Genomic DNA, 57671 nt, shown 5'->3' with positions numbered 1-57671 from the left:
TGTGCTGATATTGGTATTATGACCTCAACCAAACTTGATTTACAAAAAATGATGACTAAAAAAAGTCAAGTAGTGTCAGACTTATGCAAGGGTATAGAAAGTTTGTTTGTAAAAAATAAAATTACTAAATTTAGTGGAAGTGCCAAGTTTATTTCAGCCAATCTTGTGGAAATTACTAACGGTAAAACAGTTGAGTCGATTTCGGCTAAGAATATTTTAATTGCTACTGGCTCTGATATTATTGAAATACCCAATATTGTTGTAGATGAGGAATATATAGTTTCATCAACGGGAGCTTTGAGCCTTCCTAAAGTTCCAGAAACTATGGTAGTAATTGGCGGTGGTTATATAGGTTTAGAGCTTGGTTCGGTATGGAATAGGCTTGGTTCTAAAGTAACGGTTATTGAATATGCTGATAGCATTGTCCCAGCTTTAGATAAAGAAATTATTAATCAATTTACTAAAATCCTACAAAAACAATCCATTGAATTGCGACTGAATAGCAAAGTACTATCTGCTGAAAAAAAAGCAGGAAAAGTTACTTTAAATATACAACAAACATCTGCTTCCTTAGTAGAGCAAATTACTACTGATATAGTTTTATTAGCTGTCGGCAGAAAAGCTTATACAACAAATTTAGGTCTAGATAAATTAGCAATTCAAACGGACAAACAAAACAGAATTACGGTGAATAGCCAATTCCAAACAATAATCCCTAATATTTATGCCGTTGGTGATGTAATTGCAGGACCTATGCTTGCTCATAAAGCAGAAGAAGAAGCTGTTGCTGCCGTCGAAATTATGGCGGGTCTAGCTGGTCATGTTAATTATAATCTTATTCCAAGTGTAATTTATACTTGGCCGGAAGTAGCAAGTGTTGGTTTAACTGAAGAACAACTAAAAGAAGCCAAGATTGATTACAAAGTTGGTAAATTTCCATTTTTGGCAAATAGTCGGGCGAGAAGCACAGGTTCTACTGATGGGATGGTGAAGATATTAGCTGATAGCATAACTGATAAAGTACTTGGAGCACATATAATAGGACCTTGTGCTGGAACTATGATTGCAGAACTTGTAGCATTTATGGAATTTGGTGCTTCTTCAGAAGATATAGCGAGAACTTGCCATGCCCATCCTACCCTAAGCGAAGCTATAAAAGAGGCGGCTCTAGCTGTAGATAAGAGGGCTATTAATTTTTAGGATTTTTACTTTAGTTTACATGGTAAAAAAGATGTTGCCCTTACGCCTTCAATGTTACCCCATAACTGTTGAAAGTTAAAAAATCGTCTATTAGCGAAGTACTGTTGTAAGGCTTAAAGCGTCTATTAGCGAGCGAACGTACGTGAGCGTGGCCAATCCATGAAGCTTGTCATACAATTGCTTCGTCGACCTACGGTCTTCTCGCTAATAGACGATTTTTTAACTTTCAACAATTGTGGGGTAAATTGGTTTTTACACAACAAAACCAAATAATTTTTTGATTTCAGTAAGAGTTTTAGAAGCAATAATTCTAGCTTTATCCGCTCCTTCATGTAGTGTAGTTACTAGATAATCTTGGTTTTTCATTAGCTCTATATATTGAATATTAATGGGAGTCAGAGTTGTGATGATAATATCAGCTAGATCATCCTTAAATTTAGCAAAACCAGTATTTTGGTATTGTTCAACTATTGTCTCAACATTAATACCAGATAAACTGCAATAAATGTCAATTAAATTGCTGATTTCTGGTCTATTTTGACGATCATAACTGATTTCAGCTAAATGATCTGTTTTAGCTTTTTTAATTTTTTGGTAAATTTGATCCCGGCTATCATTTAAATTAATACGAGATAAATCAGATGGATCAGATTTACTCATTTTTTTACGACCATCTTTTAAACTCATTATTCTTGCTCCTGAGCTTTGAATTAATGGCTCAGGTAATTTTAGAACTTCTTGATTAAACTTTCTATTAATAATAGCCGCAATATCTCTGGTAAGTTCTAAATGCTGTTTTTGATCATCACCAACAGGGACGCAATCAGCATTATATAATAATATATCAGCTGCCATTAATACTGGATAAGACAATAATCCTAAACCAGCACTTTCTTGGTCTTTTCCAGCTTTGTCTTTAAACTGAGTCATGCGTTTAAGCCAACCAAGTGGGGTAACGCAATTTAATATCCAAGCAAGTTCAGTATGTTCCTTCACCATACTTTGTGCAAATATAGTGGTTTTCTCCGGCAAAAGTCCTGTTGCTATATACATAGCAACAGTTTGCAATATGGATGAGTTTAGCTCAAGAGGTAAGCGATCTATAGTAATAGAATGCAAATCAGCTAAAAAGAATAAGCAATTGTACTCATCTTGAATCTTAAGCCAATTAGATATTGAACCAAGATAGTTTCCTAAATGCAAAGCCCCTGTCACTTGAACTCCAGATAGAGCTGTTTTTTTCATTTAATTTCCCCAAATAATTACTAATTATATCTATATGTAGACGTAATTTTATGCTATTGTATACTCAAATGATTTGAAGAATTGGATTTGAAAATGAATGGTGAGCAAGCGGAGCGTACATATAGTACGTGAGCATGCGAATCCATGATATTTTCAAAAAACAATTCTTCAAAGCAGAAGAGTATACCCGTTAATTATCAACAACTAAGATTAACCAACCATGTTTTGGCGTTTAAGAGTATTAACATTTTATGCATTACTTGCTATATTTACCATTACATTCTTCCTTATATGTTACATACCCGTAACATTTTTTAATGTCAACTATTATATACGTTATAGGATTGGAGTTATTTTTTCCTATGTATTTATTTGGTTGGCTAGAATCTTTTGTGGTTTAAAATACCAAGTTTCTGGTCTAGATAAATTACCTTCTGTTCCTTCTTTAGTATTGTCTAATCACCAATCATGTTGGGAACAAGTATTTATACAATTAATTATACCTGAACATTCTTGGGTATTAAAAAAAGAGTTATTTAATATCCCCTTATTCGGTTGGGGTCTGCAAATGGTTAAGCCAATTGCCGTAGACCGTAATGTTAATATCTCGGTTAGTCAAATTTTAAGAGAAGGACAGGAAAAGATAAAAGATGGTTTATGGTTGGTTATTTTTCCTGAATCTACTAGATTTAGACCAGAACAAAATGCTAAATTTAAACCTAGTGCAGTAAAATTAGCATCACTAGCAAAAGTACCGATCGTGATGATGGCTCACAACGCAGGGGTATACTGGCCAAAAGGTTTTTGGATTAAGAAACCAGGGGTAATCCAAGTAAAGATTATTAATGTTATTCCTGTAGAGGAAATAGAACAATCTGATGTTCGAGAATTGACAAGCAAGATAGAACAGGTAATCAATACCGAAAAGCAAATATTATTTGAACAAGCTTTGTGAAGCAATAAATTTAATCTAGACAAATATTAATGTCTTGGATAGAATTAAATAGTACTATTTAATCATGGCAGTTTAATAGTATCAAAATCATTAAAAATAGGTATATCATGAAAGAAAAATTAACATTCAATCTTAGATATCTACGTGAGAATCAGGATACTCAGTACCCAGAACAATCTCCTGAAGAAGGGAAATGTAATAATTACAATTTACGTAATAATGTAAGAAATCCAGAAATACCAGATGCAACATTTAAAAAAGATCAGTCTATTCCCTATACTGTTCATAATTACACAGTATCACCAACTGTTGAGGCAGCTTTTAATGCTTATGAGAAAAATGGAACCTCTACTCATTTTCTTATAGATAAAGATGGGGCAATATTTAAATTTGTGCCTGTGACCTGTAGGGCTTACCATGCAGGACCTGGTGGGTTACACTATCAAAGTAAGTGGAATCCTCACTTACCGGAGAACATTTTAAAGAATGATATGAATAGTTTTTCGGTAGGAATTAATTATGTAAATACTGGATTAGAAGCTTATCCCGAGCCACAGATAAAGGCTGGGATGCAGTTGCAAGAATGGTTAACAACTCATACACATTCTGATTCAAAAATGTTATTGGGTCATAGTGATTGGACTCCTGGAAGAAAAATAGGACCTGGACCGTATTTTCCATGGCAAACATTCGCCAAGGCAAAAGAAGAAGGGTTCTCTCATAATTTTGGTGTATATTGCTTTAAGGAAAGGAAAGAAAATCCGGAGGTAGTAGTTTCTTATAAAGACAAGAGTAAGCAAGATAAAGATACAATTGAAGATATACAAAAGCAACTTGAGGAGTTAGGATATAAAGTACTAAATAATGAAGGTACGAATCTAGGAAAGCTAGATGATCAAACTATTTCTGCTATGTTATCGATGAAACTGCATTATCGAGGACAGGATATTGTAAATGATCCAAATCAAAAGAGTTTGTGGGAAAACTTGTGGCATAATAATACCAAAGAAAATAAAGAGGCTCTTGGTGGTATATGGGACGAAAATGACTCAATGATACTTGGAGATGTGTTAGATCAGTACTCGGAAAGTTGATCTCTGCAAATTTTTGTAATAAACCACACAAAACAACTAGCCTCTATAAATATCACAGAGGCTAGTTGAGTTAGTTTGGTTTTAATTAAAATACTTACGCTCAGTTACAACTTCATCTTCATTAGAGGAGGCTGTTTTGTTATTTTGCCATTTCTTTGCAGATTCGCGTTTATTACCATTATTATCGCTGTTATCTTTATAAGACTCAGATTTTTGATTAGTTATAACGTCCTGAGTAACTTTAGCATCGATATTTTTTATGGTTAATTTTGCTTTGCCTTTATTGTCAAAACCAATAAGTTTAACTTTTACTATATCTCCATGTTTTAAAACACTAGATACAGATTCAATACGTTCTTTTGAAATCTCACTAATATGTATGAATCCATCACGATTACCTAAATAATTGATAAACGCTCCAGAGTCTAATATTTTAACAACAGTTCCATTGAATATGCCACCAATTTCAGGGTCAAAAGCAATTGACTTAATTTTTTCGACAGCCATATCTAGCTTCTCTTTGCCTATAGTCGAAACAGTTACATTGCCATCGTCGCTTATGTCAATTTTAGCCGATGTCATATCACAAATTTCGCGTATTACTTTGCCACCCGGTCCTATGACGTCTCTAATTTTATCTTTATCAATTTTAAAACTTTGAATACAAGGTGCATACTGGCTAATATGGTTATTGGTTTTATTAATAGTCTTATCCATTTCTTGTAAAATATGAACAAGACCAAGCTTTGCTTGAACTAAAACATGCTTCATTATTTCAAACGTTACTCCAGATATTTTTATATCCATTTGTAATGCGGTTATGCCGTGTTTACCACCAGCTACTTTAAAATCCATATCTCCAAGATGATCTTCATCCCCCATAATATCGGATAATACTACAAACTTATCACCTTCTTTTATCAAACCCATAGCAATACCTGCTATAGGAGTTGTGATGGGTACTCCAGCATCCATTAGAGCCATTGAACTACCACAAATAGTAGCCATAGATGACGAACCATTACAGGAGGTAATTTCTGACACTACTCTAATAGAATAAGGGAATTGTTCTTTAGTTGGCAGCATGCGGTTAATGGCTCTCCATGCTAGTTTACCATGCCCTATTTCTCTACGTCCAGGAGCTCTTACTGGGGTTGCTTCGCCTACTGAATAAGGAGGGAAAATATAGTTAAGCATAAAACGCTCTTTATATTCCTCGTCTAAACTATCAACAATTTGTTCATCTTGACCAGTACCTAGTGTTGCAACTACTAAACTTTGTGTTTCCCCTCTAGTAAACAAGCTTGAACCATGTGTTTTTGGCAACAAAGCCACTTCACAAGCTATGTTTCTTATATCTTCCGGTTTTCTACCATCGATACGAATATTGCTCTTTAATACGTTTTGCCGTAATATTTCTGATTCTACTTCTTTAAGAGCGAACTCAATCTGAGAATTAGTAAGATTATTATTAGCAATATCTTCGGCAAAATGTCGCTTAATTATATCAGAAACATGCTTTACCGCTAAGACCCTTTCTTGTTTTGATTTGATAGAAAAAGCATGCTGAATATCTTCTGATGCGATGCTTCTAATTTGTTCCTTTAAGCTAGTAGGGAATAAATCGGCAAGCTGTAATTTAGGTTTCCCAGCACTTTTTACTAAATCATTAATCAATTCAATTACAGGCTGTAATGCCTTGTGACCAAACTCAATAGCTTCCAACATTTTTTCTTCGGACAATAGATCGGCTTCAGATTCAACCATCATAACTGACGTCTTAGTGCCTGCCACTACTAAGTCTAATTTACTAGTCTTTAATTGGCTAAATGAAGGGTTTAATATGAATTGATCATTTATCAAGCCAACTCTGCTAGCTGCTACTATATCTTGATAGGGGGCACTAGACAAAGCCAATGCAGCCGATGCTCCGATAATTGCCAATATATCCGTATTACATTCAGGATCGTATGAAAGAACAGTACAGATTACTTGCGTTTCATTAAGAAAGGCTGGGTGGAATAATGGCCTAATCGGTCTGTCGATCAAGCGTGAGACTAATACTTCTTTTTCTGACCCTTTACCTTCTCTTTTAAAAAATCCTCCAGGTATTTTACCAGCAGCAAATGCCATTTCTTTGTAGTGTACAGTAAGAGGAAAGAATCCTATCCCTTCTTTTACTTCTTTGCTACTCACGGCAGTACATAATAAGACACTTCCTCCCATTTTTACCATAACTGCTCCATCAGCTTGACGAGCAATTTTACCAGTAGTTAATTCTAGTAGTTTTCCACCTAATTCTATCGTTTTAGTTATTTCTTCAAACATTTTTATTCCTTATTTAATGAACAAAAAACCCGGCTAAAATTTTTGATTTTTTAACCGGGCTTTATTTTACTTTCTTATTCCTAGTTTATTAATCAACGACAAATATCTGCTTAGACTTTGCTTCTTGATATAATCCAACAATCGACGCCTACGACCAACTAACATCAATAATCCTCTTCTCGAAGAAAAATCTTTGTGATTAGTTTTAAAATGCCCTGTTAAGTTATTGATTCTTTCGGTTAGAATTGCACATTGCACTTCACTAGAACCAGTATCGTTTTCTTTAGTAGCATATTCTGTAATTAATTGCTGCTTACGCTGTGCTGTAATCGACATCATTAATCTCCATGTTTATTTTTATTAGGTTAACCTGAATTCGATGTAACAAGTTACATCGAATTCAGTATTATATATAGAAACAATAAGGTTTGAAGCGGCTGCCCACCTGATTGTTAAAATATAACACTCCATTCAATATGTGATTTTAATTATTAAAATCACATATTGAATGATGAAAAAAGTTAAAATGCACTTGCAGAACCGCTTCAAGAGTGCATTTTTCCTTATAACAAAGCAAGTATCGATATAAGAATTAATAATTCTTATATCGAACTGATGTTAGGTTAAATACTCGAAAAGAATTAAAGCAATTTTCACTCAAGCTACCAATTGCTAAGAGAGAGTCATGATATCGAATCCAAATTAATTCAATATTTTCAGGATAATCAAAATAGCATTTCTGACCATGAATGATTTTCTTAGCTTGCTCAATAGTAGCATCAAGCACCAGGATGTCGTCCAGTACTGCTTCAATCTTTATAGCTTTTTCTGCAAGAAACTGTTGCATTTCTTGCTTTTGTATATCAAGTTCTGTTAATTTAATAGCATTGCATGCTGTAAATATTCCAACTTTAGTACGCTGTAATTCTACCACAAATCCTAAACTTTGCAAGGATAAAGCAATATCTTCTGCTAGAGTCCTTACATAAGTCCCTTTAGAGCATTCAACCTTATAGCTAGCTTGATTATTTTGGTGGTTGAAATTAAGACATTTTAAATTATATATTTCAATATTTCGAGGAGTTAATTCTACTGCCAAATCTTCTCGTGCTAATTTATAAGATCTAATACCGTTAACTTTTATAGCAGAAAAGGCAGGAGGACGTTGTTTTATTGTACCTATGAATTTTTTACATATATTATGGCAATCAATTGAAGTGGGAATATTATCAGTAACCTTTATTATTTTACCTGCAGCATCTGCTGTATCAGTTTGCCTACCAAACTGCACCGTGAAAATGTAAGTTTTCTTTGCATCTACTAGAACTCGCACTAATTTTGTTGCTTCACCAATTGCCAAAGGTAATACACCTTCAGCTTCAACATCCAAAGTCCCACAATGACCAACTTTAGCCCCTAAAAGGTTTTTCTTAATGATAGAAACAAGCTTTGCTGAGCTTATACCTTTAGGTTTATAAATATTAAGCCAGCAATTATTAAGGTGAAACGTCATTTGTTCGGTTATTTACGAATATTGTTAGCATAAGAGTAATTTAAATCTTAGAATAATCCTATCCTATGAAAAAAACACTATTTTTCTTACAAAAAAGCACTTTGTATATCAAAATATATATTGTATATATAGAATGTTATGATAAAATAGAAATGATAGGCTAACTATATATTAAACGTAAACTTAAAGATACTTGCAATATGCATCTTTGTTTTTTTTATTAGCAAAGCTTTTGGTAGCTTATCATATGAGGTTTATCATTTTCCTAAGGATAAGAAGCTTAGAATTAAGTTGGAATTTACTTCTCCTAATTCAAATCAAACAGAATTATATATTCCTCATCAAGTTTGGGGACATGATTTGTCTAATCAAATAAAAAATATTCATGTAGAAAATGGTGTTTTTATAAAAAATACTAATAAAATAACGCATAAACCCAATCAAAAGATTGTTGTATGGTATGATATATTGAATACTCAAGCAAAACTTGGATCAAACTACTATACTTACATAATCGACCAAGGATTTTATTTTTTATATAAGTTTGCCTTAATATGCCCCAAATTATATACAAATGGCGAAAGTATAGATGTAGATATTAAATTTGCTAGTCATAATGATGTATTTACTAATTTTGGCAATATTGCTGCTAATAAAATACAAAAGCTTAATCTTACTGCAGATAGCTTAATTTCAAAGGGATTTGCTATATCTGGAAACCATAGTATCTTACAAAATGTAAATTATAAGGGTAACAACATAATATTTTTTAGTATAGATACCAAATCACAGGAAAGCCTAACAAAACTTTTGTATGAAATAATAAATGCTCAAGAGAGATTCTTTGAAACAAAGAATAATGATAATTTGTTTGTATTCATAAATAACCATAGAAAACATAATAGTTTCTATGGTACTTTAATTGGCAGTAATACTGTTCTGTATCTATTACCTGAGAAGTTTAATGTAAATGATTTTAATATTAAGCACCTACTGGCACATGAAAATTTGCATAAGTGGATAGGCAATACTCTGATAAAGGAAAAAGAGGAAACACTATATAAGTGGTTTACAGAAGGATTTACACAATATTTTACTGACAAGATTAATTTAACTAATGGAATTGTAACATTTGAAGAATATTTAGAAAACTATAACAAGATTTTACAAAAATATTATACCTCTCCTTACTTATTATTTGATAATGAAACTATATCAAAATTATATTGGGATAATGCTCTAGCTAGCGAGTTAGCATATGACAGAGGCTATATAATAGCATCTGTACTAGATATAAAAATACAAAATCTAACTAATACTCAGTTTAGTTTAGATAATCTTATAAAAACAATAGTGGCAAATCATACTCATAATAAAAAAGAGAAATTCACTACCTCAATTATGATGCAATATATTAACAATATTACCAAAAATGACTTGAAACGTACAGTTAATAAATTTGTAAAATATGGTAATTTTGATTTAAGTAATTTCTTAAATAACTCAAAATTACATTATAAAAAAATTGCCATAAATGATTATGGGTTTGATATTACAAATTTTCAGAAGATAGTTAGCAACTTAAAAAAGGATAGTGCAGCATATAAAGCTGGGCTACGTAATAATGATAAATTCAAGAAAATTCATATTTCACAAGAAAATCAAGAAGCTATAGCGGAAATAACCATTGAACTAATTAATGGAAGATTAATAAAATATTATGCTAAAAAGAAATTAATAAAAATTCCTGAATATACCAGTATTTATAAGTAGGCAGGATTACCAAAAGCTAAAAAACAGAAACTTGATTTTAATGAATTATTATTGAGTGGTACAAAATTTGATCAACTAGAAATCAAGAGAGTGAGGGAAAAGACTTGAGTGATGAGATATCTTCTAGTACAGGGCATTTAAACATTGCAGCTTATCTAGCCATATTATATAATAGCTATACTCTATCTGCTTTGAAGAATTGTTTTTTGAAAATATCATGGATTCGCATGCGTAACTATACTATTATGTACGTTCCGCTTGCTCACCATTCATTTTCAAATCCAATTCTCCAAATCATTTGAGTATATATTAGAAATTGTTTCGGTATTTATGAACAAATGGATCTATTATTTTGGTACTAACGGCGGGGAAGGCAATGCCCAAATGAAAGACATACTTGGTAGTAAAGGAGCTGGTCTTGCTGAGATGTCTAACTTAAATTTACCTATTCCCGATGGTTTTACTATTACCACAGAACTTTGTAATTATTTTTATAAAAATAATTACAATTTGCCTGAAAATTTTAATAAGGATTTAGCGGTAGCTGTTAAAAATTTAGAAAATACTACTGGTAAGATTTTTGGAAATCATAAAAATCCACTACTACTATCCGTCCGTTCAGGCTCAAGAGCTTCTATGCCCGGCATGATGGATACTATACTTAATCTTGGGTATAATGATCAAGTTTGCGATGTGCTATCCAGTACTGGAAATGAAATTTTTGCTCTTGACAGCTACCGAAGATTCTTAGAAATGTACGGATCAACAGTATTATCCGTTTCAAACGGATTATTTAAGAATGCATTTGAAATGCATAAGAGCAAATTTAATATTTATCAAGAAAATGAAATTACTGGGGATTTCCTAAGAATAATAGTTGAAGAATTTAAAAAGATAATCTTTAATCATTGTGGTGAATCGTTTTTTGATCCATATACACAACTAGAAGAATCAATAAAAGCCGTATTAAAATCTTGGACAAGTGATAGAGCAATAACTTATAGAAAGCTACATAATATACCCAATGATTGGGGTACAGCGATTAATGTACAGTCAATGGTTTTTGGTAATCAAAACAATAATTCTGCAACAGGTGTAGTATTTTCACGTTGCCCTGCAACTGGTGAAAATAAGCTTTTTGGCGAATATCTAGTAAACGCCCAAGGTGAAGATGTAGTGTCAGGGACAAGAACCCCGAGCCCTATTATGTCAAACGATCATAATCTTGACTGCTCAATGCAAACAGTTATGCCACAAATATTTGAGCAATTACAGGGAATTTGTAAGAAGTTAGAACTACATTACTTAGATATACAAGATATAGAATTCACCGTAGAAGACGGTAAATTCTATATCTTGCAAACACGTACTGCTAAAAGAACAGCTTTAGCCAGTATTAAAATTGCCACGGATATGGTACAAGAAGGACTGATTACTAAACAACAAGCAATAATGCGTGTAGATCCGGAATCGCTAACTCAGCTTTTGCACACGGCTATTGATTATAGCAATACTCTAAGCCCCATTGCTAAGGGACTACCAGCATCTCCTGGGGCTGCTACTGGTATAGTAGTTTTTTCTCCATATGATGCAGAAAAAATGTCGCATCACCATAAAGTGATTTTGGTACGCCATGATACTAGTCCTGAAGATATAAATGGTATGTATGTTTCAGCCGGTATTCTTACAGCTAGAGGTGGGATGACATCACATGCGGCTGTAGTCGCTAGAGGATTAGGAAAACCATGTGTTTGCGGGGCAAGTGATGTGGTAATAGATGAAAAAAAACAGCTCTTTAAAATAGGGGAAACTATTATTAATTATGGTGACTTAATAACTGTAGATGGTGGAACAGGAAAAATCTTTTTAGGGGAAGTCCCACTTATTCAGCCTAGTTTTACTAAGGAATTTCAAACAATTCTAGATTGGGCAGATGAATTTGCTACTTTAAAAGTTAGAGCCAATGCTGAAACTATTTTAGACGCTGGTGTTTCCATGAAATTTGGAGCATGTGGAATTGGACTATGCAGAACAGAACATATGTTTTTTGACCCTGATAAAATTCCATTAGTACGAGAAATGATAATTGCTCCTGATATAGAACGGAGAAAACATGCGATAAATAAATTATTGCCCTTGCAAATTCGAGATTTTAAGGCATTATTTCGAATTATGCATGGTAAAGCCGTAAATATAAGACTGCTTGACCCTCCTTTACATGAATTTTTGCCAACAACAGAGATTGATAAAAGAAACTTAGCAGATATTATGAATCTACCTTTATCTGTTGTGGAACAACGTTTGCATGCATTATATGAAGTGAACCCCATGCTTGGACATAGAGGATGTCGCCTAGGTATTTCTTATCCTGAGATTTATCAAATGCAAATAATGGCAATTTTTACTGCTATCAGAGAATTGCAAATTGAAGAAAATATAAATATTGTTCTAGAGTTAATGATTCCTTTAATCAGTGATGTTAATGAGCTAAAAGCTTTAAAGATACATATACAAGATGTGATCATTGACATGGAGAATACTAACCAATATAAGTTTGATTTTACTCTTGGTACTATGATCGAGCTACCAAGAGCTGCTTTAAAAGCTGGAGAAATTGCCAAGCAGGTAGATTACTTTAGCTTTGGTACCAACGATTTAACCCAAACAACTTACGGCATTTCTAGAGATGATGTAGCGTCATTTTTTCCAGACTATTTGGAAAAAAAAATCTTTGCATTTGATCCTTTTAGTAAATTGGATGAGGAAGGGGTTGGTGAGTTAATAGAAATTGCTATACAACGTGGGCTAAAAAACAACCCTACATTAAAACTTGGCGTATGTGGAGAACATGCGGGCAATCCTGATTCTATAGAGTTTTTTCATAAAATTGGTTTGCATTATATATCATGTTCACCATACCGTATTCCTATCGCAAGGATTGCTGCAGCTCAAGCGGAAATAAAGAGATGTGGGTAAAAATATCCAGGTAAATCTATATTAATTATTATTTCTTTACCAAATATTTTCTCCGGTAAGATTATTCTTTTGGCATGTAGTAGCATTTCCTTGGATAAAGCTATTGCTTCTTGAGTGCCATATTTTGTATCACCTATTATGGGACAACCCAGCATTTTCGCATGAAATCGAAGTTGATGCATTCTGCCAGTAAGAGGAGTGAACTCAACCAGCGTTAAATCCTTATTGGTCAAACCATTACAGCTAACCCGATTAGCATTTAGCCATAATAAACTGGCGTCATTGCGAGGAGACATAAGTCGACGAAGCAATCCATTTCTAATCACTTTCCTAGATTGCTTCGTCGCTACTAAAGGAGCTTCTCGCAATGACGTCTGTGAATTGGGAGTAATATTAGTCGGGTTAGCTATATTTAAATTCTTAAGCACCTTATAGCGAGTTACGGCTAATTTGCCATGTTCCTCATCATTTTGCACAGTCTCATACACCCCTCCCCTATTCTTCCCTATCATACCACTAATTTCTCCTTCATGTTGCGGAAGGTTACCTAAAACTACAGCAATATAGGTTTTCTGAATATTCTTTTCCTTAAAGCCTTTCACTAATTTTATACTACTCGCATAATTTTTAGCGATTAGTAATATACCTGAAGTATCTTTATCTAACCTATGTACTAGTTTTAAATCTGCCCCTTGGCTATTTAAATATTGTAGTGCATCATCTATAGATAGGCTTATTTTGCTACCGCCTTGGGTTGCAAGACCTACTGGCTTATTAATTGCTATAAGCCACTCATCCTGATAAACTAGGTAATCCTTCATTAACTTACCGGCTAGTATAACTGCCGAACTCGAAAAAACCCTATCAGAAGCTTTTTGAGGTTCTAAATTTAAACTATCCTCTATAAAAATTTGATCACCGGCATTTATTCGCAAATTTGCCGCTACCTTACAAGAATTAACCATTATCTGTTTAAACCTTAAGGCACGCTCAACCATCCCTTGGGTAAGGCTAGGATATAATTTTTTCAAGTAACGATCCAACCTACAAGGCAGTTCTATATCTACATTTAATATTGCCACTAGCTACTCTTTAACAAAAAATACCCCCATAATATACATGATAATAGTATAATAGCAAAAATCTGATGCACTAAGGCCATTAATATAGGTACTGAATATAAAATGGTAATTATGCCAGCTAACATTTGTAATATCAGTACACCAACAATATAATAAGCAACTTTGTTTAATTTAGGATGCTTGGTTTTTATTAGACTCAACACTAACAAACCAACACTAGTACAAACAATATACGCTCCAATTCTATGGATAAACTGAACAAAAACAGCATCACTTAAACTATCTCTACTCAGTAGTTTAAAAGCTATTTCTTGAGGTATAAAACTATTCCCCATTAACGGAAAGCTATTATATACAAGCCCTGCATCAAGACCTGCAACTAGACCACCTAGAAAAATCTGTATATAAACTATAATAATAGTTAATATACAAAAGAATTTTGCTAAATTTAAACTTATTGTCCGTTCAACTAGTAAAATATCAAAGCTATTTTTCATCAACTGATAGAACAGTAAATTATAGATAATAACTGCAATAACCAAATGACAAGCTAAACGGAAATGACTTACATATGGCTGCAAAATTAGACCACTTTTCACCATATACCATCCCATAAATCCTTGGACTGCAAATAATAACAATATCGCCAAATATACAGGCAGTAACCTTGTATCAATCCGTCCACGTACAAAAAAATACAGTAATGGTACTAGATACAACAAACCTGCTACTCTGCCAGCAAAACGGTGAATAAATTCAAGCCAAAAAATAAATTTAAACTCTGAAAGAGTCATATTAGTATTTTTTTGCTTATATTCGACAGATTGTTGATATTTAGCAAACTCATCCTGCCAGTCAGCATTACCCAGCGGGGGAACGACACCTGAAACCGGGTTCCATTCAACAATTGATAAACCAGCATCAGTAAGCCTAGTGAGACCTCCTAAAAAAATCATAAATATTACCATGCAGCAGCATACCACCAACCAACGCTTTACTAGTATTTGTGACATAAAACATAAACTCAATGCTCTGTATAATTTTGAAGACTATTATACAACAGGCGGTTTTTTATTATAATTAAAACTAATCGCAAATAAGGTGTAAATTGGGTTAAGCCAACCAATAGCTGTGATGTCTAAGTTATCTCTATCTATGGTAATTGTCATATCAGATCCAGGACTATCTGGGTCATATATATGAAAAGTTATCGTTTTTTCTTGTAATATATATTTATATGCTACTACTTGATGGTGTTGGATTATATTTAACCATGTTTTAGGATTAAAAAAACTTGCTTTTGCTCTAATTAATCCAACTAAGACAGGAGTATCTGTATCAATTGTTTGCATAATAATAGGATACTGATTACTTAATTCTTTTGCATCAGTACTTTTGGCAGTAAACATAAATCTAAAATGATTAAACAAAGCTTTTACGGTGAGACTAGCCACCTGACAATTTTTTACAAAGGTAAATAGTTGAGGATCAGTTTTTATACTTGGAGTAATGTTGTTTTTAGGTGTTACAATTTTATACTTATAGTATAAGATTGATGCTAAAGACATACCACCACATAAGCCATTTTTTGCATTCCCTACTGGAATACCATACCAATAAATAACATAGGATTCAAATTTGTTTGTAAAACGGAATGTATATTGTTCTAGAGTAAAATCTTTAACCTGATGTTCTTTTGTAAAATTCATTAGATTATTGGATGAATTTTGGACTGTCATATTGTACCTTATTAAATTAATAATAATTTATTAGTATAGCAGATTTTTTTAGCCCACTAATACTGATACTCATTATTTTTTAAAAAATTTTATCCATAACTAATTCCTATTTTTAATTAGGCGATATTATTTTATCACAAATTGCATCTATAAACAAATCTTCTATTTTCCCAGTTTTACGACTTTTCAGTTCAGCCACATTATTTTCAGCTTTTTTAGGACCAATGATTATTTGGTATGGTGATCCTATAAGATCATGAGTGGCAAATTTGCTACCAGCTCGTTCACTAGTATCGTCGTATAACACTTCTATATTATTTGCTGTTAGTTTATCATATATGCTTCTAGATAAGCTATTACAGTAATTATCATTTATGTTCAAATTTATTAGTGATACTAGAAAAGGAGCAATATTTGTAGGCCATATAATCCCTTTATCATCGTGACTTGATTCGATTATGGCGGCTAAAAGTCTTGAAATACCAATACCGTAAGAACTCATTTCCACTGGCACAAGATTACCATTATTACTATTTACTAAAGCATTCATGGCTTTGGCATATTTTGTGCCAATATAAAAAATATGCCCAACTTCAATACCCTTACTACTGGCAAGATCATATTCTGATAACAGGCATTTATCAGGATCATGTTTTTCTTCTGCTGCCGCATATAAGGTTTGTAATTTTTCAATATCTAAACTTTCCTGATCTGTTAAAGATAGGAATTTTTTATCATAAAAAATTGTACTCTCACCATTATCAGCAAGAATATGGAACTCGTGGCTTAAATTGCCACCAATTGGACCATTATCAGCAAGTACTGGGATTACAGTTAAACCCATATCACGAAACGTTTGCATATAGGCTAGATACATCTGATTATAGGTTTTTACAGCACTTATTTGATCTATATCAAAAGTATATGCATCTTTCATTAAGAATTCTCTACCACGCATAACCCCAAAGCGAGGTCTAATTTCATCCCTAAATTTCCATTGAATATGATATAAGTTTTTTGGCAAATCCTTATAGGACTGAATATTATTTCTAAAAATATCAGTAACCATGTCTTCATTAGTAGGCCCAAACAATAACGTATTATCATGGCGATCTTGGAATTTTAGCATTTCTTTGCCATAATTCTCAAATCTTCCAGATTCCACCCATAAAGATGCTGGTTGAATACAAGGCATTAATATTTCAATAGCCCCTACCTTGTTCATATTAAGTCGAACGATATTTTCAACATTTTTAAGGGCTTTTAAGCCTATCGGCAACCAGCTATAAATCCCAGCAGATTGCTGTCTTATCATACCGCTTCTAAGCATCAACCGATGAGAAACTACTTGTGCCTCCACTGGTTCTTCCTTCAGCACAGGTAAAAAATATTTTGATAGTAACATAAAGTTTACCTTGGATTATTTTTTGGAAATAATATTTAGGAATTCGTGGCGATATTTCTGCTGCTCTATATATATACCTGTATAATGCATAGTATTCATAATACTATCATTTTGCATAACTCCTCTAAGGGTCATACAGCTATGTAATGCAGAAATCTTAACCGCAACACCTAGGGGCTTAATATATTTCTGTAATGTTTCAGCAATTTGTACAGTCATCTTTTCTTGAATCTGTAGTCTCCTAGCAAAAACATCAACTATCCTAGCGAGCTTGCTGATACCTATTATACAATTATCAGGTATATAAGCTATATTTACCGTACCAGTTATCGGTAACATATGATGTTCACAAAATGAATTAAAATGTATGTCTTTTAGCACTATGAAATCCTGAAAGTTACAAGTATCGTAAAATTTAGTCGTTAATATTTCTTCCACATCTCTATCATACCCAGAAAACACTTCTTGGTAAGTTTTTATTACTCTATCAGGAGTTTTTAGTAGCCCTTCCCTATTTGGATCTTCACCAATAAATCGTAATAAAGTTTTAACTGCCTCTTTGGCTTCTTCTACAGTAGGTTTTTGCAAGTCCATTATTTTTATTATACTAATTATTTAAATAACATCCTTCTACCACAAATAATAACAAACATCAAGCCACCAACAATAGCAATCCCGCCTCCACCACCCATGATGCCCATCAGCAACTTATTGGTAACCGGCATTTCTACCCAAGGTGTTTTTCGTAGTACTCCATACCCACCAGCAAAGAGCAGAGCTATAATATGTAACATCTGCCCTATAGTTATCGTTATAATTGCTATTGTGAAATATGAGTTCTTCTGCTGTTTATCGTCACATAGAAGAAAGCAGAAACCCATAAAAGCTACACTAATCCCAACAATTGAACCGTGATAGTGTGCAGGAATAGTAACATTCATACCTATAATTAATATACCAATAAATCCCCCGGACAGAAATAATATACTGGTGCAAATTATGGTTGTCTTCACCAAACTCATTTGCACTTCCCTGATGTCTTTGCTTCCCTTTATGTAATTTCCGCTTTCGTGGGAATGAAACCATTTTAGCTCATAAAACATTACTATCAAAGACAAAACCGGTGCTATTCCTCCTCCATATTTCATTTGTTTAGTGTAATATTCTTTGAATTCAGCATCTATAATATCATATAATAAGTGTCCACTAATAGCTGCAATACTTATAATAAAATTTAAATATAATAGTGCAAGGTACAGTTTTTTAAATCTTAATTCCTTACCTATCCAAGCATGGAATAACACTGTCATTACTAATATCAAAATTTGCGTGTAAATAAATTGTAATAAATGCCCACCACTCCAAAAAAGCAATTCATAGTAAAATTCTAGTACAAGTTTAATAATTTCTTGTAATTGGCAATAAGACCAAATAAAACATACCCATACTAACACCCACATTATTACGGTAGAAAGGATAGTAAAATTAATGAGGGAGTTAAAATAAGATATTTTGCAACAGTTCCATAATGTATATAAGGCAAATAACAATACAGATACACCAAACAAACTAATTCCGAGAATAAATATTATATTCTCCAACATTGGTATGTAATTGTTCATTACAGGAAAATTTTGACCACAAAATGGTGATAAAGCTATTAGTGCAGTAGAAATAAATGCTATTATTACACATGCTATGCTGAAAGTAGTCGACTCTAAATTATAGCTCCAAACACATGCTGTAACTGACATCAACCAAACTAGGATTGATAAATTAACATGAATAACCAAAGCTGAACGAAAAATTTCTGTATTTGGAAACAAGTTAACGCACATTGGAGTGCGGAGCATTACCAATATTATTGAATACACCCCAGCAAGAGCAAGCGAAAATATACCATTTCCAAGCCAGTAAATAGCTAACTTATTACGGCTTAATTGTGGAATTATATTCTCAAGATTCATAAAGAATACTTACGAATGGTGGGTTTGAGAAGACTTGAACTTCCGACCTCACGCTTATCAGGCGTGTGCTCTAACCAGCTGAGCTACAAACCCATTAATACCCTTAGCATTTCAAGTGTTAGCAGTGTCATGCATCAGATATATTTTTTTAGCTGGCTTCACTTGGGATTATAAACCCAACATACGCGAATATGTTTATGGTTTTAAGTACCCTAAAGTGGTGGGCTCGCCGGGATTCGAACCCGGGACAACTTGATTAAAAGTCAAGTGCTCTACCAACTGAGCTACGAGCCCTAAATACGCTCTCAATGTTATTCCTAGCAAAAAGCGGGAGTCCATGCTTAAGAGCCATATATAATAAGCTTTACTTTATCGTTTAAAAAGGTTATGTTGTCAACAATTATTTTGTGTTGTCAACACTTAAATTTTAGTAAATATAGTCATATGGTAACTTATGCATTCTGATGTTGCAATTATTATCCCTTCAAGACTTGATTCAGTAAGACTTCCCAAAAAACCTCTACAACTTGTAGGAGGAACCTCAATAATTGAGCGTGTTCTTAGGCAAGTATATTTAACCAAACTAAAAAATATTTATGTGGCAACTGATTCAGAAACTATAGCTAAAAAAGTTACTGATTGCGGTGGACAATTTATTATGACAAACCAAGAATGTCAAACTGGTACCGAACGTGTATACGAAGCATTTCAGCTAATCCCTAACAATCACCATATTAATTATATCCTGAATGTACAGGGTGATATGCCTTTTGTTGAACCGGAATCAATTATCAAAGTTATTGAAAGCCTCAAGTCCAGTAGCCATGATATTATGACCCCAGTAGTAAAAGTTGGTATAGATGCCGTAAATGGTCATAGTAATGTCAAAGTTATTACTGACCATAATGATAAGGCTTTGTATTTTTCTCGTAATCTCATTCCACACGGTGCAGAAGAATTTCTATATCATGTAGGAATGTATGGGTTTCGCAAAGAAGCATTAACTAAATTCATAAACTTACCTGTTTCAACTTTAGAATTAAGCGAAAAACTTGAACAACTAAGAGCATTACAAAATAACATGTCCATAGGGGTATGTTATGTTAACAATATTCCTATCTCTGTTGATACAATAGAGGATTTAAACAAGGCTATAGAGTTTTATCAAAAAAATATCAGTTAATATACTCGATTAAAATCAAGAATTGCGTTGTCGTCTTCAGGGATCGTAGGTAGCCACGTACTAAATGTACGCCTAGCACCTCGACCCTTCGACTCCTAGCACTTCATAATTTTAATCTTCGTCTATCAACGCGAATTAGGGGTTAATAAATTATTTCCGTAGCATAATTAATGCAACAAACCTGCCCTGAAGCAAGCTGAATCCTTATGCTCCCATTCTCATCTATGTCTTTAAAAATTCCTGAAATTTTTGTGTTTCCATCATTTACAGTAACCATCTTACCTAACTTATAAGCTCTTTTAAGCCAATATTGTCTTATTTTACTAAACCCTTCTTGTTTCCATCTATTAAAATATTTTTCAAAGTTAATCATGAGAAGCTCTAATAAATATTCTAGATCTTTTACTTCTATATTCTCATCGGATAAATTGGTTGCCAATTGATCAATATTTAAAGGACTTCTCTTAACGTTTATGCCAACACCTATAATGAGATAATTATTATCATTTATACTAATAGACTCAAGCAATATACCCGATACTTTCTTGTCATTTATCAAAACATCATTGGGCCATTTTAATTTAATAGAATTTTCTGATCTAGTGGTCAAAGAATTGATAGTTTTATAAACAACAATAGCCATAACAAAAGATAATTGCGGAATATAGCTAAGATTAATCTTATGATTTAATAATATACTAACATGCAAATTCCCTAGACTAGAATGCCAAATTCTACTATTTCTTCCACGCGATTTTGTCTGATTTTTTGCCAATATTACATAATTTTTATCAGGACAATCCTTAGCCATCCTAATAGCTTCAGAACTGGTACTATCTATCTCATCAAAAATTAGTAGATTATATTTTTCCTGCCACGACATAGCTATAAACCATCCATAGTATACTCTTCTGCTTTGAAGAATTGTTTTTTGAAAATATCATGGATTCGCATGCTCACGTACTAATGTACGCTCCGCTTGCTCACCATTCATTTTCAAATCCAATTCTTCAAATCATTTGAGTATATCAGCAAATGGCTGGATAAAAACACACAGTAGCAATAAAACTCCAATAATCAAATAGCATATAAATTTTAAGCTCTTAGGTGTTGGTACTAAAACTCGTTTCAAACTTTTATCCGCCTCAAAAAAATACATAAACTTAACTATTTTCAGGTAATAATAAGCCGCTACAACACTTGTGCCAATAGCTATAAATGCTAGAGTAAATTGTTTCTCTATAATAGCCTGATAGAAAACGCTGTATTTCGCAAGAAATCCTGCCAGTGGTGGAATGCCTATCATAGAGAACATGATAATCGCAATCCCAGCAGCTAACGCCTTACGGGTAGAAGCAAGACCTTTAATATCATCAAAAGTTGCCGAATCTGATTTTTTACCTAGCAGATTAATTAGGCAAGCAAAAAAGCCAGTGACAGAAGCAGCATAAATAACCATATATAGTAAGGCTACTCTATCACCGTAAGGAGTATGAAAAGAAATAGCCATTAACACATAGCCAATATTTAGAATAGTGCTGTAACCCATTAGCCTTTTGAGGGAGGTTTGTCTAATAGCACCAGCTGCCCCAATAAGCATAGACAAAATCGCAGTGATTTTTATTAGATCAACTGAAATTTGCTTATAATCTCCAATTACCATAGTCATTATATTTAATAATACCACCACATTACCAATTTTTGTGGCAGCAGAGAAATAGGTAATTGAAGGAATGGGAGACCCTTCATATACATCTAGTGTCCAACTATGCAAAGGAGCAGCTGATAATTTAAATAAGATACCACTTAAAAAAAGCACTAAACCCACTATTAAACCAATATTTGGCTGCAGTGAATGATTCAATTTCTCAAAAATATTACTATAATCTAAACTACCACCAAATCCATAAATAAAGGAAATGCCAAATAACGTTAGGCAGCTAATCAAAGACCCAAGGATAAAATATTTTAACGCTCCTTCTGATGCTTTAATATTATTCAGATTAAAGCCAGCTAATACATAGGCTACCAGTGCCTGTAACTCCATAGCAACAAATAAAAGTAAAAAATTACGGGCTGATATAGTAATAAAAACACCAACAGTAGAAAGCAGCACTAAGGTTATAAATTCTGTTTTAAACTCCTCCTTAGTGATTTTACAATATGCCTGATAAATCATCATAGTCATTATTGAAAATAATAAAACAAAGAATTTAAAAGCAACAGTAAAATGATTAACAACAAAAGAATTATGAAAAGCTATTACATCATTATCTGAACCTTGTAAAGCAAGGTACTGCAACTGTTGAAAAGCAACAATAAGTAATATTGCCGATAGTAATATCTGAGTATTGCTAATGGTTTTAGTTTTTGTACTAAATAACACTGCACATGTTTGAGTAAACAAAGCTAGTAAGGTCAGCATTATCTCAGGTAAAATAATTACAAATTGTTTAAAAATTGGGTCTGTCATATTGCAAGTTTCTAAGTTTTTATATAAATGCTAATATATACTATAAAATCGCTAGCACTAAGTACGAATAGTAAAAAATATTCAATTATATAGCTCCCGAGTAAGTTCCTGATATTAACTAGTTCCTAAATGTCATTGCGAGGAGGCTGTAAGGCCGACGAAGCAATCCATAAAAATGGTTAAATTTGGATTGCTTCGTCGCTACTAAAGTAGCTCCTCGCAATGACGGAGGGGCTATCTAGAACCTTAACGGGTTAGCTATATTTATCAAGTACCATAGCCATAATCTTACTAGCTATAGGGGCTGCTGCCCTGCCTCCGCCTCCACCATGATCTACAAAAACTAAAATAGAGTAACGAGGTTGTAGGTAAGGAGCAAACCCAGCGAATATAGCGTGGTTACGCCTTTCCCAAGCAATTGACTCTCTATTTAAATCATCATTGATATTAGCCTTTGATTGCACTTGTGCCGTACCTGTTTTACCAGCTAATTGATGCCCTTCTGTCAAAATTCTACTATAATAGGCAGTCCCACCTTGCGTATTAACTGCTCTATACATGCCTTCTTTTAAAATATCTAGATATTGTTGATTTATATTAACCTGATCAAATACTGACCCATCTTTTACTGATATATCTTTAGCAATTTTAGGATTATACAATTTCCCATTATTGGCAATTGCCGTTACAAATCTAGCTAACTGGATTGGAGTAGCTGATAAGAACCCCTGCCCTATCGATAAATTAAGAGTATCACCAATCGTCCATTTAGAGTTAAATTTTTTCATTTTCCACTCTTCTGAAGGAACAAAACCTGATGCTTCTCCGGTTAAATCAATGCCAGTTTTTGTACCAAAACCAAAATTTCTTGCCATATCTAATATTCTTTTATGACCTATTAAGCGAGCTATTTCATACATATAAGAATTACAAGAATATTTGATAGCATTATACATATCAACGATACCATGACCATGACGATTCCAGCACCTAGCGCTATTATTACCTAATACTGAAGCCCCAGTACAATTAACAGTTTTAGTCGGTTTAATGCCATTCTCTAATCCAGCTAAAATTGTAATAATTTTAAAAATAGATCCAGGTGGGTAAGTACTTTGTATAGTCTTATTAATCAACGGCTTATAGGGATCATTGACTAAACTTTGCCAGTAATCTTGGGATAATTTTATAAAATTATTAGCCTCAAATACTGGTGACATAGCCAGCACTAGCACATTACCATTAGTGGTATCGATAACTATTGCAGAGCAACCTTGTTTATTTAAGTATGGCTGCACTCTTTGTTGTAGTTCCACGTCAATATTTAGATGTAAGTCCTCACCTTGCTGGCTTTGAATATTGGTGATTTCTCTTACTTGTTTGCCCAAAGCATTTACTTCTATCTGCTTATAACCAAATTTCCCACGTAACTTGTCTTCATAATATTTTTCTACACCAAATTTTCCAATATTAAAATCCCCTAAATTGTTAATTTGTAAATCTTGTTTTTCTTGCTCATTAATCTGTCCAGTGTACCCTATCACATGACAAGTCGCTTCTGAAAAATGGTAAAATCTTGCATAACTAGCATCTACAAAAATAGAACTTAAATTTAACTTTTGTTCTTCAATAAGTGACATTTGTTGCCAGCTAAGATTATCTAGTATAACCAAAGGAATATGTTTATTGGCTTTTTTTATTTTTTGCTTAATGTAATTTTGTTCTTCTTCGGATAATTCTAGGATATTGGCAACTAGAGCTAATTCGTTTTTGTAATCATTGCCATTATGTATGTCAAGTAACAACCTAAAACAAGTTTGGTTTGTAGCCATAATGTTACCGTTGATATCATAAATTTGCCCTCTAAAAGGTGGAATTAGAATAAAACTTATACGATTTTTATCAGATAAAGTACGATATTTATCATTTTCAAGCAACTCCATAAAAAACATTCTTCCAGCCAATAACGAAAGTAATGTCAGTTTTCCTGAACCTATGAGAAAAGCCCTTCTTGATATTAACTGGCTATATAATATTTTACTATTTAGCATGTTTTCTAAAATATTCTAATGCTTTATCAAGTGGAATTCGTAGCAAATTATATGAGAATATAGTAGTTAGATACTGCATTAACATCATAAAATACCCCTCCGAAGATAAGCCTTTGCTTAAAATTAGCAAATATCTAAAATGTAATATAAAGAAATAATAGAAACAAAAGACGATAAAATTTGTTAAATAACTTCTAAGTACAAAAAATTTTCCTGTGAATTCTAAAATTATGTGAGCAATTATCAGAACCAAAGAATTTGTACCAATTGGCATGGAATATAACTGGTCAAAAATTATTCCTGCTAAAAATATTAGCCAAAAACCAATATGATAGAATGTGGAAAAATAGTAGAGTAAACTAACTTCAAAAGCTGGGAAAATAATAGATTCTCCATTAATTCTAAAATTTTCTAACGGAAAAATTAATAATAACAAACATAATTCTAATAATATTATTTTACCAAATATTTGTGATAAATTGCCAAAAAACTTCATACTAATTTTAGTTCTTTAATTACTGATGAAATAATCGGTAATGTTAGATCATATTTTCTTATGAGATCCAATACCAGTTTAGCAGATTCTCGACCCTCCACTAAGTATAAATTTTCATTTAAAAATTTATTAACATCTGAATGCTTCCCTAATTCATAACCAAATCTACTATTTCGTGATTCTTTAGAGTAACAAGTTAGCACCAAATCCCCTAATACACCTGGAGCATATAAAATAGAGCTATCCTCTAATTCTCCGTCAATGGCCTCAGATAAAATTTTTATTTCTTGAAGCCCCCCCGTTATCAGACCTGCTTTAGCATTCTGTCCATAACCTTTTGCCTCATACCACCCACTTTTTATCGCTACAATATTTTTAACAGCAGATGCCACTTGCATTGCTACCACATAGTCAGTTATAGTAACCTTAAATTGTTGTGATATTAAACTAATTGCCAATCTTCTTGCAAGGTCAATGTCTACAGAAGCAATAGTTACCGAACTTAATAAATTTTGGGCAACTTCTTTAGCTAGGTTAGGTCCAGCGATAAACGCCAACGGATTATTTGGTAATATCTTTTTTACTTTATCGGATAGTAGTTCTGTAGGATCTCTAGAAAAGCCCTTAGTTGCAACTAATAACGCCACATCCTTAGATATCCCAGTATCTTTTAATATATTCAGAGTATCATGAAAAGCAAAAGATGGTACAGCAATAATTATTACTTCTTGATCTAAAATAGCTGCCAACTCACTACAAGGCACTATATTACTTGGTAATGTAACATCACTACCCAAATATTTGCTATTGGTTTTACTATTTTTTATTTCTTCAACAATATTATTATCACGTAAAAATATGGGAGCAGCATCATAGCACCTTGCCACCTGACAGGCTAGTGCAGTTCCCCAACTACCGCCACCATAAACAGCAATATTTTTAAATTTTTTCATACCAAAATTTCTGAAATCATATGATTATCTTCTATAGCAACTAGCCGAGCCTTAACAATTTGTCCTACATCAAAATTACCTTCAAGCTTTACCGGAATAAAATTTTCTGTATGAGCTATGTTATTTTGTTCTACAAGTAGCTCTACTTCCTGCCCTATATTCCTTTGGAAAAATTTTTGTAATTGTTGTTCCCCGGCAGTTCTTAGAATTTCTGCTCTTACTTTTCTAATCGATTTTGCTATTTGCGGCATTCTTGCAGCCGGAGTTTCATCACGTTCAGAATATGGGAAAACGTGTAAATATTGTAAATCTGCCTCAGAGATCAGTCTTTTTGTATTATCAAACATTGCATCAGTTTCCGTCGGAAAACCAGCTATAATGTCTGCACCAAATGATACATTTGGTCTTAAATTACGCAACTTATGACAAAAATCAATAATATTTTGACGATTATGGCGACGTTTCATACGCTTAAGTATCATATCATCACCAGCTTGTAAACTAATATGAAAATGCGGCATAATCTTTGGTATATAAGCCATAAGATCGAACAAATCGTCATCGATCTCAGCTACATCAATTGAAGATAATCTAAGCCTCTTTAGTTCTGGAACCAAGCCAATAATTCGTCTAATCATCTGAGCAAAAGTTGGAGCTCCTGGCAAATCTGATCCATAAGCCGTCACATCAACACCTGTAAATACTACTTCATTGTAACCATTTTCTACTAATGCCCTTAACTGTCGTACTATAACACCCATCGGTACTGACCTACTATTACCTCTACCATAAGGTATCATACAGAATGTACAACGATGATTACAACCATTTTGCACCTGAATGAAGGCACGAGACCTACCATCAAAACTACTCACCATATGATTAGCAGTTTCAGTAACCGACATTATATCATTTACCACCACTTTTTCTTCGGTAAATTGATAATGGGCAGCTATCAATTTTTCTTCATTACCAAGTACTTTATCAACCTCAACCATATTAGCAAAAATAGCTGGGTTATTCTGAGCAGCACAACCAGTAACAATAATTCTTACATCAGGATTATTTCTTTTAGCCTTACGAATTGCTTGACGTGATTGTTTTTCAGCTTCCTTAGTGACCGCACAAGTATTAAATACTATGACATTCTCAAGACCAGAAAGAGCTAGATTATTTTTGATCACTTCACTTTCATAAATATTTAATCTGCAGCCAAAAGTTACAACTTCTTGTGATTTAGTCATAAAAAAACTCCCCTCGTGAAACTAAAGTAGCAGGACCAGTCATTATTATATTCTCACCTTGCTTTGACATTTGTAGACTACCCAATTGAAATACTACTTGACAAGGAGAGCTAATAAATCCTAGCTTGACCGCAGAAGCAAAACTAGCACATGCTCCACTACCACAAGCAAGAGTTAAGCCTGTACCTCTTTCCCAAACCGATAAATAAATTTTATTATCCTTGATTGAAGCAAAATTAACGTTAACACCATCAGCAAATAATTCTTTTTCCTGTAATTTCTCTCCTATTATTTCTTTATCTTCAATAGCGAGATCACTAAAAATAACAAAATGTGGATTACCAATATCGGCACAGATAACTTCCTTGATGTCGATCATATAACGCTCTACAACCGGCCAAATTTTTTCGGATGAAGGCATCCAATCTTCCTCGAAACTAACTATCCCACTATCTACTTCAATCTCGTTCTCATTCAGTATCTTACAAGATAATTCTTTTCCATATATTAGACCTCTTGCAGGATTCGCTTCTGCTGAGAAATTTGTAGGAGACACGGAACGGAGAACCGGAGCGTACTCTAGTGTACGTGAGGATTCGAGTACCGGATCGACACACAAATTACCAGCAGAAGTAGAATTATGTAAGGGGTCTATCCTCAAAGTGATTTCCTTTATCCCTAAATCAAGATATACCAACTTGGCAAGACATCTTGAAGCATTACCACATAATTTGGCACTTGATCCATCTTGGTTATATATAATCATCTCATAGTAATTTGGTTTTTTATCATAAATAATAAACTGATCACAACCAATACCAGTATGGCGATTGGCAATCTTTAGAGATAATTGTTGCAAATCACAATTTTTAGGTAAATCACGCTGGTTGATAATCACAAAATCGTTACCTAATCCATGCATTTTAGCGAAATTGATTTTTTGGGACACAGAAATATCTTTAGTTGTTTGAGGTTATTATACCAAATATATGAAATTTATGTAGAAAATAATAGACTCCTTGTTAGTATCTAGACTTCTTGCAGAATTCGCTGCTATTGAGGCATTTATAGGAGACACGGAACGGAAAACCGCAGCGTACTCTAGTGTACGTGAGGATTTGAGCACCGGATCGACGCCCAAATTACCAGCAGAAGTAGAATTATGCAAGAAGTCTAATGATATTAACAACTAACTAATAACTATTAAAAATATATCTAGTAAACCTACTTTTATAGAGATAAAATGACAAAAATTACCAAGCACCATTGACATAATAAATGCGTGAAATATTTTCTTAGTAGTATAACATGATAATCATCTATGAAGTAAAGTTATTTAATAGTGATCGAAACCAAAAGTATGAAAACCACTACATGGGTAATGTTTCCTAAGATATTTATTGAGTTAGCCAAAAATTAAAAGAGCTTTATATGCCTTATTTGCAAAAATTTGTATTTGACTCACCTATGTTATGTGTTTTCTATTTAGGAGGAAAAGTTGAAGGTTGCAATATAGAAATGCATGATGTTGTATTTGCAGTCGGGAAATCTGATATTGAAATTTCTCAAAAAATTAAAAGCAAATGGTGTGGTATAAAAACATCTTTACATGTTGATTCTTGGTTCATACTAGCTAGTCTTAACGGTTTTGATGTTAAAATTACGGAAATAAAACCTCAATCTAGTACCAATCATTTATATTTTGTTAACCTTGGTTCTTATAAGAAAAACTTATTTGGAGAAAATCATTTTATCACTTTTGTTGTTGCACAATCGAGAAGCCAAGCCATTGAACAAGCAAGAAGAGAAGTGTCTAAGGGTACAGAAATGTTACATACTGACAATATCTATGATATAGATGAATGCATTAGAATTACTGAAGTTGATAATTACCATATTGCACTTGAATATACTGGCATAAAAAAGAAGTTAAGTATAATCAATGGTTATCAGCAACTCAAATAAATAGTTATAATATTAAATTAAGGTCATATATACTTCTATGATTTCAAGAGTTGTGCTTTAGACACGACGACCTTAATTCTTGAAGTTCACCGAGTATACTTTGTTTTGATAGGAAATGACTCCTTGCATAACTAGTTGCAAAGAGTTATTTTAAGGTCATTGGAATCTAAATAAGTGATAAAATGACTTTTAACTCAAGCAAACTTAAAAATGGTCTAACTATTCTTACCTATAATATGTCTAATGTAAATTCTGTAGCTATTAATGTCATTGTCAATGTAGGTAGTCGCTATGAACAATCTTCAGAAATAGGCATATCCCATTTTCTTGAACATATGGCATTTAAAGGCACAACAACTAGGTCTGCTAAACAAATTGCTGAAGAATTTGACTCTATAGGAGGACATTTTAATGCATATACCTCGCATGAACAAACTGTTTATTATTCAAAAATATTGAATGAAAACTGCTATAAAGCTTTAGAAATACTGGCAGATATCATACAAAATTCAGTTTTTTCAAAGGAAGAAATAGCCAAAGAATATCAGGTGATTCTACAAGAAATTGCTCATGTTCAAGATAACCCTGATGAACTTATCCACGAAAAATTTTACAGTAGTGCTTATGAGAATCAAGCACTTGGCAGGTCAATTCTAGGAACTCACGACAGTTTAGCTAAATTTGACAGAGAACATTTTAGTAATTACGTTGACAAACATTATAATGCCGAAAATATTTACTTATCAGTAGCAGGAAATATTTCCCATGAGCAAGTTGTAGAATTTGCCAAAAAATTATTTTGTTCATTAAAAAATAAACAAAATAGTCATTTTGAGAAAGTTAGATATACAGGGGGACATAGCTTTATCACCAAAGACCTTGAGCAAACTACCCTAGTTCTAGGTTTCGAAAGTGTGCCGTATTTTAACATACAACAATTATATCATACGCAAGTTCTTTCACTAATACTTGGCAGTGGTATGTCATCAAGATTATTTCAACAAATCAGGGAAAAACTTGGACTGGTTTATTCAATTGGTAGCTATAATAACTCCTACTATGATAGTGGGATTTTTGGCATATATGCCTCCACTAATCATGATAAACTACCATTCCTTGCAGAACAATTAGTTAATGAAATAAAAAAAATTTCTACAGACATCAAAGACTCAGAAATTGATAGGGCTAAAGTACAACTAAAAACTAGTATCTATATAGCTCAAGAAGAATCTTCTTATAAATCAGAAGAAATTGGTAAGAATTTTGCTGTTTTTGGCAAATATATACCTACTGAACAAACTATTGAATATATTATGAATATAACAAAACAAGATATAATAAATATTGCTAACAAAATATTTGTTACAAAACCTACTTTATCTATTATTGGTCCTAAACCACTTGCCATAGATTATCAAGAATTATGCCATAAGCTAGCTCTATGAAATCGGTGCTATTAACTAGAAGTTTAGAAGATAATAATGAAATCATTAGAGAATTGGAGAAAAATTGTAGTTTTAAATATATCTGTTCTCCTTTAGTGGAATATCAAGCTTTGCCATTAAATAGCACTATTTTGCATAATTATGTTAATATAATTGTCACCAGTAAATTTGCTGCTAGAATCCTTGCTGGACATCAAGAGCTAGAACAAAAGAATTTATGGATAGTTGGCAATTCATCAAAGTTAATTCTAGAACAAAAAAATTTTGTAGTACGATATGTTGCTACAAATATTCAAGACCTACTAGAAAACATCCCTCAAGAAATATATGACCAAACCATATATTTATCGTCAAATGAAATTACTCAAGATTTGCCCCAAAAAATAAAAAGACACATTATTTATCGGGTAAAATACGCGACCCAGCTATACCAAATAGCAGAGATTGAAAAGGGCATCAATTTTATTTTACTATATTCAAAGAACAGCACTAAGACTTTCATTGAATTATTAATAAAAAATAATTTGCTAAAACTACTAGATAATAGTTTAGTAATTACTATAAGTGAAAAAGTGGCAAATATTATTAGATATTTTGCCAAAAATGTGGTTTATTGTGATAATGGACAGCCGCAACAAATGTTAGAGTTATTAATTTATAATGCAAAAATCAGAAACTAATATAATAAAAGTTCGTAGTAATAATCCTATTATTCTCACAATTATTCTAATTGTGTTATTTGCCATATCAATAGGTTACATGACTTTTTTCAATAATAAAAAGGTCGATTCTGAATTACCCAATAATACAACTATTTCTAAAACAGACTCTATGTCAGAACATGATGTAATTCAAGAGGATAATAGTCCAAAACAAGAAGAAGTTTCATTAAACCACCAACCCGAACCATCTAAGACCCCCCTTAATTATAGCATTTATTTACTTAGCGTTAATCTTTTAGTGATGAATTTTTTACAAGATAAAGATTATACACAGCAAATTCGTCAAATTGAAACTGTAGAGTTACCTACAAAAATAAAAAATACTTTGCTAGACCTACATAATTATAATGAAAATTATTTACTTAATAATAGTTTAGGTTTAATCAAGATCTTTCCAAAAGCAAATTGTTGGATCGAGAAATTTATTAAGATTGAAAGAAAATCTAGTTTTACCAAAGATAAAGAAAAACTAAAGTTGAGAATAATAGGCAATCTAGATTTTTTTATTAATTTCTTTTATTCAGAAGAATTACAACAAGAATTTGTAGAGTAAAATAATGATAAGATTATTAATAATTTGTATTACATTTTTGTTATTATATTTAGGCTTTTCTGTCTTAAATCAGCTTGACTCAACATTAACCTTAAATTTATATGATTATTATATAGAAACCTCCTTTTTTACTTTCATTATTTTATATATATTATTCACACTTTTTAGTGCTATTTTTTTAAAAATAATATTTCTAATTATTGACCTACCTGCTAATTTAAAAGATATTTTCTTTTCCAAAAGAGCTACTACTGATAATTACCTACTGATGAAGGCTATGGCAGAATATATTGCTGGTGAAAAATCAAAGTCAGTAGCAACTAGTCAAAAAATAGCTCATCGTTTAACTAAAGAAAACAAGGTATTTCATACTTTACTTTTAGCAGAAGCAGAATTAGATACTTCAATAAGAATAAAATATTTTCAGGAATTAGAGCAATCTAAACATTATAGTGCCTTTGTTACCAAAAGACTTGCACAAATATTTTATCAAAATAATATGTATGAAACAGCTCAGAATTATGCTGTTAGATCATTTAACCTAAATGAATTTGATAGTGAAACTTTAGAAATTTTACTTGATTGTTATGCTAAACTTTCTCTGTGGACAAAATTTATCTTTGTGGTATCCAAACTTAACAGAGTTGACGCACAAAAACTAGAGTCTATAAAGAACAAAATAGCTGATTATTATGTTGACGCTGCCAAAAATATGCTAGAAGCTAATGAGACAAAAGATGCTATCCATTATTTAGAATCAGCTATTAAACTTATACCTTCACATATCTCCGCATTAAATCTCTATCTACCTCTAAATTCTTCTAGCTGGAATAATAAAAACATTGAAATATTAAAAGCTGCCTTCGCAAATAACCCTTCTTTTGAAATTGTAGAATTATATAAGCAATTTTCTTCTGTACCCCCTTTAAGAATTTATGAAGATCTAGTAATGTTAGTAAACCCTAAACAATATTTAGGGCTATTTTTAGCTATAGCCGCTTATTTAGGCTTACCGGAAAAGATTAAAAATCTTAAAAATGAACCTGAACTATTAGCTTTTCATGATATTTGAGCTTAATATATCTCCTGAGAAGGATCTTTTTCGGGAGGAATATTATGGAAAGCATCATTATCTTGACCTTGGTTCTGATAATCTAATACTGGTATATCATGAATTTTGAATGCTTCCATAATACTACTAGCAGAAGTAACTTTACCAGTTGTTGGATCTATTGGTAACAATTTAATTGATTCTGGTACTTTAAATGCCAGTGATGGAATATCAGAATAAGCCTTCTCCATAAAATCAATAAATATAGGTAAGACAACACTTGAGCCTGTTGCAGTTCTTCCTAGTGTTTTTGGCGTATCATAACCAATATATGTTCCGACAACTATTTTTGGAGTAAAACCAATAAACCAAGTATCCATACTATCGTTGGTAGTACCACTTTTGCCAGCTATAACTTTACCAAGTTTTTTTGCAGCGGTTGCCGTACCTCTTTCAACTGCTCCAGTGAGAAATGAGATAATCTGATAATCACTTGCTTCATCGGTAATCATCCGATAGTCGGGTTGAGGTAGGATAGGGAGTGATACGTTATCAGTAAGCTGGGAGTCAGATACATTACAATTTTTACATTCTCTATTATCTCTACGATAAATTATTTTACCATTACGATCTTTAATTAGTTCTACGAAATGCGGTGTAACTTTTTTCCCTGAATTAGCAATTATTGCATAAGCATTGGTCATTTTTTCTAGTGTAGTTTCGAGCGAACCAAGCACCATAGAATAAAATCTCTTCGGCTCATTATTAATACCAAATCGCTTGATTATCTCAGCAACTTTGCTTAGTCCTATAGCTTGTGCTACCCTAACAGTAACAAGGTTTCGTGATTTCTCAAGCCCTATACGCATAGTAATTGAACCTAGAAAATTTCCTTTATAATTTTTTGGTCGCCAAACTGGCATGCCAGGACCTTGCGGAATCTCTACTGAACCATCTTCAAAAATTCTATTTGGCTGGATTGCGTTTTCTAAAGCAGCAAGATAAACAAAAGTTTTACTGAGTGATCCTGGTTGTCGCAACGCCTGAGTAGCACGATCAAATTTACTAACTGTGAAATCATATCCACCAACGCTGGCAAGTACCTGACCTGTTGTAGGATTCATCACTATAATCGCACCATTAACGGTAGGAATTTGCCTTAATCCGTAATTAGCATTTACTTTTTCGACTACTATAACATCACCCTTTTGTAAAAGAGTTTTTACTGATTTAAGATCATTTTTTGCCCACTTCATTTCTGATAAAACTATTTTTGACTTACTCAAGTCACAAAGACCAATTTCTGCTTGATTATCCGAAACATTTAACACAACAGCTAATTGATATTCTAAAATAGCTGGAGGTTTTACTACTTTATTTAAATTATCTTGCCAGTTATTTAAATCAATATTAGTTATAACTCCTCTAAAACCATGCTTCCTATCATATGCTCTTATGCCTTGCCTAAGAGCATTTTCTGCAGCTTGCTGATAACCAGCATCAAGTGAAGTAATGACCGTTAACCCTCCAGTATAGAAATATTCTTTACTGCCAATTTTACTAATGACTTCTTCCCGTACTTGCTCAACATAATAACCGGCTGTAACGGTTTCGTTACGATCCCGCTTTTGCAAAGTAATAGGGGTATCTACTGCTTCTTTTGCTGTCTCTTGCGTTATATAACCATCTTCCAACATTCTCATAATAACATAATCTCTACGATCTTTCACCCTAGCATAATTTCTCTCCGGATTAAAATTTGATGGTGCTTTTGGTAAACCAGCGATAAAAGCTGATTCGGCAACAGTTAAATCTTCAATAGACTTATTAAAATAATTCTGAGCAGCCATGGCAACTCCATAAGCTCCCCTACCAAAAAATGTTTGATTAAGATATAACTCCAAAATTTGATCTTTAGTAAAGGTTTTTGAGACCCTATAGGATAAAATTGCTTCTTTGATCTTACGTTCTATTGATACTTCAGAGGTTAATAAAAAATTCTTAACTACTTGTTGAGTAATAGTTGACCCTCCTTCTACTCTACGATGATGCAAAATATTAGAGATATTGAATATGGCTGCTCTGATTATACTTATAACATCAACTCCTGGATGTTCAAAAAAATTCTTATCTTCTGCTGAAATAAACGCTTCTATAAGAGAACGTGGTACACTACTAATAGGTACAAAAACTCTACGTTCCAAAGCATATTCCTCCATTAATTTTCCATTTTGTGCATAAACTCTTGTTACCGATGGTGGATGATAATCGGCAAGTTGAGAATAGTCAGGTAGATCTTTAGAGTAATGATACAACAAATATATACAAGCACTAAGAGCTATTATGCCTGATATTATAAATAATTTAAAAAATATATAAAAAAATTTGAGCATTTTTGACAAAGTATTTCTCACATTTATTCAAGTAAAAGTTTTATCTTAGATAATAGACTTCTTTCGAAACTCGCTTATGCTGAGGGATTTGAAGGAGACGCGGAACCTCGACCCGCAGCGTACTCTAATGTACGTGAGGATTCGAGTACCGCATCGACGTACAAATCACCAGCAGAAGTAGAGTTTCGAAAGAAGTCTAATATTTCTGCTACCAGCTTTTTGTCTAACGTAATACTCGATAATCAAGTTTTTTTCTGAATGCTACAATTCATGGCAGTTTATGTCATTCTTAGCAACGGCGGGAATCCAAAAAAATAACCTGCAAAGGCTATTAGATATTATAGATTCCCGCCTACACGGGAATGACATCTTCTCAGCTTCTTTTCATGACTTTTAAACTGTCCTGAATTATATAACTCAATAAAAACCTGATTATCAGGTCACAGCACCATTTCTCCGCTCAAACTACTTGCCCCAGCCTCGGTAATTTTTACATCGATAATCTGACCGAACAAATCTTTTGCAGGGTTTATTACATGCACCGACTGCATATAACATGTTTTTCCTATCAGTTGATTGTCCAATTTACCGTCACGATCAAACAATACTGGCATTATTTTGCCAATACAACTTTCATTAAACAATAATTGTTGGCGAGATATTTCTTGCTGTAAAATTGCTAAACGCCTAGATTTGATATGTTCAGGCACTTGCTCTTTAACCGCAGCAGGTGTACCAGGTCTTGGACTATATTTAAAAGAATAACACTGACCATAACCAACCTTCTTTACTAAATCTAAAGTGTCAGCAAAGTCTTCATCCGTTTCTCCGGGGAATCCTACAATAAAGTCAGATGAAAAGACTATATCTCTTCTCGCATTTCTTAAACGATTAATAATATCAAAATAATAATCTCTGTTATGTTTACGATTCATTGATTTTAAAATTTTGTTAGAACCTGACTGTACTGGCAAGTGTAAAAACGGCATTAATTTTGGTTCAGACCCATGTAACAAAATTAAATCTTCTGTCATATCAATAGGATGAGAAGTAACGTATCTAATACGCTCAAGATTTGCTATTTCTGCTATGTAGTTGATTAGATCTGCTAAACTACATTCTTTGCCTTCAATAGTTTTTCCATGATAAGCATTAACATTCTGACCTAGCAAGATTACTTCTTTTGCTCCGTTTGAAACGGATTTTATAATTTCTCTGTATATTTGTTCTAGATTTCTTGAGAATTCTGCACCCCGAGTATAAGGGACAACACAGAAAGTACAAAATTTGTCACAACCTTCCTGAACTGAAATAAGGCTACTTACTCCTTGTATATTAGATTGTTCAGGTAACTTATCAAATTTAGCTTCTTCAACAAAATCTAATTTAATTACATGTTTTTCATGTCTAGCAATCTTTGCTATCAGTTCCGGTAAATCGTAGTAAGATTGTGAGCCTACTACTATATCTACATAACTAGCTCTTCTAAAAATTTCATCACCTTCAGCTTGTGCAACACATCCAGCAACAGTAACAATTACATTACCTTCTCCCTTTGACTTTCTATCATCTTTAATTTGTTTGATACGACCAAGCTCGGAATACATTCTTTCTGCAGCTTTCTCCCTAATATGACAAGTATTTAAAATAATCATATCAGCTTGGTGCATAGAATCAGTTGGCTGATAACCAAATGGCTCTAGCAAATCCTGCATTTTGATGGAGTCATATACATTCATTTGACATCCATAAGTTTTAATAAAAAGCTTTTTTTTCACGTTTTTTACTTAACAAAAATAAATTAGGTTGCATTATATATAATACTGTAAAAAATATGACATATTTTTTTTGAATGATTTTATTTGAGGTTATTGAGGTTTGGAAAGTTATGAAGCTTATAGCACATATGTTTGTGTAATACTCTAACTATGATAATACCATACTCTTGTTTTAGATAATACAATAGACTTCTTTCAAAACTCGCTTATGCTGAGGGATTTGAAGGAAACGCGGAACGCAGAATCGCAGCGTACTCTAATGTACGTGAGGATTCGAGTACCGCATCGACGTACAAATCACCAGCAGAAGTAGAGTTTCGAAAGAAGTCTAATATATGTTTTTTTGTAGGGAAGCTCAATAAGGTAGGATATATATCATGTCGTAAAGTACCTATATTAGGATTAAGACTTAAAGCAATAGCTTTGTTATGTATCTCATCTAAATATTTTATAGTTTGCTGCCTTCCCCAATGTTTTAGTGTGTAATCTGTAATATCTTCAAGATCACGTTTCGCACTATTTGTAAATTTACACTGAACCATTAAGCTTTATTTTTAAGTTATCAAAAACAACCTTATGAGAGTGTATTTTATTTTTTGCTAAGTCATCTAATCCTTCAGAAATTGCAAGTTTTAATACTTGTTCTTTAAAAGATTCTAATTCATGAAACTCTTTATCAGAAACTATTACAGCTATAGGCTTGCCATTTCTACTAATGCTGATAGGTTCTGTTTGCACTTTGATAAGTAATTCACCAAACTCACGTTTTGCTTCAGTTGCATTTAATTCTTCCATGATAATAATTATTTTAATTAATATGATTAATTAAAACATAAATTATTAATATAATCAAGTTAATTACAATGTCTTTTTCTTTTGGAACATTACATTATGCCAATCACTAAAAGTTTGATTCTCAGTTCTTGTTCGCACAAAATTATAGAATATTTTTAAGGTATTATAACGATCCAACTTCCATTGACAGCGATAATTTTGAACACTAGGCTTACAACTTGGTATTAACTTATAACCATTACTAACTGATTCTACATATGTTACCAAATCATCAAATGGTTGTAACTTGCCAGCTTCTTGTTGCTTTAACATCATAAGCTCAGCTATAGCTGCCATGGTACGACCTCTTCCACCTAAGCAATGTAAATAAACCCATCGACTTGGATTTAATTTTAATTTTTGATCAAAAAGTGCTACCATTCTATCTAAATTATCACGATTGGGCTCTCGATGATCTAATGTGGTAATTCTATAATAATCAATATTCAAACCTGCCATTATATCAGCTTCAGTCTTAGTAGAAATAGGTATACAGATTGCTATATCCTTCTTTATTGGCGTAGTCTTCAAATTATTTACATATATACTAAGTTGCTTGTAAGTTGGTAATATTGAATCAAAAAGATATTGCTCCTGTACTATAATTTCCTCTTGAGATTTATTAGAGTTAACGTCATTATATGGTAAACTGATAAAGGACACTGGGTTTAGGTAATTAAATCCATGATACTCCTGCCTTAAATCAACATCAATAATATCTGTTTTAGATCCAATAGCATTTTTAAATTGGTTGACACTAAATTGTCCACTGGCAATTATATTATATTGTTCAATATATCTAATATTTTTAGGAAGTAATTCTTGTAGTTTATTATGATTATTAAATTGGAAATATGCTAAATTCCCATTATTTAAATATTCTGATGGTAACATGTAAGTAATACAAGATGAACGACTACGGTATGATATAAGCAATAATAACCCCATTATAGCAAATGCAATAATAAATTGAGATTTTCTACTTATGTTCAAACTTATTATTTTCTTCATTTATATGATACTAATTTGCTAACAATAACAGAGCAATCTAAACTAAACCCCTTGCCTAGCTAGCCTTTCTTCAATCTCATGACGGAAATGACGAATTAACCCTTGAATAGGCCAAGCAGCAGCGTCTCCAAGGGCACAAATAGTACGTCCTTCGATCATTTTTGTAACGTCCAATAATTGATCTATTTCATCTATTTTTGCCTGACCGCGTACCAGTCGCATCATAACTCGCCACATCCATCCTGTACCTTCTCGACAGGGGCTACACTGACCACAAGACTCATGCATGTAGAATTTACTAAGCCTAGCAATAGCGTAAATAATATCCGTAGAATTATCCATAACAATAATTCCACCAGTCCCGAGTGCCGAACCAGCTGCTCTTAAACTATCAAAATCCATTGCAACATCCTGACATAATGACTTTGGTAGCAACGGTACTGATGAACCACCTGGGATAATAGCTTTCAGATTACTCCATCCACCCCGTACACCCACGGCATATCTCTCAATCAACTCCTTTAAAGGTACGCCCATGGCTTCTTCAACATTACATGGCTTATTTACATGGCCAGAAATACAGAAAATCTTTGTTCCGGTATTATTAGGCTTACCGATTCCAGCAAACCAATCAGCTCCACGCCGAAGTATAGTAGGCACAACGGCAATTGATTCAACATTATTAATAGTTGTTGGACAACCATATAAGCCGAAATTAGCCGGGAATGGTGGCTTTAATCTAGGGAAGCCCTTGTTGCCCTCTAAGCTCTCGAGCAGAGCTGTTTCCTCACCGCAAATATACGCCCCAGCCCCTCTATGCAAATGAATGTCAAGATGATACCCTGTACCACAAGCATTACTGCCTATAAAACCGGCATCATAAGCCTCATCTATAGCACGCTGTACATTGGAGGATTCGTTATAAAATTCACCACGAATATATATGTAACAAGTATGTGCGTTAATAGCAAAGCTGGCGAGCAAACAACCTTCAATTAATTTATGTGGCTCATACCTCAAAATATCACGATCCTTGCACGTACCAGGTTCTGATTCATCAGCATTAACCACTAGGTAACTAGGCTTTGGATGATCTTTAGGCATGAACGACCATTTGGTGCCAGTCGAAAATCCAGCACCACCCCGTCCTCGCAGACCTGATTTTTTTACTTCATCAATTATCCATTCTCTACCTTTAATAATAAAATCTTTTGTATTATCCCAATCTCCACGTTGCTTACTACTTATTATATCATATTTTTCCTGCCCACTAAGATTAGAAAAAATTTTATCGCTAATTTGTAACATAATTAACTCTTAGAATATCTACACATGATATTATAGCTGAAGGCAAACAATTGTGAAGAATAAATATTAGCAACCTCAATTTCGGATTAATTTCATTAATCCGAAATTGGAATGAGAATGTAAACAATCAGGCTTAAAGCGGTTTGACGCCTGATTGTTAAATATTTCATTTGCTAATAATCTTATTTTTGTACCAATAAAAATAAGATTATTAGCGATAATAGATTAAAATGCATTCGTATACTCAATTAACCTGAAGAGTTGCAGAAATGGTTAACGGTAATAGTTTGGAAATTATCGTTTATTAAGGTACGTAACCTATCTTTATAATCGGCGATGTTGCTGAAAAATTTGTTTATTGCTTCCGAAAATTGTTCAAAATTATGATAAAATTTATTATTAGTTGTAATACTGTGCATAAACTTCCATAATCTCTCAATTGGGTTAAGATTTGGACTATATGGTGGCAAAAATACTAGCTCTATTTTACTATTTACTAGGTATTCTTTAACTTTCTTGGATTTGTGGTAACTAGCATTGTCACAGATTAAATATATTCTTTCCTTGTCACTATTCTCCTCTTCCAATCTCTGTAGAAAATTAACTATCTGCTCCCCATTTATTTTGGGGTTCTCTGTCCTTACTAACTGTAAATCAGCTAGATTAATAGCACCAATCATGTGCTTTCTTCTCCAGCCACTGAATGTTGGTAAGGTCTTATCTTGCTTCTTTCTTATCCAACCGCACCTTGCCCTTGCTTGATACTGAGGATGAACACCATCCATAAAATATATGGCTTCCTTATCTCTGAGATTCCCTTTTAGTAAACTGTAGTTTAACTTAAATAATTCTTGCTTGTCAAAATCCAGCTTAGCCGGTACTATTTTCGGCTTCTTGTAAACAAAACCCAATTTGTATAGTAATTTTGTTACTCCCGTTATCGTATATGTTACCCCATATTTGTTCTAAATGTGATGCATGATATCTTTAGCATAAACATAATTATTTGCTTCTAGGTGACTCGCTAATTCTTCCCTCTCACCATCACTTAATTTGCTTGTGCTACCTCCATTGTTGGTATCAAGCTTATTGGCTTTTTGATAATCAACAATATGTTTTCTTATCGATTCGTGGCTCAAGAGTAGTACCTTAGCAATCTCTACATTACTATACCCATCGTCATACATCAAAACTGCCTTAATACGATCACGTATGCGTCCGTCTCGTTCTGTCTTATGACGTTCCTTCAACTTTTCTCTTTGTTCTTCTGTCAATACATTCTTACTCATAATCTCCTAAACTCTACAATATCTCTCCTATCTTTGCAACCCTTCATTTACGAGCAGTATACCAATGTCAATCTTGGCTTTGTGGTTAGTAAAGTTAAGATAAGTACTGTCTTGTATCACTAGCAATAAATTATCATTATTGTTATTAATTCTATCAGTAGTTTGCCTAAAATGCGACTCTATTAAATGATCATTGTTAACTTTGCTATTAACAAAAAAATCATAAGCTTGTCTTTGATCTTGTGGATTATCAAAAAGATTCTTAATACAGATTGTAAATTTTGCCATTAGGGCTGTAAAAATCTTTAAAGCTTTTGATTTAAGACGTTGATCTTTTAAAACTAAACTTTCAAATTCTGATTCAAAAAATAACTTATTACTTCCTTCTCCTAGTCCCAAACTACCCAATTGCTTACCTCAAATCTTAAAAAATAAAATTTAATATTATCTTATTTCTTTTTAATCCTTGCAATTAAAACTTAAGGCTAACTGTTAGATTTGGTTTCGGCTCGGATGTTTCGCTGTCTATGCTTTACTACTGTGTCGTTACCTTCAGCTGCACAAGACTCGCTATATGGTGGAGCTAGCTACTCCTTCCATAACAGGACTTTCACCCGTAAGATTAATGCACCTTATCTTGACGCACACACAATCAGTTGGACAGAGCCTAGAGCCTTAATAATTCACATTTTTCCAGTCGGAGCGTTTAGTTTCTCCGGTTTTATAAAAAGAAGTTACTTCTTTGATAAAATGTTCAAAATCTGAATTTTCTTTAACTAGCCTATTAGCCATATTCCAATCAATCTCTAATCTTTCTTTAGCAGGAATTAGTATTCGACCTTTTTCGGATTCGTTTATGTTTAATAAAATAAATCCTATACCGTGCCTAGCAGAAAGAATTTCCAGTTCACGAGAAGTGTTACTATCCTTGCTTTCTACTAGAGAGAAAGCTACTAAATATCCATAGTGAGCCCATGAAGAATTTGATAGTGCTTGAAAAAAAGATTCTCGTACATTGGAGTGATTAATTTTTACTTTCACCTCAAAAGACCAAAGTTTAGCTTTTATATCCGCATATTGTTTGACGCAATCTTTGATCGGCTCTGCCCAACCTTTCGTCATAGCCTCCATTCCCACTAGGTCGGGATATAACCATTTATTAGCATTAGTACCACTACGATTTGAAGAACGTTTATCATTAATAGTCATGTTATAAATACTAAGCTCATCCCAAAGAAATTCTGAAAGCTTTAGATACACCTCTTTTTCTTTTATGTTTGACAATTTTTCAGCTTCTTCTATCTCCGCTTGATCAGTTTTTTTAGTAAAATAGTATTTACGTGGACACTCTTGTGTTATTTTAATACCAGGTTCTTGTTTTTGTATAGCTTCATTACGTTCTTTAGTCATTTCTCCACTAAAGAGTACTATAATAATTTGAGCTATTTTTGCTGGATCAGTTACATTGAGTATTGATTTGCATTTACTGTTCTCCGCTTTTCTCTTGACTTCCTCAGGATAAGTTTTTACTAGCCATGCAGCTATTTCTCTAGAAGTAAATTTCTGACCTTCATTGGCTTTAAGGAAACTAATAATTGCTCTGTTACGGTTAAATTGCATAGATACTACTATTTTATAAACTACTAATAAATAATAATCAGAATAGTAAAGAATTTAAAGAACACTAATATATAATTCCAAGTTATTATCTTTAAATTTAAATGTAGTTGTAATATTACAACTTATTCATTTTTAACAAATACCCAATCTTTGTTGGAAGACTCAGTTTCACTATAGTAATAGTTTTGTTTAGAGAACTGTTTTAATTTTTCAGGTACGTCTATAAGATTTTCTGCAATAAAGTTAAGCATGCTGCCCCTAGCTTTCTTGGCGTTTATAGCTATTATTTGTAATTTATTATTTCTTTTTTCTTTAAAATATATATTAATTATTGGATATTTAAGATCATTTTGATTTATGGCAGAGGAATATTCATTAGAGGCTAGGTTGATTAGATATTTATTTTGATGAGTTGCTAATATTTGATTTAGATAATTGGTAATATCAATTTGCCAAAAATTGGATAATTTTTCTAAATTTGGCAATTTTGTTGACATTTCTAGCCTATAGGGTTTTATTTTATCTAAAACTCTTAGTGGTCCATATAAACCTGATATAATTAACGTGTGTCCCTGCAAGAAATCCCATTGCTCTTTAGAGAAACTTCGTCTATCAATATTATCATAAACATCCCCATCATAGGCAAATATCGCTTGCTTTTGGGGATAGTTATCGAAATCTTGAAATCTATAATAATTAAGCTCAGCCAGTTTGCTACTTACATTCATTACCTGCTTGATCTGATTTTGTGATAGGCTTTTACATATCTGTAAGAGACACTGCATTTTAGTAAGGAAATGTGGCTGCGTACATGGTAAATCCGGTATTTCCGAGATGAAATCCTGAGTCTTAGCTGGTGAAATTATACTTAGCATATCTGTAATCTAATAAGAAATTTACAACTTAACTGATTCAATTAATTTTCTAACTCCATCTACTGATTTATTAAATAGATATTGTTCTTCATCATTTAATTTTATTTCCACTATTTTTTCTACACCATTTTTACCAATAATAACTGGCACTCCGACATACATATCTTTTACTCCATATTCCCCTTGAAGATAAGCAGCACAACTTAATATTTTACGTTTATCTTTTAGATAACTCTCTAACATTTCAATAGCAGAAGTTGCTGGAGCGTAATAGGCAGAACCATTTTTAAGTAGTGAAACAATTTCTCCACCACCATTTTTTGTGCGATCTATTATCGCATTAATACGTTCTTTCGTTGACCACCCCATTTCTACTAAATCTAAAACTGGTATGCCGTTAATTGTCGAATATCTAACCAAAGGAACCATTGAGTCACCATGACCTCCAAGTACAAAACTACTAACATTTTCTACGGAAACATTAAATTCATTGGCTAAGAAAAAGTTAAATCTTGATGAGTCAAGTACCCCAGCCATACCAACCACCATATTGCTAGCTAGTCCACTTTCCTTTAACATTACGTAAACCATAGCGTCAAGTGGATTGGTTATAACAATGACAAAAGCGTTCGGTGCATATTGCTTAATGTTGCTAGCCACAGTTTTTATAACAGTAGTATTAACATTAATTAAATCATCCCGACTCATTCCGGGTGAGCGTGGTACTCCAGCTGTGACAATTATAGCATCTGAACCTTCTATGTCTTTATAATCGTTAGTACCTTTGGCAATTATATCTGATCCGGTAATTGTTCCAGCTTGTGATATATCTAAAGTCTTACCCTGCGAAGGGCCTTCAGATAAATCAAACATAACTATATCAGCAAGTTCTTTAAAGGCTATCAAATGTGCAAGTGTTCCGCCAATCTTTCCTCCACCAATTAAAGCAATTTTTGTTCTTTTAGCCATACTTCCTCCTGAAAAACATTTTATGAATTCATTGAATCAAAAAATTCTGTGTTAGTTTTAGTGTTTTTAAGTTTATCAATTAAAAATTCTGCTGCATCGATAGTTCCCATTGGGTTAATGATTCTACGAAGAATCCACATTTTGGTTAAAATGGCTTTATCAACCAATAGCTCCTCTTTACGTGTACCAGATTTAGTAATATCAATCGCAGGGTAAACGCGCTTATCAGCTATTTTGCGATCGAGGACTATTTCAGAATTACCAGTACCTTTAAATTCTTCAAAGATTACCTCGTCCATACGAGAACCGGTTTCAATTAAAGCAGTTCCTATTATAGTCAATGAACCACCACTCTCAATATTTCTTGCCGCTCCAAAGAATCTTTTTGGACGTTGCAGGGCATTTGCATCAACTCCCCCAGTAAGAACCTTACCAGACGAGGGTACAACAGTGTTATAAGCTCTTGCAAGTCTTGTTATTGCGTCAACCAATATTACTACATCTCTTTTATGCTCGACCAACCTTTTGGCTTTCTCAATAACCATTTCAGCAAGTTGAACGTGTCTAATAGCGGGTTCATCAAAAGTTGAGCTAACTACTTCACCACGCACTGAACGTTGCATATCAGTAACTTCTTCTGGGCGTTCATCAATTAACAAAACAATTAAAAATACTTCGGGGTTATTGGTGGTAATAGCATGAGCTATATTTTGCAATAGAACAGTTTTTCCCGTTCTTGGTGGAGCAACAATCAACGCACGTTGTCCTTTACCCATAGGAGCAACCAATTCAATTATTCTTGTACTAAAATCCTTACTATTATCTTCTAGCTCTAGGGATAATTTTTCTTCAGGATAAAGTGGCGTTAAATTATCGAAATGTACTCTATGATAGGCCTTAGAAGGGTCTTCAAAATTAACTTTGTTTACTTTTAACAAGGCAAAATAACGTTCTCCTGGTTTTGGAGCTCTAATTTGCCCTTCTACCGTGTCCCCTGTACGTAGTCCAAAACGACGAATCTGACTTGGGGAAATATAAATATCATCAGGACCGGCTAAGTAATTTACTTCTGGAGATCTAAGGAAGCCAAACCCATCAGGTAAAATTTCAAGTACGCCTTCTCCTGAAATCAAATCACCCTGCTCAACAGATTTCTTGAGTATAGCAAAGACTAGCTCTTGTTTTAGCAAAGCACTAGAATTTTCAATATTAAGATTTTCTGCCTGTATTTGCAATTCTTCAGGTGACTTACGTTTTAATTGTTTAAGATTGATGATAACAATACCATCTTTATTAGGATTATCATACTTGGTACTATTATTATAATAAATATCAGGTGATTCCTTATTGTTAGTAACTGTATTTTGGGTCATACCTATTTTTTTTAGATTAGTTAAGATCAGACTTTTCTAGAAACTTTATTCTTTCTAGGTCATTTTGTTGTTAGAATCAATCGAAGGAATTCTCATGTACACTAGTACTACTTACGATTTTTTGATTAATTTTTTAGTAAAAATTCCTTTCATAGCTAGTTTTGAAATAGGTCTATTGCTTTAAAAACTGGGAGAATCACGAAACCTACGAAAGTCAAGTTACTTAAAGATTAAGGTTAGACTACTACTCAAATGATTAGACTTCTTGCATAATTCTACTTTTGTTGGTAATTTATTCGTCGTGCCTAGGCTCAAATCCGTAACGGAATTTGAGTGTGCTGCAAGTCGAGATTTCGTGGCTTCCTTAAATCCTTGCACATAAGCGAACTCTGCAAGAAATTTATTGAAATTAGCATCACAAAATTTTGACAGCTCAGCTAGACTATGTGGACCTAGAGAGCATTCGTATTTCCGAGTAACTAACTTAATTTGGGAATTGGTATTAATACTAACTTAATTATTTATATTTATCAAATTATTTTGCGGTTGTCAAACAAATTACACATGGTAGGGTAATTTATAACTAACCCGAAAAGGTTTTAGGTATAGTAATGGTGAAGCCTTGATGTCTCGCGTAGGTAGCGAAATCTAAATACAATTTTACGATGTCATCCCAGCGAAAGCTGGTATCGAAAAAAATAGACAGGAAGGGTGCTATACTAGCTTCTATACGACAAAATTGACCAATTTACCATAACCTTCCTTTATTTACTGCTTTAAGAGCAGGTTTAGTAGGTTTAGTAGATGTTGTTAGTTCTCTTTTAATTGTTTCTACATGCCTTAACGTTTTTTTTACTTGTTGAATTTCTATTTTAACATTAGTACTAATAATACTAGGCATGCTTGGATTATTTTGTGGCTTCATTGATGATAATTTATCTGTTTGAGTTTCCTGAACTATGAGGGCTTTTGTAGGCATTTCTTCTACCTTTGGGTTGGGCAGACCAGCAGTATCTGCTAGCTCTTGAGATATAGATTTGTCCATCTGAGCTATCGAATTGCTCTGTAACTTATCCACCAAGACTCTGTTATCTAGTTGGTCCGTAGTTAACTCATTTAATCTGTGAGCTTGTATATTTTCTAACTTAGCTTCTGTTGGTGTTGATACCACAAAATTAGAACTACTAGGTTCGGGTATTTGTTTTGTTTCTATGCTAGAATGTTGAGTAAGAGGAGGTGGTGGTGTGGACACTGAAGTTGACATGGTTGGTGCAGTTTGATTGCTATATTTGTCTGTAAGGTGTGTAGCAATATCCTGTAAATTATTTGTAGAAATAGGTAATTTTTGAATCACAGAAGAATACCAAGATTTATCTGCTGCAATTTTATTTGTTATGTCAGATATTATCTCGTCTTTATGATTTCTTAGTTGCTCAGAACCAAGTTCTATTAAAGTTGGAGATAATTGTTCCGAGATTTTGTTATTTTGTTGTTCTGTAATCTTTATATCTGTTTTATTTTGAATTCTGTTAATAGATTCTTTAATGATTGGTTTTGAGACTAATTCTGCATCTTTATCTTTAATAATTGGATTAATAGAATCGGCAAATCGTTTGATATTTTCTTCTGTAATCTTTGTCTCATCTAAGGTTAGAAACGAAGAATTTTTTTGAGCATTATCTACACTAAAAAATTTCTGAGCTTCCTTGCCAATTAAGCTATGTAATTCTGTTGGTTTCCACTCTTCAAATAACTCAGTTGCTAATTCACTCGGCATATGGACATAAGGTAGCAGCTGTTTACAAAAAGCCTCTTGTCTACTCTTTTGTTCTTCCATAGAACCAGTATCCTGTATCTTTATACTAAGAGTCAATAAAAGCCTTTTGGTTTCATTTGCTCTATAATTAACAAACTCTGGACTTAACCCATTATTCCTACTATCTACTAATTCTTTTATAAAAGAATTAGCAGATTCATTAACTGCATTAGAAAGAGCTGTACGTTCTGTCTTATTAAGTTTTGTGAATTCTTTAGCAAATTTAACAGTTTTATTTCCTTGGCTAATAGTTTTATTAAAAATATTAAGTTGCTCGGTACTAAAATGTCTTGTATCTGCTTGTAAACTTTCCATAGTTTTGTTAATTACTGTACTGGCATAATCTGATTTAGGAATTGCTTGACCTTTTAACTCTAATATTACTTTTTTAACAGCTTCAAGAGCGATCTTATCTTCATCATTGTTACTTTTAATATCATTTAATACAAATCCCTTTAAACTAGCTTCTAAGTTTGCAAATTGCCTATCTGCTTTTGCCTTGTCATTGTCGTTCATAAGCCTTTTAGAACGTTCTATATTTAAACTAAAATTATCAAGAAGTTCTTCTGTCTTTTTATCAGATAAATTACAGTAAAAACTTTCTGTTGCTAATCCAGTCATTGCACTCATAAATGATTCGTTAGTACCAATGAGTACTCCATTAGCTATAAATTCTTTTGATAATTGTGGAGTTGGTTGTTTTAGAAATTTAAGTTTATATGTGTATGCCCTTCCTATTAATTTATTTATATTTTCAATCTCGTTTTTAGTATTAACTCTAATAATATCATCTTTTTTGTCTGCTAAACTGATATCACTTTCGTACCCAGAATCAACAGATCTTACCGATATATTATCATCTTGATTCGTACTATATTCAGAATGAATAGACTCCTTATCACTCTCAAAATTAGATATATTTAAATTACTGGATTCTATAGTTGCTCTATCGTCTGACATAAAAACCTTTCATTATATACTCGATGAAAATCAACAATTGCGTTGTCATTGTCCAAGACCTGCGGTGCTCACGTACTAATGTACGCTGTGCTCCTCGGCTTGGACACTCCTAGCACTTGTTGATTTTGATTCTATCGTCTATCAACTTAACCACAAAATTGGAAGACATATAATAGACTTCCTGCATAATTCTACTTTTGCTGGTAATTTGTACGTCGATCCGGTACTCGAATCCTCACGTACATTTGAGTACGCTGCGGTTCTGCGTTCCGTGTCTCCTACAAATTCCTCAGCAAAAGCGAATTCTGCAGGAAGTCTAATCCCTATTGCAAAAGAGTCTCTATTGAATTGATGATTCTTGCAAGCATTTTGATATAGAACAAATATACTTAACGCATTTCAGAGTTGGCGTTGTTGTATTTTTGTAAAAAACCCTGCTAACCCTCAGTACACGACATAAAGGTTAACAAAAAATTAATGTCTTACAAAACGTAATAATTATAATACAAAAATAGAAAATAACTGAGTAATATTTAACTATTAAGTTGCGATAGTTCAATTAATGATATGTTTTATACTACGCACTTTCTACTATTATACACTTTTTCTTGGCTATTAATTTTTTGTTAATCTTTATGTCGTGTACTGAGCTGCTAACCTCAGTTTTGGATTAAAATTAAAAATTTTAATCCAAAACTGGCTAGAATATCAGAAAAATGCATTCTTGAAGCGGCTGGTATACTGCTCGTAAATGAAGGGTTGCAAAGATAGGAGAGATATTGTAGAGTTTAGGAGATTATGAGTAAGAATGTATTGACAGAAGAACAAAGAGAAAAGTTGAAGGAACGTCATAAGACAGAACGAGACGGACGCATACGTGATCGTATTAAGGCAGTTTTGATGTATGACGATGGGTATAGTAATGTAGAGATTGCTAAGGTACTACTCTTGAGCCACGAATCGATAAGAAAACATATTGTTGATTATCAAAAAGCCAATAAGCTTGATACCAACAATGGAGGTAGCACAAGCAAATTAAGTGATGGTGAGAGGGAAGAATTAGCGAGTCACCTAGAAGCAAATAATTATGTTTATGCTAAAGATATCATGCATCACATTTAGAACAAATATGGGGTAACATATACGATAACGGGAGTAACAAAATTACTATACAAATTGGGTTTTGTTTACAAGAAGCCGAAAATAGTACCGGCTAAGCTGGATTTTGACAAGCAAGAATTATTTAAGTTAAACTACAGTTTACTAAAAGGGAATCTCAGAGATAAGGAAGCCATATATTTTATGGATGGTGTTCATCCTCAGTATCAAGCAAGGGCAAGGTGCGGTTGGATAAGAAAGAAGCAAGATAAGACCTTACCAACATTCAGTGGCTGGAGAAGAAAGCACATGATTGGTGCTATTAATCTAGCTGATTTACAGTTAGTAAGGACAGAGAACCCCAAAATAAATGGGGAGCAGATAGTTAATTTTCTACAGAGATTGGAAGAGGAGAATAGTGACAAGGAAAGAATATATTTAATCTGTGACAATGCTAGTTACCACAAATCCAAGAAAGTTAAAGAATACCTAGTAAATAGTAAAATAGAGCTAGTATTTTTGCCACCATATAGTCCAAATCTTAACCCAATTGAGAGATTATGGAAGTTTATGCACAGTATTACAACTAATAATAAATTTTATCATAATTTTGAACAATTTTCGGAAGCAATAAACAAATTTTTCAGCAACATCGCCGATTATAAAGATAGGTTACGTACCTTAATAAACGATAATTTCCAAACTATTACCGTTAACCATTTCTGCAACTCTTCAGGTTAATTGAGTATACCACGAGATGCACTATATATGGCAGTACTAACAGGTAAAAATGGCTTTCAATATTTAAAAGCTTTATATGACAGACTTATTAATAATTTTAAACCTAAAAAAGTTGCGACAGTAGCTTGTATGCGTAAATTACTGGAAGTTTGCCATAAGCTTATTCAACAAAAACGTGTATTTGTTGTTAATCAATAATATTTTTTATTTATATAAAATACAGATAAAAAATATTTAATTTTTTTAAAAAGATAATTGCTCTAATCTTGCGGGACGTAAAATAGGGAATGTGGTTGGTGGGGATATTTCGGTTAGTGATTCACGCATAGCCAGTAGATTATTAGTAAATCAAGCTGAAGGCAATGTAAACATTAGCAGCTCAAGAATCTTTGCCTCTCAAATGTTTACTGATTCTCAGAAAAATATTACTATCGATGGTAGCCAAATTTTATCTGATAATAATTTATTTTTTAGAAGTGTAGCTAATTATTTAGCAATTAGTAGTGATATAGCATTAAGCCAGTTTCCAACTAATTTATTCTTATATAATTCTAATGCTAGGGATATTAATGGCAATCCCCTTGTAAGATGTGGTTTCCAATTTAAAGAAATAGAAGCACTTGGTATATTAGATTCTAGAGGTCATGTTGATAAGTCTTTTAGCGAGCTGCAATATCATTTAGTTAATAGTAGTAAAATTGATCTTAGCATTTTTCAGGCAATAGCTGAGCAGAATCCTCACAGCATTATTATTGATGCTCATACTGGAGTAATTATCGGTAGCAGGTTAAGTGCTAAAGATCATCAGGTAATTATTCGAACAAAAAATGGTTTAGAGTTACTACCGCTAACATTATACAACGCTACTATGTTTGGCGGTGGATTTAATGATACTGGCATTAGATCAGTAATTAGCAAAATTGAAGCTGGAGCAATAACTATTGATGCAGGGAGCTATCTCAAAAGCGTTGGAGCATTATTAAGAGCAAGTGTCGGTAGTCTGAAGGCAGATTACATAATGGATCAGTCGTTTATTAATGAATATAGAGTTCGGCATGATAGTTTACAAGCATTAGAACCATGGCTTAGTTCACCAAAACTATATGACATGGTGGTAAATGATCAAGTAGTTCCTACTAGGTTAGAATTCTCAGAAATCACTAAAATTGATCTTGGTAAAGGTAAGATTAACTTATTTTACCCTTATAGTAGCAAGCAAGTACATTTAAGACAAAGAGAAGGTGACCTAAACATAGACCGTGACGTACATTTTCCTTATGAAGTAATGGCGGTACATGTAGATTCAGGGAGAATATTCTTTGGCATTCCTAAAGTAGAGCATTTTATTATAAACCTTTTTGGTGGATGGTTTGGAAATAAGGGGCAAATACATTTGCAACATCACACCACTGAACATGTGCATGTTACTGGGCAAAATTTGTTTTTTGGAGCTTCGGGTGATATTGAGGTGCATGGTGAAATTCAGGCAAGTGGTGCGTTAGGGCTGAAAAGCGGCAGCGACATTAAGCTATTAGCTGACAAGCATAATTTTGGTAGTACAGTTAAACAATCGATTCTTAAAGCAGAAAATGCTTATATGATGGCCAATAACATTGAAGTTATCGGCAGCCTAATGGTAATAAAAGACCATTTTCAGATAGTCAGTCACAATGATATTAAATTACTACCTATTGCCTTAATGACCAGCTACTCCTACCACGGGGAAAAAATGACCAGTAAGGAGTATGCTATAAAGCACGTAGTATCAGAAATCAATGCTGGTGTACTAAATATAGATGCTGGTAGGGCTTAATAATAGGATATGCTACATACTCATACGCAAGGTTTAAACCTTATGACATCCGTTCGTAGTCTTTATCCAAACAGGATGGGTCTTTGCTGAGGTATGAAGTCTTTAAAATTCAAAGCTTCAATTCGAGATACAGTTTACCCATCCTACCACTATATATAACTGATCATGTTATATTTATCATGGCTTTTTTATTGTATGAATTCGATATAAGTGTAGAAGGATTATATAAAGATATAAGTCTGTTACTCTTAAATCTCTACCAGCTTGATTAGTAATTTGCTCGTCAATAATACTGGATCTAACAATACCAATATCTTGCTGAGATTGAAAACTGCTACTCTGTCCGGAAATATTACTATCGGTTACATAAACATTATCACCTCTATAGGCTTGATCAGTTACTTGTATGTTAGACTCATCTACTCTAATATCTTTGCCGGCTTGATGGGTAGCTTGCTTGCCAATAATATTGGATCTATCAATGCCAATATCTTGCTGAGATTGGAAACTGCTACTTTGTCCGGAAATATTACTATCGGTTACATGAATATTATCGCCTCTATAGGCTTGATCAGTTGCCCGCATGCTAGATTCATCTACTCTAATATCTCTACCCGCAACATTCTTCATCTTACGGCTGGCAACGTTAGATCCTATTACTCTTAAATCTTCGCCAGCAATGTTGGTGACTTGCTCTACGCTAATATTAGATTTAACAATGCCAATATCTTGCTGAGATTGGAAACTGCTACTTTGTCCGGAAATATTACTATCAGTTACATGAACATTATCACCTCTATAAGCTTGATCAGTTGCCCGCATACTAGATTCATCTACTCTAATAGTTCTGCCGCTAGTAACCTCTAATATTGTTGATTGCATCCGTGAAGCTATTAGCATAACATCACTACTTTCGCTGATGATCACAGTTTTAGATGTATTAACATTACTCCTAGCTTGAATGTAATGACCTACTGTTTGGGCTAAAAATTGAATAGCATTAATGATAGTATCATGTATATAAGATTCTGTCTTAGCATAAGTAACAAGACTATAAGCATCAAGAGTAGCACTAATGTCAAGACTTCCTTCAATAGCTAAAAGTTTAATTTGTTTAGCTGTTAGCGAGCCTCTAGCTGATAACACACCAAATAGGGTATATAATTCAATGCTACCATCAACAATTTTAATATTGCCGTGAAAGCTTAAACCTTGACCAGCTCGGATGGTTAAAAAATCTTGCATAGCACAATTAACACTAGCAAAAATTTGACTAGTAGTTAAAGCTCTATCCATTGATTGAACCAAACTAATTTCTCCAGTAGCTTTTTCAATGACTATATTATGGTCAAAACCAGCAATGCTAATGTTATACTGATTATCTTTCAAAATAGAATTAATAATTTAATTCTAACTAATGATAGACCTAATACTAAATTATACCATGATACCATGTTAATTCTATTTTGAAAGATAATCAATATTACTTAAGTACTTAACATTAATCTGAATCAAATTGTATCGCCGATCAATGGGCTGGCAAATAACCTGACCAAGTTTCACACTACCGCTGACATTAAAGCTGTTTAACTTAGCTAAAATAGCTTCTATCTCAACTTTTTTATTACCAGCATTCTGAATATGCAAACCAAAATAGCCGTCTCTCTCAGCATTAATATTATCTCGCTGAGCATCAAGGTTAAGATTTAGTTTGATAATTTTTCCTTGATAATTATCAAAAATAGTTATATGGCATCTACCTTCACTATCTAGATCAAATAAATCCGTAGGTCCTTGGAAATTAGCTTTTATATTACCTATTAGCCACAGACTATCAATTTTGGTGGGTTTAGCTGAATGTTTACCAAAAAATACCTCCCCTTTAGCTGTTTGATATTTTAAATGTCCTATTCTTGATTCATCAAGGTTCAATTGCAGGCAATTAATGATTTCCACTTGCTCCGCTATTAAACTGCCTGGAATATCTATACTGCTTGCTCCTTTAATACTGATCTTATCAAATTTAACGATCCCATATGGCATTTGAATCTTTTTCTCGATTGCTCGGCTTACATCAATGTTTAGGTCTAAACCTTGAAATCTACCGTCACCATCAGTAGTAAATTCAATGAACGAACAAACATCAATATAAACCTTGCATATTGGTGAGATAAATGATCCAATATTAGCTATTTCTGATTTAACAATAAATTCAGTACTCAGATTCTGAAAATTAGATAATTCTTCTATTTCTTCAGCAATTAATTTGCAAATCCCGCTACCAGATTTAACGTTCTTAAGCGATAAGGACTTTACACCTTCGCAAGAGAAGTTAGTAATAATAGCAACATTTTCTAAACAAACTCTTAGTGGCTTAATATTTTCTGCTATAATTAAAGTGTCGATTACCGCTCTTGTATTATCAGTACCGTGTATTATATCATCATTACCTTTTATTATTAGTTCGGTATTTAAACCATGTAATTCAACGGATAAATTATTTTTTACCCTACCGCCTATCCATGTAAGTTTATTACAGAAAAAATCAGCACTTAAAGCCTGACAATTTTTAAAAGTAATAGAATGACTTTTATGTTCATCTTCTTGAATTACTAAAAACCTATTGCCATCTCGATAAAACTTATTATCACTAACTGTAACACTACGAAATTGCCTAAAATCTACATCCTCAATAGATATATCTTTTTGATTAAGATTTTGGGTAAGAATTACTAAATCTGCCGTAGGACCTGTAAGTGCAGTAGTACTGTGCCAAGAAAAATGTACATCTTTTTGGGATAAAGGTAATACACAATAAATAACGTCAGTAGGATTATTATGGATACGTAGATAACCAATTAACGGATCATCATCTAATTCTAATACAGCCTGATCGCTACTTACATAAAAATCAAACATCTTCCTAATACTATCTCAGAAATTATTTTTACAACCTTGAATTATCTATTACATTAATAAATAATAAATCTGATAATTAACTATCGGTATGCGAACTATCCCCCATCAAATTCTGTTGAAAGAACAGAGTCAATATAGCCGGATCATTTACAGCTAAGTCAATTGATGTATGTCCACTGTCATCTGATAGACGGATATCAGGATGGTATTTTAGCAGAGCTTCAGCGAGTTGTGATTTTTCCTCAAATCCTAATGAATTTTCTAACAATATATGGAAAGCTGTTTTACCTTCACTATTCTGTTGATTAACGTTAATATGAGCTTTTTCTAAAATCCGTGTTGCTAATTGATAGCTATTATTTTGGCAAGCAAGGTGCAGTAAATTATTACCATTAGAGTCTGTTAACAACTCTGCAAGTGACATAAATCCCGGATCTTCAAGCAATTTCTCTGCCACCCCACTATTTTCCACTTGAGCTAATTTAGTCAATAAATCAGGTTGTAACTTAATTAGCTTTACAGTAATATTGGCTTGTGTCTTATCTGCTGATAATTTTACCACTGACATTAAATCACTTGTTTCTAACAATAATTTAGCAATCTCTATTTTATCTTGCTCTAATGCGAGATATAGAGGGGTTTTATTATCATCCAGTACTACTTTGCTGCTCTCAGGCTTCAGGGCAACTAAATCCTTGATCATTGATGCATTATTTTCTGTTAAAGCTCTTTGCATAACTATTTTGCTATCAGCTCCTTGATTCAATAAAGAGTCGGCTATTGGCAGCTTATTTTGTAGTAAAGCATGGTATAAAGGACTGCTATCTTGATCATCTAATTTATTTAGTAGATCCGGATTTGCTTCTAAGATTTTATTGCCTATCTTGCCATGATTTTTGCTAATAGCATTTTTTAACTCAAGCTCAAAATTTGCTCCAAACTTTTTCAGTAATTCTACTCCTAGCTTATTATCCATTAGCAAAGCTAGTTGCAATGCCGATATCCCACTAGCTCCTAGTTGCTCAATAGTCTTAGGATTAGACTTTAATATTTGTTCTGCAGCTTTATAGCTACCGTGCTTTAAAGCCAGTTGTAATAGGCTGTAACCTGAATAACTGATTTGACTTAGGTTGGCTTTATAGCTAAATATTTTGGCAAGCATGGTTGCATCGTCGCGAAGTACCGCATTTAGTACTGATTTACTAAAATCTTGCCCGGTCGCAAGCATTCTACTGATAAAATTATTATTACCTGAAGTTAAAACCAACTGAAAATTAGGTAAATCAGCTATACAATCATTAAAGTCAATTTTATTAGCTATCAACAAGTCAAATAAAGCCATATCATTCCTACTGATAGCTAGTTGCACTAATGATTGACCATTTTTATGGATGTAATGCGGATCAAAGCCATATTGTTTGATAGCATTAATTACGGTAGCAGAATCTGCATCATTACTAC

The 57671-nt window shown here is 33.1% G+C and carries 50 protein-coding genes and 2 tRNA genes (1 of these 52 cut by a window edge); 16 read left to right on the top strand and 36 right to left on the bottom strand.

Annotation, left to right across the window (positions count from 1 at the left end; genetic code table 11):
• Positions 1-1200 carry the 3' portion of a dihydrolipoyl dehydrogenase gene (lpdA, locus tag ACQH1W_RS02085; RefSeq protein WP_375332911.1) on the top strand. It extends 198 nt beyond the left edge of the window, so the window shows 1200 of its 1398 coding nt (coding positions 199-1398); the start codon falls outside the window, past its left edge; its stop codon occupies positions 1198-1200.
• 252 nt (positions 1201-1452) lie between these two features.
• Here the strand turns inward: lpdA and trpS are convergent, their stop codons facing one another.
• Positions 1453-2445, bottom strand: coding sequence for a tryptophan--tRNA ligase (trpS, locus tag ACQH1W_RS02080; protein WP_375332910.1), 993 nt, complete (start codon positions 2443-2445; stop codon positions 1453-1455).
• A 220-nt stretch (positions 2446-2665) separates the two neighbouring features.
• On the opposite strand from trpS, the gene ACQH1W_RS02075 reads away from it, so the two are divergent.
• Positions 2666-3400, top strand: coding sequence for a lysophospholipid acyltransferase family protein (locus ACQH1W_RS02075; RefSeq protein WP_341763114.1), 735 nt, complete (start codon positions 2666-2668; stop codon positions 3398-3400).
• Between the two features lie 107 nt (positions 3401-3507).
• Positions 3508-4494: an N-acetylmuramoyl-L-alanine amidase gene (locus ACQH1W_RS02070; RefSeq protein ID WP_341763113.1), complete on the top strand. Its 987-nt coding sequence runs from the start codon at positions 3508-3510 to the stop codon at positions 4492-4494.
• A gap of 81 nt (positions 4495-4575) precedes the next feature.
• Here the strand turns inward: ACQH1W_RS02070 and pnp are convergent, their stop codons facing one another.
• The 3 genes from pnp to truB all read right to left on the bottom strand — a co-directional run bounded on the left by pnp (position 4576) and on the right by truB (position 8335).
• Complete coding sequence (gene pnp / locus ACQH1W_RS02065; RefSeq protein ID WP_375332909.1) at positions 4576-6822, bottom strand: polyribonucleotide nucleotidyltransferase; 2247 nt, start codon at positions 6820-6822, stop codon at positions 4576-4578.
• A 66-nt stretch (positions 6823-6888) separates the two neighbouring features.
• A complete protein-coding gene (gene rpsO / locus ACQH1W_RS02060) occupies positions 6889-7158 on the bottom strand; it encodes a 30S ribosomal protein S15 (protein ID WP_341758004.1) in 270 nt (89 codons plus the stop codon).
• A gap of 256 nt (positions 7159-7414) precedes the next feature.
• Positions 7415-8335 (bottom strand): tRNA pseudouridine(55) synthase TruB, encoded by a 921-nt coding sequence (gene truB / locus ACQH1W_RS02055; RefSeq protein ID WP_375332908.1) that lies wholly within the window; start codon positions 8333-8335, stop codon positions 7415-7417.
• A 291-nt stretch (positions 8336-8626) separates the two neighbouring features.
• On the opposite strand from truB, the gene ACQH1W_RS02050 reads away from it, so the two are divergent.
• Positions 8627-10108, top strand: a complete 1482-nt coding sequence (locus ACQH1W_RS02050) for a hypothetical protein (RefSeq protein WP_375332907.1) — start codon at positions 8627-8629, stop codon at positions 10106-10108.
• A gap of 330 nt (positions 10109-10438) precedes the next feature.
• Positions 10439-13084, top strand: a complete 2646-nt coding sequence (gene ppdK, locus ACQH1W_RS02045; protein WP_375332906.1) for a pyruvate, phosphate dikinase — start codon at positions 10439-10441, stop codon at positions 13082-13084.
• Here ppdK and ACQH1W_RS02040 read toward each other — a convergent pair.
• The 8 genes from ACQH1W_RS02040 to ACQH1W_RS02005 form a co-directional block, all read right to left on the bottom strand.
• Positions 13057-14166 (bottom strand): RluA family pseudouridine synthase, encoded by a 1110-nt coding sequence (locus ACQH1W_RS02040; RefSeq protein ID WP_375332905.1) that lies wholly within the window; start codon positions 14164-14166, stop codon positions 13057-13059. The genes ppdK and ACQH1W_RS02040 overlap by 28 nt on opposite strands.
• Positions 14166-15179 carry a COX15/CtaA family protein gene (locus tag ACQH1W_RS02035; RefSeq protein WP_425361121.1) on the bottom strand — a complete coding sequence of 338 codons (1014 nt, stop codon included), beginning with the start codon at positions 15177-15179 and terminating at the stop codon, positions 14166-14168. The genes ACQH1W_RS02040 and ACQH1W_RS02035 overlap by 1 nt, the downstream gene beginning before the upstream one ends.
• 39 nt (positions 15180-15218) lie before the next feature.
• Positions 15219-15905, bottom strand: coding sequence for a hypothetical protein (locus tag ACQH1W_RS02030; RefSeq protein ID WP_425361120.1), 687 nt, complete (start codon positions 15903-15905; stop codon positions 15219-15221).
• Positions 15906-16017: 112 nt separating this feature from the next.
• A complete protein-coding gene (proS, locus tag ACQH1W_RS02025) occupies positions 16018-17310 on the bottom strand; it encodes a proline--tRNA ligase (protein ID WP_425361119.1) in 1293 nt (430 codons plus the stop codon).
• 15 nt (positions 17311-17325) lie between these two features.
• Positions 17326-17898, bottom strand: a complete 573-nt coding sequence (gene folE / locus ACQH1W_RS02020; RefSeq protein ID WP_341762203.1) for a GTP cyclohydrolase I FolE — start codon at positions 17896-17898, stop codon at positions 17326-17328.
• A gap of 23 nt (positions 17899-17921) precedes the next feature.
• The gene (locus ACQH1W_RS02015) at positions 17922-19277 is read right to left on the bottom strand and encodes a hypothetical protein (RefSeq protein ID WP_425361118.1); all 1356 of its coding nucleotides are present in this window, start codon (positions 19275-19277) and stop codon (positions 17922-17924) included.
• 16 nt (positions 19278-19293) lie between these two features.
• A tRNA-Ile gene (locus tag ACQH1W_RS02010) sits at positions 19294-19370 on the bottom strand.
• Between the two features lie 125 nt (positions 19371-19495).
• Positions 19496-19571: transfer RNA gene (locus ACQH1W_RS02005), tRNA-Lys, on the bottom strand.
• Between the two features lie 160 nt (positions 19572-19731).
• Between ACQH1W_RS02005 and ACQH1W_RS02000 the strand changes: the two genes are divergently transcribed.
• Positions 19732-20460 carry a 3-deoxy-manno-octulosonate cytidylyltransferase gene (locus ACQH1W_RS02000; protein ID WP_341762066.1) on the top strand — a complete coding sequence of 243 codons (729 nt, stop codon included), beginning with the start codon at positions 19732-19734 and terminating at the stop codon, positions 20458-20460.
• Positions 20461-20602: 142 nt separating this feature from the next.
• Here the strand turns inward: ACQH1W_RS02000 and ACQH1W_RS01995 are convergent, their stop codons facing one another.
• The 7 genes from ACQH1W_RS01995 to dapF all read right to left on the bottom strand — a co-directional run bounded on the left by ACQH1W_RS01995 (position 20603) and on the right by dapF (position 28626).
• Entirely contained in the window at positions 20603-21343 is a 741-nt protein-coding gene (locus tag ACQH1W_RS01995) for a biotin--[acetyl-CoA-carboxylase] ligase (RefSeq protein ID WP_375332900.1), read from the bottom strand.
• A 132-nt stretch (positions 21344-21475) separates the two neighbouring features.
• Positions 21476-22933, bottom strand: a complete 1458-nt coding sequence (nuoN, locus tag ACQH1W_RS01990; protein ID WP_375332899.1) for an NADH-quinone oxidoreductase subunit NuoN — start codon at positions 22931-22933, stop codon at positions 21476-21478.
• Between the two features lie 254 nt (positions 22934-23187).
• A complete protein-coding gene (gene mrdA / locus ACQH1W_RS01985) occupies positions 23188-24984 on the bottom strand; it encodes a penicillin-binding protein 2 (RefSeq protein ID WP_341763102.1) in 1797 nt (598 codons plus the stop codon).
• Complete coding sequence (locus ACQH1W_RS01980; RefSeq protein WP_341763101.1) at positions 24974-25480, bottom strand: hypothetical protein; 507 nt, start codon at positions 25478-25480, stop codon at positions 24974-24976. The genes mrdA and ACQH1W_RS01980 overlap by 11 nt, the downstream gene beginning before the upstream one ends.
• Complete coding sequence (locus ACQH1W_RS01975; protein ID WP_341762061.1) at positions 25477-26433, bottom strand: NAD(P)H-dependent glycerol-3-phosphate dehydrogenase; 957 nt, start codon at positions 26431-26433, stop codon at positions 25477-25479. The genes ACQH1W_RS01980 and ACQH1W_RS01975 overlap by 4 nt, the downstream gene beginning before the upstream one ends.
• On the bottom strand, positions 26430-27677 hold the full coding sequence (gene mtaB, locus ACQH1W_RS01970) for a tRNA (N(6)-L-threonylcarbamoyladenosine(37)-C(2))-methylthiotransferase MtaB (RefSeq protein WP_425361117.1): 1248 nt from the start codon (positions 27675-27677) through the stop codon (positions 26430-26432). The genes ACQH1W_RS01975 and mtaB overlap by 4 nt, the downstream gene beginning before the upstream one ends.
• Complete coding sequence (gene dapF, locus ACQH1W_RS01965; protein ID WP_410521683.1) at positions 27670-28626, bottom strand: diaminopimelate epimerase; 957 nt, start codon at positions 28624-28626, stop codon at positions 27670-27672. Before dapF ends, mtaB begins: the two co-directional genes overlap by 8 nt.
• Positions 28627-28696: 70 nt before the next feature.
• On the opposite strand from dapF, the gene ACQH1W_RS01960 reads away from it, so the two are divergent.
• The 6 genes from ACQH1W_RS01960 (at position 28697) to ACQH1W_RS01935 (ending at position 33434) form a co-directional block, all read left to right on the top strand.
• Complete coding sequence (locus tag ACQH1W_RS01960; RefSeq protein ID WP_375332897.1) at positions 28697-28870, top strand: palindromic element RPE1 domain-containing protein; 174 nt, start codon at positions 28697-28699, stop codon at positions 28868-28870.
• A gap of 247 nt (positions 28871-29117) precedes the next feature.
• Positions 29118-29642, top strand: coding sequence for a DUF1543 domain-containing protein (locus ACQH1W_RS01955; RefSeq protein WP_425361116.1), 525 nt, complete (start codon positions 29118-29120; stop codon positions 29640-29642).
• A 182-nt stretch (positions 29643-29824) separates the two neighbouring features.
• Positions 29825-31087 carry a M16 family metallopeptidase gene (locus tag ACQH1W_RS01950; RefSeq protein ID WP_342278844.1) on the top strand — a complete coding sequence of 421 codons (1263 nt, stop codon included), beginning with the start codon at positions 29825-29827 and terminating at the stop codon, positions 31085-31087.
• Complete coding sequence (locus ACQH1W_RS01945; protein WP_375332895.1) at positions 31084-31767, top strand: uroporphyrinogen-III synthase; 684 nt, start codon at positions 31084-31086, stop codon at positions 31765-31767. The genes ACQH1W_RS01950 and ACQH1W_RS01945 overlap by 4 nt, the downstream gene beginning before the upstream one ends.
• Positions 31748-32362 (top strand): hypothetical protein, encoded by a 615-nt coding sequence (locus tag ACQH1W_RS01940; RefSeq protein WP_375332894.1) that lies wholly within the window; start codon positions 31748-31750, stop codon positions 32360-32362. The genes ACQH1W_RS01945 and ACQH1W_RS01940 overlap by 20 nt, the downstream gene beginning before the upstream one ends.
• Positions 32363-32366: 4 nt before the next feature.
• A complete protein-coding gene (locus ACQH1W_RS01935; RefSeq protein ID WP_425361115.1) occupies positions 32367-33434 on the top strand; it encodes a tetratricopeptide repeat protein in 1068 nt (355 codons plus the stop codon).
• Between the two features lie 2 nt (positions 33435-33436).
• Here ACQH1W_RS01935 and ACQH1W_RS01930 read toward each other — a convergent pair whose 3' ends face one another.
• From ACQH1W_RS01930 to ACQH1W_RS01865, 14 genes are all read right to left on the bottom strand, one after another.
• Entirely contained in the window at positions 33437-35806 is a 2370-nt protein-coding gene (locus tag ACQH1W_RS01930; protein WP_425361114.1) for a penicillin-binding protein 1A, read from the bottom strand.
• 440 nt (positions 35807-36246) lie between these two features.
• On the bottom strand, positions 36247-37584 hold the full coding sequence (gene miaB / locus ACQH1W_RS01925) for a tRNA (N6-isopentenyl adenosine(37)-C2)-methylthiotransferase MiaB (RefSeq protein WP_425361113.1): 1338 nt from the start codon (positions 37582-37584) through the stop codon (positions 36247-36249).
• 206 nt (positions 37585-37790) lie between these two features.
• Positions 37791-38126, bottom strand: a complete 336-nt coding sequence (locus ACQH1W_RS01920; RefSeq protein WP_410521682.1) for a type II toxin-antitoxin system RelE/ParE family toxin — start codon at positions 38124-38126, stop codon at positions 37791-37793.
• Positions 38113-38379, bottom strand: a complete 267-nt coding sequence (locus tag ACQH1W_RS01915) for a type II toxin-antitoxin system Phd/YefM family antitoxin (protein ID WP_341762049.1) — start codon at positions 38377-38379, stop codon at positions 38113-38115. The genes ACQH1W_RS01920 and ACQH1W_RS01915 overlap by 14 nt, the downstream gene beginning before the upstream one ends.
• A gap of 63 nt (positions 38380-38442) precedes the next feature.
• Positions 38443-39429 (bottom strand): hypothetical protein, encoded by a 987-nt coding sequence (locus ACQH1W_RS01910; protein WP_375332890.1) that lies wholly within the window; start codon positions 39427-39429, stop codon positions 38443-38445.
• Positions 39430-39471: 42 nt separating this feature from the next.
• A complete protein-coding gene (gene nuoF, locus ACQH1W_RS01905) occupies positions 39472-40737 on the bottom strand; it encodes an NADH-quinone oxidoreductase subunit NuoF (protein WP_425361112.1) in 1266 nt (421 codons plus the stop codon).
• Between the two features lie 248 nt (positions 40738-40985).
• Positions 40986-41648: an IS630 family transposase gene (locus ACQH1W_RS01900; protein WP_341756104.1), complete on the bottom strand. Its 663-nt coding sequence runs from the start codon at positions 41646-41648 to the stop codon at positions 40986-40988.
• A gap of 54 nt (positions 41649-41702) precedes the next feature.
• Entirely contained in the window at positions 41703-42026 is a 324-nt protein-coding gene (locus ACQH1W_RS01895) for a helix-turn-helix domain-containing protein (protein WP_341756103.1), read from the bottom strand.
• A gap of 27 nt (positions 42027-42053) precedes the next feature.
• Positions 42054-42434 carry an IS4/Tn5 family transposase DNA-binding protein gene (locus ACQH1W_RS01890; RefSeq protein WP_341763090.1) on the bottom strand — a complete coding sequence of 127 codons (381 nt, stop codon included), beginning with the start codon at positions 42432-42434 and terminating at the stop codon, positions 42054-42056.
• A gap of 267 nt (positions 42435-42701) precedes the next feature.
• On the bottom strand, positions 42702-43646 hold the full coding sequence (locus tag ACQH1W_RS01885; protein ID WP_375332888.1) for a hypothetical protein: 945 nt from the start codon (positions 43644-43646) through the stop codon (positions 42702-42704).
• 122 nt (positions 43647-43768) lie between these two features.
• On the bottom strand, positions 43769-44521 hold the full coding sequence (locus tag ACQH1W_RS01880) for a YaaA family protein (RefSeq protein WP_375332887.1): 753 nt from the start codon (positions 44519-44521) through the stop codon (positions 43769-43771).
• A 21-nt stretch (positions 44522-44542) separates the two neighbouring features.
• Entirely contained in the window at positions 44543-45490 is a 948-nt protein-coding gene (gene mdh, locus ACQH1W_RS01875) for a malate dehydrogenase (protein ID WP_341762044.1), read from the bottom strand.
• A 20-nt stretch (positions 45491-45510) separates the two neighbouring features.
• The gene (gene rho / locus ACQH1W_RS01870) at positions 45511-46863 is read right to left on the bottom strand and encodes a transcription termination factor Rho (RefSeq protein ID WP_341762045.1); all 1353 of its coding nucleotides are present in this window, start codon (positions 46861-46863) and stop codon (positions 45511-45513) included.
• 748 nt (positions 46864-47611) lie between these two features.
• Complete coding sequence (locus ACQH1W_RS01865; RefSeq protein WP_375332886.1) at positions 47612-49639, bottom strand: hypothetical protein; 2028 nt, start codon at positions 49637-49639, stop codon at positions 47612-47614.
• 798 nt (positions 49640-50437) lie between these two features.
• Between ACQH1W_RS01865 and ACQH1W_RS01860 the strand changes: the two genes are divergently transcribed.
• The 4 genes from ACQH1W_RS01860 to ACQH1W_RS01845 all read left to right on the top strand — a co-directional run bounded on the left by ACQH1W_RS01860 (position 50438) and on the right by ACQH1W_RS01845 (position 53291).
• Complete coding sequence (locus ACQH1W_RS01860; protein WP_341756103.1) at positions 50438-50761, top strand: helix-turn-helix domain-containing protein; 324 nt, start codon at positions 50438-50440, stop codon at positions 50759-50761.
• Positions 50762-50815: 54 nt separating this feature from the next.
• Positions 50816-51478, top strand: coding sequence for an IS630 family transposase (locus tag ACQH1W_RS01855; RefSeq protein ID WP_341756104.1), 663 nt, complete (start codon positions 50816-50818; stop codon positions 51476-51478).
• A gap of 27 nt (positions 51479-51505) precedes the next feature.
• Positions 51506-51676 carry a hypothetical protein gene (locus ACQH1W_RS01850; protein ID WP_341762807.1) on the top strand — a complete coding sequence of 57 codons (171 nt, stop codon included), beginning with the start codon at positions 51506-51508 and terminating at the stop codon, positions 51674-51676.
• Positions 51677-51767: 91 nt separating this feature from the next.
• Positions 51768-53291 (top strand): hypothetical protein, encoded by a 1524-nt coding sequence (locus tag ACQH1W_RS01845; RefSeq protein WP_425361111.1) that lies wholly within the window; start codon positions 51768-51770, stop codon positions 53289-53291.
• A gap of 177 nt (positions 53292-53468) precedes the next feature.
• Here the strand turns inward: ACQH1W_RS01845 and ACQH1W_RS01840 are convergent, their stop codons facing one another.
• The 3 genes from ACQH1W_RS01840 to ACQH1W_RS01830 all read right to left on the bottom strand — a co-directional run bounded on the left by ACQH1W_RS01840 (position 53469) and on the right by ACQH1W_RS01830 (position 57552).
• Positions 53469-54680, bottom strand: coding sequence for a DUF3737 family protein (locus tag ACQH1W_RS01840; RefSeq protein WP_425361110.1), 1212 nt, complete (start codon positions 54678-54680; stop codon positions 53469-53471).
• Between the two features lie 72 nt (positions 54681-54752).
• Positions 54753-56210, bottom strand: coding sequence for a hypothetical protein (locus ACQH1W_RS01835; protein ID WP_375332554.1), 1458 nt, complete (start codon positions 56208-56210; stop codon positions 54753-54755).
• 76 nt (positions 56211-56286) lie between these two features.
• A complete protein-coding gene (locus ACQH1W_RS01830; protein ID WP_375332555.1) occupies positions 56287-57552 on the bottom strand; it encodes an ankyrin repeat domain-containing protein in 1266 nt (421 codons plus the stop codon).
• Positions 57553-57671 lie beyond the last annotated feature (119 nt).

It is taken from the genome of Candidatus Tisiphia endosymbiont of Stenodema calcarata, from assembly GCF_964030695.1.
In the GTDB taxonomy this organism is placed as follows: Bacteria; Pseudomonadota; Alphaproteobacteria; order Rickettsiales; family Rickettsiaceae; genus Tisiphia.
The sequence above is the reverse complement of the archived record's forward strand: the minus strand, read 5'-3'. Positions and strand labels throughout refer to the sequence as shown.

Coding starts and splice junctions, on each gene's coding strand:
- ACQH1W_RS02015 (WP_425361118.1), bottom strand. CDS start 19,277: ATGAATCTTGAGAATATAATTCCACAATTAAGCCGTAATAAGTTAGCT.
- ACQH1W_RS02075 (WP_341763114.1), top strand. CDS start 2,666: ATGTTTTGGCGTTTAAGAGTATTAACATTTTATGCATTACTTGCTATA.
- ppdK (WP_375332906.1), top strand. CDS start 10,439: ATGAACAAATGGATCTATTATTTTGGTACTAACGGCGGGGAAGGCAAT.
- nuoF (WP_425361112.1), bottom strand. CDS start 40,737: ATGTTACAAATTAGCGATAAAATTTTTTCTAATCTTAGTGGGCAGGAA.
- mdh (WP_341762044.1), bottom strand. CDS start 45,490: ATGGCTAAAAGAACAAAAATTGCTTTAATTGGTGGAGGAAAGATTGGC.
- ACQH1W_RS01835 (WP_375332554.1), bottom strand. CDS start 56,210: ATGTTTGATTTTTATGTAAGTAGCGATCAGGCTGTATTAGAATTAGAT.
- rpsO (WP_341758004.1), bottom strand. CDS start 7,158: ATGTCGATTACAGCACAGCGTAAGCAGCAATTAATTACAGAATATGCT.
- trpS (WP_375332910.1), bottom strand. CDS start 2,445: ATGAAAAAAACAGCTCTATCTGGAGTTCAAGTGACAGGGGCTTTGCAT.
- ACQH1W_RS02000 (WP_341762066.1), top strand. CDS start 19,732: ATGCATTCTGATGTTGCAATTATTATCCCTTCAAGACTTGATTCAGTA.
- ACQH1W_RS01930 (WP_425361114.1), bottom strand. CDS start 35,806: ATGCTCAAATTTTTTTATATATTTTTTAAATTATTTATAATATCAGGC.
- ACQH1W_RS01910 (WP_375332890.1), bottom strand. CDS start 39,429: ATGAAGAAAATAATAAGTTTGAACATAAGTAGAAAATCTCAATTTATT.
- ACQH1W_RS02030 (WP_425361120.1), bottom strand. CDS start 15,905: ATGACAGTCCAAAATTCATCCAATAATCTAATGAATTTTACAAAAGAA.
- truB (WP_375332908.1), bottom strand. CDS start 8,335: ATGACGTTTCACCTTAATAATTGCTGGCTTAATATTTATAAACCTAAA.
- ACQH1W_RS02070 (WP_341763113.1), top strand. CDS start 3,508: ATGAAAGAAAAATTAACATTCAATCTTAGATATCTACGTGAGAATCAG.
- ACQH1W_RS02035 (WP_425361121.1), bottom strand. CDS start 15,179: ATGTCACAAATACTAGTAAAGCGTTGGTTGGTGGTATGCTGCTGCATG.
- ACQH1W_RS01885 (WP_375332888.1), bottom strand. CDS start 43,646: ATGCAATTTAACCGTAACAGAGCAATTATTAGTTTCCTTAAAGCCAAT.
- ACQH1W_RS01935 (WP_425361115.1), top strand. CDS start 32,367: ATGATAAGATTATTAATAATTTGTATTACATTTTTGTTATTATATTTA.
- ACQH1W_RS01880 (WP_375332887.1), bottom strand. CDS start 44,521: ATGCTAAGTATAATTTCACCAGCTAAGACTCAGGATTTCATCTCGGAA.
- ACQH1W_RS01895 (WP_341756103.1), bottom strand. CDS start 42,026: ATGAGTAAGAATGTATTGACAGAAGAACAAAGAGAAAAGTTGAAGGAA.
- ACQH1W_RS01940 (WP_375332894.1), top strand. CDS start 31,748: ATGCAAAAATCAGAAACTAATATAATAAAAGTTCGTAGTAATAATCCT.
- rho (WP_341762045.1), bottom strand. CDS start 46,863: ATGACCCAAAATACAGTTACTAACAATAAGGAATCACCTGATATTTAT.
- ACQH1W_RS01860 (WP_341756103.1), top strand. CDS start 50,438: ATGAGTAAGAATGTATTGACAGAAGAACAAAGAGAAAAGTTGAAGGAA.
- nuoN (WP_375332899.1), bottom strand. CDS start 22,933: ATGACAGACCCAATTTTTAAACAATTTGTAATTATTTTACCTGAGATA.
- mtaB (WP_425361117.1), bottom strand. CDS start 27,677: ATGACTAAATCACAAGAAGTTGTAACTTTTGGCTGCAGATTAAATATT.
- ACQH1W_RS01945 (WP_375332895.1), top strand. CDS start 31,084: ATGAAATCGGTGCTATTAACTAGAAGTTTAGAAGATAATAATGAAATC.
- ACQH1W_RS01830 (WP_375332555.1), bottom strand. CDS start 57,552: ATGGCTTTATTTGACTTGTTGATAGCTAATAAAATTGACTTTAATGAT.
- mrdA (WP_341763102.1), bottom strand. CDS start 24,984: ATGCTAAATAGTAAAATATTATATAGCCAGTTAATATCAAGAAGGGCT.
- ACQH1W_RS01950 (WP_342278844.1), top strand. CDS start 29,825: ATGACTTTTAACTCAAGCAAACTTAAAAATGGTCTAACTATTCTTACC.
- ACQH1W_RS01915 (WP_341762049.1), bottom strand. CDS start 38,379: ATGGAAGAATTAAATGCAACTGAAGCAAAACGTGAGTTTGGTGAATTA.
- ACQH1W_RS01995 (WP_375332900.1), bottom strand. CDS start 21,343: ATGTCGTGGCAGGAAAAATATAATCTACTAATTTTTGATGAGATAGAT.
- ACQH1W_RS01850 (WP_341762807.1), top strand. CDS start 51,506: ATGGCAGTACTAACAGGTAAAAATGGCTTTCAATATTTAAAAGCTTTA.
- ACQH1W_RS01980 (WP_341763101.1), bottom strand. CDS start 25,480: ATGAAGTTTTTTGGCAATTTATCACAAATATTTGGTAAAATAATATTA.
- proS (WP_425361119.1), bottom strand. CDS start 17,310: ATGTTACTATCAAAATATTTTTTACCTGTGCTGAAGGAAGAACCAGTG.
- ACQH1W_RS01865 (WP_375332886.1), bottom strand. CDS start 49,639: ATGTCAGACGATAGAGCAACTATAGAATCCAGTAATTTAAATATATCT.
- pnp (WP_375332909.1), bottom strand. CDS start 6,822: ATGTTTGAAGAAATAACTAAAACGATAGAATTAGGTGGAAAACTACTA.
- ACQH1W_RS01975 (WP_341762061.1), bottom strand. CDS start 26,433: ATGAAAAAATTTAAAAATATTGCTGTTTATGGTGGCGGTAGTTGGGGA.
- ACQH1W_RS01920 (WP_410521682.1), bottom strand. CDS start 38,126: ATGGTTCAGTGTAAATTTACAAATAGTGCGAAACGTGATCTTGAAGAT.